Annotated in this window: 64 protein-coding genes and 1 pseudogene (2 of these 65 cut by a window edge); 46 read left to right on the plus strand and 19 right to left on the minus strand. The window is 60.0% G+C overall.

Annotated elements, in window-relative coordinates; genetic code table 11:
• From recN to leuS, 9 genes are all read right to left on the minus strand, one after another.
• On the minus strand, positions 1-94 hold the beginning of the coding sequence (gene recN / locus AFERRID_RS08410; protein ID WP_126604884.1) for a DNA repair protein RecN. The gene continues 1,583 nt to the left of window position 1, outside the view; only the first 94 of its 1,677 coding nucleotides appear in the window; it begins with the start codon at positions 92-94; the stop codon falls past the left edge of the window.
• Positions 94-981, minus strand: coding sequence for an NAD(+)/NADH kinase (locus AFERRID_RS08415; protein WP_113526897.1), 888 nt, complete (start codon positions 979-981; stop codon positions 94-96). The genes recN and AFERRID_RS08415 overlap by 1 nt, the downstream gene beginning before the upstream one ends.
• 79 nt (positions 982-1,060) lie before the next feature.
• Positions 1,061-1,786 (minus strand): type III pantothenate kinase, encoded by a 726-nt coding sequence (locus AFERRID_RS08420; RefSeq protein ID WP_113526896.1) that lies wholly within the window; start codon positions 1,784-1,786, stop codon positions 1,061-1,063.
• Entirely contained in the window at positions 1,783-2,724 is a 942-nt protein-coding gene (locus tag AFERRID_RS08425; protein ID WP_113526895.1) for a biotin--[acetyl-CoA-carboxylase] ligase, read from the minus strand. The genes AFERRID_RS08420 and AFERRID_RS08425 overlap by 4 nt, the downstream gene beginning before the upstream one ends.
• A complete protein-coding gene (locus AFERRID_RS08430) occupies positions 2,705-3,961 on the minus strand; it encodes a glutamate-5-semialdehyde dehydrogenase (RefSeq protein WP_126604886.1) in 1,257 nt (418 codons plus the stop codon). The genes AFERRID_RS08425 and AFERRID_RS08430 overlap by 20 nt, the downstream gene beginning before the upstream one ends.
• A gap of 166 nt (positions 3,962-4,127) precedes the next feature.
• Positions 4,128-5,312: an MFS transporter gene (locus AFERRID_RS08435; RefSeq protein WP_126604888.1), complete on the minus strand. Its 1,185-nt coding sequence runs from the start codon at positions 5,310-5,312 to the stop codon at positions 4,128-4,130.
• Between the two features lie 61 nt (positions 5,313-5,373).
• Positions 5,374-6,366: a DNA polymerase III subunit delta gene (gene holA / locus AFERRID_RS08440; protein ID WP_126604890.1), complete on the minus strand. Its 993-nt coding sequence runs from the start codon at positions 6,364-6,366 to the stop codon at positions 5,374-5,376.
• Between the two features lies 1 nt (position 6,367).
• A complete protein-coding gene (locus tag AFERRID_RS08445) occupies positions 6,368-6,886 on the minus strand; it encodes an LPS-assembly lipoprotein LptE (protein WP_126604892.1) in 519 nt (172 codons plus the stop codon).
• A complete protein-coding gene (leuS, locus tag AFERRID_RS08450) occupies positions 6,883-9,348 on the minus strand; it encodes a leucine--tRNA ligase (RefSeq protein WP_126604894.1) in 2,466 nt (821 codons plus the stop codon). The genes AFERRID_RS08445 and leuS overlap by 4 nt, the downstream gene beginning before the upstream one ends.
• Before the next feature lie 269 nt (positions 9,349-9,617).
• Here leuS and wrbA point away from each other — a divergent pair, with 269 nt between their 5' ends.
• The 4 genes from wrbA to AFERRID_RS08470 all read left to right on the plus strand — a co-directional run bounded on the left by wrbA (position 9,618) and on the right by AFERRID_RS08470 (position 12,596).
• The gene (wrbA, locus tag AFERRID_RS08455) at positions 9,618-10,220 is read left to right on the plus strand and encodes an NAD(P)H:quinone oxidoreductase (RefSeq protein WP_126604896.1); all 603 of its coding nucleotides are present in this window, start codon (positions 9,618-9,620) and stop codon (positions 10,218-10,220) included.
• Positions 10,186-10,878: a YceI family protein gene (locus tag AFERRID_RS08460; protein WP_225981919.1), complete on the plus strand. Its 693-nt coding sequence runs from the start codon at positions 10,186-10,188 to the stop codon at positions 10,876-10,878. The genes wrbA and AFERRID_RS08460 overlap by 35 nt, the downstream gene beginning before the upstream one ends.
• A gap of 70 nt (positions 10,879-10,948) precedes the next feature.
• Positions 10,949-11,740: a M15 family metallopeptidase gene (locus tag AFERRID_RS08465; RefSeq protein ID WP_126604898.1), complete on the plus strand. Its 792-nt coding sequence runs from the start codon at positions 10,949-10,951 to the stop codon at positions 11,738-11,740.
• Between the two features lie 49 nt (positions 11,741-11,789).
• On the plus strand, positions 11,790-12,596 hold the full coding sequence (locus AFERRID_RS08470; protein ID WP_113526886.1) for a DNA-formamidopyrimidine glycosylase family protein: 807 nt from the start codon (positions 11,790-11,792) through the stop codon (positions 12,594-12,596).
• Between the two features lie 26 nt (positions 12,597-12,622).
• Here AFERRID_RS08470 and AFERRID_RS08475 read toward each other — a convergent pair whose 3' ends face one another.
• Positions 12,623-13,072 carry a rhodanese-like domain-containing protein gene (locus AFERRID_RS08475; RefSeq protein ID WP_113526885.1) on the minus strand — a complete coding sequence of 150 codons (450 nt, stop codon included), beginning with the start codon at positions 13,070-13,072 and terminating at the stop codon, positions 12,623-12,625.
• A 161-nt stretch (positions 13,073-13,233) separates the two neighbouring features.
• Between AFERRID_RS08475 and AFERRID_RS08480 the strand changes: the two genes are divergently transcribed.
• From AFERRID_RS08480 to rpoS, 7 genes are all read left to right on the plus strand, one after another.
• Positions 13,234-14,409 (plus strand): cation diffusion facilitator family transporter, encoded by a 1,176-nt coding sequence (locus tag AFERRID_RS08480; protein ID WP_126604900.1) that lies wholly within the window; start codon positions 13,234-13,236, stop codon positions 14,407-14,409.
• Positions 14,410-14,563: 154 nt separating this feature from the next.
• Positions 14,564-15,979 (plus strand): glutamate--ammonia ligase, encoded by a 1,416-nt coding sequence (gene glnA, locus AFERRID_RS08485; protein WP_113526883.1) that lies wholly within the window; start codon positions 14,564-14,566, stop codon positions 15,977-15,979.
• A gap of 143 nt (positions 15,980-16,122) precedes the next feature.
• On the plus strand, positions 16,123-16,692 hold the full coding sequence (locus AFERRID_RS08490) for a DUF4124 domain-containing protein (RefSeq protein WP_113526882.1): 570 nt from the start codon (positions 16,123-16,125) through the stop codon (positions 16,690-16,692).
• Positions 16,693-16,792: 100 nt separating this feature from the next.
• The gene (gene surE / locus AFERRID_RS08495; protein WP_012536155.1) at positions 16,793-17,545 is read left to right on the plus strand and encodes a 5'/3'-nucleotidase SurE; all 753 of its coding nucleotides are present in this window, start codon (positions 16,793-16,795) and stop codon (positions 17,543-17,545) included.
• Complete coding sequence (locus tag AFERRID_RS15975) at positions 17,527-17,865, plus strand: protein-L-isoaspartate O-methyltransferase family protein (protein WP_269149195.1); 339 nt, start codon at positions 17,527-17,529, stop codon at positions 17,863-17,865. Before surE ends, AFERRID_RS15975 begins: the two co-directional genes overlap by 19 nt.
• On the plus strand, positions 17,811-18,254 hold the full coding sequence (locus AFERRID_RS08500) for a protein-L-isoaspartate O-methyltransferase family protein (RefSeq protein WP_269149196.1): 444 nt from the start codon (positions 17,811-17,813) through the stop codon (positions 18,252-18,254). The genes AFERRID_RS15975 and AFERRID_RS08500 overlap by 55 nt, the downstream gene beginning before the upstream one ends.
• Positions 18,226-19,179 carry an RNA polymerase sigma factor RpoS gene (gene rpoS / locus AFERRID_RS08505; RefSeq protein ID WP_113526880.1) on the plus strand — a complete coding sequence of 318 codons (954 nt, stop codon included), beginning with the start codon at positions 18,226-18,228 and terminating at the stop codon, positions 19,177-19,179. The genes AFERRID_RS08500 and rpoS overlap by 29 nt, the downstream gene beginning before the upstream one ends.
• Positions 19,180-19,201: 22 nt before the next feature.
• Here the strand turns inward: rpoS and AFERRID_RS08510 are convergent, their stop codons facing one another.
• A complete protein-coding gene (locus AFERRID_RS08510; protein ID WP_113526879.1) occupies positions 19,202-19,576 on the minus strand; it encodes an Mth938-like domain-containing protein in 375 nt (124 codons plus the stop codon).
• A 94-nt stretch (positions 19,577-19,670) separates the two neighbouring features.
• Between AFERRID_RS08510 and alaC the strand changes: the two genes are divergently transcribed.
• From alaC to AFERRID_RS08555, 9 genes are all read left to right on the plus strand, one after another.
• A complete protein-coding gene (gene alaC, locus AFERRID_RS08515) occupies positions 19,671-20,852 on the plus strand; it encodes an alanine transaminase (protein ID WP_113526878.1) in 1,182 nt (393 codons plus the stop codon).
• Positions 20,852-22,174, plus strand: a complete 1,323-nt coding sequence (locus AFERRID_RS08520; RefSeq protein ID WP_126604902.1) for a homoserine dehydrogenase — start codon at positions 20,852-20,854, stop codon at positions 22,172-22,174. The genes alaC and AFERRID_RS08520 overlap by 1 nt, the downstream gene beginning before the upstream one ends.
• Positions 22,175-22,225: 51 nt before the next feature.
• On the plus strand, positions 22,226-23,356 hold the full coding sequence (gene thrC, locus AFERRID_RS08525) for a threonine synthase (protein ID WP_126604904.1): 1,131 nt from the start codon (positions 22,226-22,228) through the stop codon (positions 23,354-23,356).
• On the plus strand, positions 23,356-24,321 hold the full coding sequence (locus tag AFERRID_RS08530) for a hypothetical protein (protein ID WP_126604906.1): 966 nt from the start codon (positions 23,356-23,358) through the stop codon (positions 24,319-24,321). The genes thrC and AFERRID_RS08530 overlap by 1 nt, the downstream gene beginning before the upstream one ends.
• Positions 24,322-26,103: a single-stranded-DNA-specific exonuclease RecJ gene (locus tag AFERRID_RS08535; protein ID WP_126604908.1), complete on the plus strand. Its 1,782-nt coding sequence runs from the start codon at positions 24,322-24,324 to the stop codon at positions 26,101-26,103.
• A 145-nt stretch (positions 26,104-26,248) separates the two neighbouring features.
• Positions 26,249-27,347 (plus strand): peptide chain release factor 2 gene (gene prfB, locus AFERRID_RS08540; protein WP_126604910.1). Its coding sequence is split into 2 segments (ribosomal slippage): positions 26,249-26,323 and positions 26,325-27,347, totalling 1,098 coding nucleotides; the frame shifts between segments, so codons are not numbered across the junction.
• 37 nt (positions 27,348-27,384) lie between these two features.
• Positions 27,385-28,875 (plus strand): lysine--tRNA ligase, encoded by a 1,491-nt coding sequence (gene lysS, locus AFERRID_RS08545; RefSeq protein ID WP_113526871.1) that lies wholly within the window; start codon positions 27,385-27,387, stop codon positions 28,873-28,875.
• Positions 28,872-30,116 carry a lipoprotein-releasing ABC transporter permease subunit gene (locus AFERRID_RS08550; protein ID WP_113526870.1) on the plus strand — a complete coding sequence of 415 codons (1,245 nt, stop codon included), beginning with the start codon at positions 28,872-28,874 and terminating at the stop codon, positions 30,114-30,116. Before lysS ends, AFERRID_RS08550 begins: the two co-directional genes overlap by 4 nt.
• A complete protein-coding gene (locus tag AFERRID_RS08555; RefSeq protein ID WP_126604912.1) occupies positions 30,109-30,804 on the plus strand; it encodes an ABC transporter ATP-binding protein in 696 nt (231 codons plus the stop codon). Before AFERRID_RS08550 ends, AFERRID_RS08555 begins: the two co-directional genes overlap by 8 nt.
• Here AFERRID_RS08555 and AFERRID_RS08560 read toward each other — a convergent pair.
• A complete protein-coding gene (locus AFERRID_RS08560; protein WP_113526868.1) occupies positions 30,801-31,361 on the minus strand; it encodes a DUF2062 domain-containing protein in 561 nt (186 codons plus the stop codon). The two genes, AFERRID_RS08555 and AFERRID_RS08560, sit on opposite strands and share 4 nt — an antisense overlap.
• Here AFERRID_RS08560 and AFERRID_RS08565 point away from each other — a divergent pair.
• The 10 genes from AFERRID_RS08565 (at position 31,361) to AFERRID_RS08610 (ending at position 39,428) form a co-directional block, all read left to right on the plus strand.
• Positions 31,361-33,556 carry a ComEC/Rec2 family competence protein gene (locus AFERRID_RS08565; RefSeq protein WP_225981920.1) on the plus strand — a complete coding sequence of 732 codons (2,196 nt, stop codon included), beginning with the start codon at positions 31,361-31,363 and terminating at the stop codon, positions 33,554-33,556. The genes AFERRID_RS08560 and AFERRID_RS08565 overlap by 1 nt on opposite strands.
• A 92-nt stretch (positions 33,557-33,648) precedes the next feature.
• Positions 33,649-34,269 (plus strand): MotA/TolQ/ExbB proton channel family protein, encoded by a 621-nt coding sequence (locus AFERRID_RS08570; protein WP_126604914.1) that lies wholly within the window; start codon positions 33,649-33,651, stop codon positions 34,267-34,269.
• The gene (locus tag AFERRID_RS08575; protein ID WP_126604916.1) at positions 34,266-34,670 is read left to right on the plus strand and encodes an ExbD/TolR family protein; all 405 of its coding nucleotides are present in this window, start codon (positions 34,266-34,268) and stop codon (positions 34,668-34,670) included. Before AFERRID_RS08570 ends, AFERRID_RS08575 begins: the two co-directional genes overlap by 4 nt.
• A gap of 30 nt (positions 34,671-34,700) precedes the next feature.
• Entirely contained in the window at positions 34,701-35,360 is a 660-nt protein-coding gene (locus AFERRID_RS08580) for a lysophospholipid acyltransferase family protein (protein WP_232027422.1), read from the plus strand.
• Positions 35,357-36,502, plus strand: a complete 1,146-nt coding sequence (locus tag AFERRID_RS08585; protein WP_126604918.1) for a glycosyltransferase N-terminal domain-containing protein — start codon at positions 35,357-35,359, stop codon at positions 36,500-36,502. The genes AFERRID_RS08580 and AFERRID_RS08585 overlap by 4 nt, the downstream gene beginning before the upstream one ends.
• A complete protein-coding gene (lpxK, locus tag AFERRID_RS08590) occupies positions 36,499-37,500 on the plus strand; it encodes a tetraacyldisaccharide 4'-kinase (protein ID WP_126604920.1) in 1,002 nt (333 codons plus the stop codon). The genes AFERRID_RS08585 and lpxK overlap by 4 nt, the downstream gene beginning before the upstream one ends.
• A complete protein-coding gene (locus tag AFERRID_RS08595; RefSeq protein WP_009566883.1) occupies positions 37,500-37,682 on the plus strand; it encodes a Trm112 family protein in 183 nt (60 codons plus the stop codon). Before lpxK ends, AFERRID_RS08595 begins: the two co-directional genes overlap by 1 nt.
• Positions 37,679-38,440, plus strand: coding sequence for a 3-deoxy-manno-octulosonate cytidylyltransferase (kdsB, locus tag AFERRID_RS08600; protein ID WP_126604922.1), 762 nt, complete (start codon positions 37,679-37,681; stop codon positions 38,438-38,440). Before AFERRID_RS08595 ends, kdsB begins: the two co-directional genes overlap by 4 nt.
• A gap of 21 nt (positions 38,441-38,461) precedes the next feature.
• On the plus strand, positions 38,462-38,983 hold the full coding sequence (ppa, locus tag AFERRID_RS08605; protein ID WP_113526861.1) for an inorganic diphosphatase: 522 nt from the start codon (positions 38,462-38,464) through the stop codon (positions 38,981-38,983).
• A gap of 64 nt (positions 38,984-39,047) precedes the next feature.
• Positions 39,048-39,428: a hypothetical protein gene (locus AFERRID_RS08610; protein WP_126604923.1), complete on the plus strand. Its 381-nt coding sequence runs from the start codon at positions 39,048-39,050 to the stop codon at positions 39,426-39,428.
• A 21-nt stretch (positions 39,429-39,449) separates the two neighbouring features.
• On the opposite strand, the gene AFERRID_RS08615 is transcribed toward AFERRID_RS08610, so the two are convergent.
• Positions 39,450-40,433 (minus strand): integron integrase, encoded by a 984-nt coding sequence (locus tag AFERRID_RS08615; protein ID WP_126604925.1) that lies wholly within the window; start codon positions 40,431-40,433, stop codon positions 39,450-39,452.
• A gap of 274 nt (positions 40,434-40,707) precedes the next feature.
• Here AFERRID_RS08615 and AFERRID_RS15300 point away from each other — a divergent pair, with 274 nt between their 5' ends.
• The 6 genes from AFERRID_RS15300 (at position 40,708) to AFERRID_RS08645 (ending at position 44,269) form a co-directional block, all read left to right on the plus strand.
• Entirely contained in the window at positions 40,708-41,154 is a 447-nt protein-coding gene (locus tag AFERRID_RS15300; RefSeq protein WP_215890783.1) for an SEC-C metal-binding domain-containing protein, read from the plus strand.
• Between the two features lie 161 nt (positions 41,155-41,315).
• Complete coding sequence (locus AFERRID_RS08625; RefSeq protein ID WP_126604927.1) at positions 41,316-41,777, plus strand: SRPBCC family protein; 462 nt, start codon at positions 41,316-41,318, stop codon at positions 41,775-41,777.
• 89 nt (positions 41,778-41,866) lie between these two features.
• A complete protein-coding gene (locus AFERRID_RS08630) occupies positions 41,867-42,424 on the plus strand; it encodes a plasmid fertility inhibition factor family protein (protein WP_126604929.1) in 558 nt (185 codons plus the stop codon).
• 85 nt (positions 42,425-42,509) lie between these two features.
• A complete protein-coding gene (locus tag AFERRID_RS08635) occupies positions 42,510-42,941 on the plus strand; it encodes a VOC family protein (RefSeq protein ID WP_126604930.1) in 432 nt (143 codons plus the stop codon).
• Between the two features lie 88 nt (positions 42,942-43,029).
• On the plus strand, positions 43,030-43,419 hold the full coding sequence (locus tag AFERRID_RS08640) for a tautomerase family protein (RefSeq protein ID WP_126604931.1): 390 nt from the start codon (positions 43,030-43,032) through the stop codon (positions 43,417-43,419).
• A gap of 70 nt (positions 43,420-43,489) precedes the next feature.
• Positions 43,490-44,269: a restriction endonuclease gene (locus AFERRID_RS08645; protein ID WP_126604933.1), complete on the plus strand. Its 780-nt coding sequence runs from the start codon at positions 43,490-43,492 to the stop codon at positions 44,267-44,269.
• A 98-nt stretch (positions 44,270-44,367) separates the two neighbouring features.
• Here AFERRID_RS08645 and tnpC read toward each other — a convergent pair whose 3' ends face one another.
• Genes tnpC through tnpA form a run of 3 tightly spaced genes read right to left on the minus strand, consistent with a single transcriptional unit; the run spans position 44,368 to position 46,725 of the window.
• The gene (gene tnpC, locus AFERRID_RS08650) at positions 44,368-46,005 is read right to left on the minus strand and encodes an IS66 family transposase (RefSeq protein WP_126604935.1); all 1,638 of its coding nucleotides are present in this window, start codon (positions 46,003-46,005) and stop codon (positions 44,368-44,370) included.
• Between the two features lie 49 nt (positions 46,006-46,054).
• Positions 46,055-46,402: an IS66 family insertion sequence element accessory protein TnpB gene (gene tnpB / locus AFERRID_RS08655; protein WP_012536650.1), complete on the minus strand. Its 348-nt coding sequence runs from the start codon at positions 46,400-46,402 to the stop codon at positions 46,055-46,057.
• Positions 46,393-46,725 carry an IS66 family insertion sequence element accessory protein TnpA gene (tnpA, locus tag AFERRID_RS08660; RefSeq protein ID WP_126604936.1) on the minus strand — a complete coding sequence of 111 codons (333 nt, stop codon included), beginning with the start codon at positions 46,723-46,725 and terminating at the stop codon, positions 46,393-46,395. Before tnpA ends, tnpB begins: the two co-directional genes overlap by 10 nt.
• Before the next feature lie 19 nt (positions 46,726-46,744).
• On the opposite strand from tnpA, the gene AFERRID_RS08665 reads away from it, so the two are divergent.
• From AFERRID_RS08665 to AFERRID_RS08690, 7 genes are all read left to right on the plus strand, one after another.
• Positions 46,745-47,326 (plus strand): GIY-YIG nuclease family protein, encoded by a 582-nt coding sequence (locus AFERRID_RS08665; RefSeq protein WP_126604938.1) that lies wholly within the window; start codon positions 46,745-46,747, stop codon positions 47,324-47,326.
• Between the two features lie 7 nt (positions 47,327-47,333).
• Entirely contained in the window at positions 47,334-47,777 is a 444-nt protein-coding gene (locus AFERRID_RS08670) for a DUF6884 domain-containing protein (RefSeq protein WP_126604940.1), read from the plus strand.
• Between the two features lie 90 nt (positions 47,778-47,867).
• Positions 47,868-48,320 (plus strand): GNAT family N-acetyltransferase, encoded by a 453-nt coding sequence (locus tag AFERRID_RS08675; RefSeq protein WP_197722433.1) that lies wholly within the window; start codon positions 47,868-47,870, stop codon positions 48,318-48,320.
• A gap of 143 nt (positions 48,321-48,463) precedes the next feature.
• Complete coding sequence (locus AFERRID_RS08680; RefSeq protein ID WP_113526855.1) at positions 48,464-48,949, plus strand: VOC family protein; 486 nt, start codon at positions 48,464-48,466, stop codon at positions 48,947-48,949.
• Positions 48,942-49,067: a hypothetical protein gene (locus AFERRID_RS15980; protein WP_264158131.1), complete on the plus strand. Its 126-nt coding sequence runs from the start codon at positions 48,942-48,944 to the stop codon at positions 49,065-49,067. Before AFERRID_RS08680 ends, AFERRID_RS15980 begins: the two co-directional genes overlap by 8 nt.
• Before the next feature lie 89 nt (positions 49,068-49,156).
• Complete coding sequence (locus AFERRID_RS08685) at positions 49,157-49,570, plus strand: GFA family protein (RefSeq protein WP_126604942.1); 414 nt, start codon at positions 49,157-49,159, stop codon at positions 49,568-49,570.
• Positions 49,571-49,609: 39 nt separating this feature from the next.
• Complete coding sequence (locus tag AFERRID_RS08690; protein ID WP_126604944.1) at positions 49,610-50,089, plus strand: GNAT family N-acetyltransferase; 480 nt, start codon at positions 49,610-49,612, stop codon at positions 50,087-50,089.
• Here AFERRID_RS08690 and AFERRID_RS08695 read toward each other — a convergent pair.
• Together AFERRID_RS08695 and AFERRID_RS08700 are read right to left on the minus strand one after the other, a co-directional pair.
• Positions 50,032-50,622, minus strand: coding sequence for a GNAT family N-acetyltransferase (locus AFERRID_RS08695; RefSeq protein WP_225981921.1), 591 nt, complete (start codon positions 50,620-50,622; stop codon positions 50,032-50,034). The two genes, AFERRID_RS08690 and AFERRID_RS08695, sit on opposite strands and share 58 nt — an antisense overlap.
• Positions 50,619-50,873 (minus strand): type II toxin-antitoxin system TacA family antitoxin, encoded by a 255-nt coding sequence (locus tag AFERRID_RS08700; RefSeq protein WP_225981922.1) that lies wholly within the window; start codon positions 50,871-50,873, stop codon positions 50,619-50,621. The genes AFERRID_RS08695 and AFERRID_RS08700 overlap by 4 nt, the downstream gene beginning before the upstream one ends.
• A gap of 201 nt (positions 50,874-51,074) precedes the next feature.
• Here AFERRID_RS08700 and AFERRID_RS08705 point away from each other — a divergent pair.
• The 3 genes and pseudogenes from AFERRID_RS08705 to AFERRID_RS08715 form a co-directional block, all read left to right on the plus strand.
• A pseudogene (locus AFERRID_RS08705) lies at positions 51,075-51,491 on the plus strand (transposase); the annotation flags it as partial.
• A gap of 411 nt (positions 51,492-51,902) precedes the next feature.
• The gene (locus AFERRID_RS08710; RefSeq protein ID WP_225981923.1) at positions 51,903-53,087 is read left to right on the plus strand and encodes a cytochrome-c peroxidase; all 1,185 of its coding nucleotides are present in this window, start codon (positions 51,903-51,905) and stop codon (positions 53,085-53,087) included.
• A 587-nt stretch (positions 53,088-53,674) separates the two neighbouring features.
• Positions 53,675-54,172, plus strand: a complete 498-nt coding sequence (locus AFERRID_RS08715; RefSeq protein WP_225981924.1) for a uracil-DNA glycosylase family protein — start codon at positions 53,675-53,677, stop codon at positions 54,170-54,172.
• A 33-nt stretch (positions 54,173-54,205) separates the two neighbouring features.
• Here the strand turns inward: AFERRID_RS08715 and AFERRID_RS08720 are convergent, their stop codons facing one another.
• Positions 54,206-54,219, minus strand: the 3' portion of a protein-coding gene (locus AFERRID_RS08720; protein WP_126604948.1) for a protein adenylyltransferase SelO. Its footprint extends 1,462 nt past the window's final position; only the last 14 of its 1,476 coding nucleotides appear in the window; the start codon falls outside the window, past its right edge; the stop codon is at positions 54,206-54,208.

The raw sequence follows: 54,219 nt of genomic DNA on the forward strand, positions 1-54,219 counted from the left end.
CGGTCTCTCCGGTGAGCACCGTCAGCCCCGCCGCAAAGTCGATGCTGACCGCGTCGATCAGGGCAAAGTCGCGCACCTGGAGGTTGAGGAGCATCAGTCTGTTCCGGGGGAGTCGGCCCAGTGCAGCTTGCCGCGCAGGATCTGGAAGAAGTTTTCTTCCTCGGGGTGGATAAAACGGGCCGCGCAGGAGGCTCGGCGGATGACGATTTCGTCACCGATTTCGAGAGGGACGCTGCAATGGCTGTCCAGGCTGAGCGCGGCGGGCTGGCGGCTGGCGGTGAGACGGGCCACGATTTCCACCGAATCGGCCACCGCCAGGGGTCGCGCCGTGAGGGTGTGTGGGCAGATGAGGACGAGGAGGAGCGCCGCGAGGGTGGGGGTGAGGATGGGCCCGCCCGCCGACATGGCGTAGGCCGTGGAGCCGGTAGGTGTGGCGATGATGAGACCGTCGGCGCGCTGGGTATAGACGAAACGGCCGTCCATCTGCACCTGCAGTTCAATCATGCTCTCGCCACCGCCCTTGTGGATAAAGACTTCGTTGACGGCGAGGCCGGTATGGACACGCTCCTCACTACGCCATAACTCGGCATGGAGGATACTGCGCAGGTCCTGCTGGTAATGCCCCTCCAGAATGGGTGGCAAGGCTTCGTTGATCTGGTTGATGGAGAGGTCGGCGAGAAAGCCGAGGCGCCCCTGATTGATGCCGAGGATGGGAATGCCGCTTTGTGCGGTCTGTCGCGCGGTCCCTAACAGCGTACCATCTCCGCCAAGGGCGATGACGAGGTCCGAGCCGGCATCCGCTTCCGCGAAGGAAAGCAACGGTAGCCCCAGGCTGTCGCCGATATCCGCAGCACTTTGGCTTTCCAGAAAGGTGGGCATGTCTCGCGCCAGCAAAAAATCCCGCAGTTGTCGCAACCCAGGGAGAACCGAGGGATCATGATATTTGCTGACGAGCAAGACGCGCTGAAAGGGTTGGGTCATGGGAGTAGCGTACATGGGGGAACAGCTGGCGCCAAGTGGCTGCGGCCATTTTTGCACGGGCCGGTGTCGGGGACGGGTGTCATCCTCGTATCCACAGATAAAAGCCGCGCAGAAGCAGATGGGGCTGATACAGGCTACCAGCGATGCCAGGTTGCCAACGTTCGGCATCACCGCCGGTGATCAGTATCTGTGCCTGGGGGCTGTACTGGCGATAGTCGGTAATGGCGCCGCGCAGGGCATCGGCAAAGAGGTGGATGACCCCGGCCTGAATGGCGCTGCTGGTGTCATTGCCCAGCATTTCCGCCGGGGTGTTCAGGGCGACTTCAGGAAGGAGTGCCGTGCCTTCATGCAGACCGCGCAGGCTCATGGCGACACCCGGCAGGATACGTCCGCCCCGGAAATGTCCGCCAGCCAGCAGGTCGATCTTGATGGCGGTGCCCATGTCGATGACGATGCTGTCTTGGCCGGGGAAGTCCATGGCGGCGGCGAGCAGGCAGCAGCGGCGGTCAAAGCCAAGGCTTTCCGGCGGATGATAGCGGTGGGGCACGGCGCGGCGAAAAAAGCCGGGGTCCGGCTCGCGGACCTCTGCCGTGGCCAGGGCTTCCCGCCAGGCGACAAGCGCCGCAGGCACGACGCCGCCCAGCGCGACGGGTTCCCGGTTCGGCGCGCTGAGCCATGTCAGGCCGGGCTGCTGCAGGATTTCTGCGGGTGGCAGTGCAGTGGTCACGCTGACGCTGTCGAAATGCATGCCATCGCGAGTACGCGCCAGCAGGGTGCGGGTATTGCCGACGGAGATGAGGATCATGGATGCTGGGGCCGCAGGCTGACGTCACCGGCACTCAGCCAGATCGTACCCGTATCCGCACAGGATACCTGCAGGCGCCCGTCCGGGCCGAGGCCCAGCACCCGGGCCTCGCGCACGCCCTGCGCGTCGCTGATCTGAACGGGCTGCCCGGTCAGGCGATCCGCCTTCTCCCACAAGGTCAGGAAAGGCGTGAACCCCTCGTCCGCAAAGCGCGCGAAGTCTTCCCGCCATTGGCGGAGAATAGTACCGGCGAGGGCGCTGCGGGTGACCCTGATGTCGAGGTCGGCGAGGCTCACGGCAGTGGCTGGCAGACCGGGATCATCGTGGATGTTGAGTCCCAAACCGACCACCAGCCGGGTCTCTTCGTGGCGGCGCGGGCGGGCTTCGACCAGAATGCCCCCCAGCTTGCGTCCCCCCACCCAAAGATCGTTGGGCCACTTGACCCAAAGATCGGGCAGGCGCGCCCGCAGCAGGGTGAACACGGACAGGGCGGCAACGATGGTTAGTGCCGCATGGACCGGGCGGAGCTGAGTCCAGCGGTAACTCAGGTAGAGATGGCGCCCGAAAGGTGAAGACCACCGGCGCCCGCGCCGCCCGCGTCCGGCCCACTGGCTTTCGGTGAGACAGACGTCCATGCCGGCATCCTGCAGGATCTCGGCATTGGTGGATGCGCAGCACAGTGGCAGATGGATATGCGCCGGGTCGATGCCGCCGATGTCGGCAATCTCTTGGGCGCAGAGGGGCGCGGCAGGATATTCCAGTTGCACGCCACCATCTCGCGCATAGAGGGGGAAGCCCCATTCGCCAGCCTCCGCGAGCAGCGCAGACGGAAGCCCGCTTGAATCATCGGCAGGCCAGGCGTGGGGCAAGCCGTCGGCCACGGTCGTCAACAAGGCCTGTAATGCCGCCGATGGTGCTTCAGGAGCGGATATGGCCATCTCCCAGGACGATCCATTTCTGCAGGGTCAGCCCTTCCAGCCCCACCGGTCCGCGCACGTGCAGGCGGTTGGTGGAGATGCCGATCTCTGCACCCAGACCGTATTCAAAGCCGTCGGCAAAGCGGGTGGAGGCATTGACCATGACGGAACTGGCGTCCACCTCGCGCAGAAAGCGGCGGGCCTGGGTATAGTTTTCGGTGACGATGGACTCGGTATGCTGAGAGCCGTACCGGTTGATGTGTGCAATCGCGGCGTCGAGATCATCCACCACCTTGAGGGAAATGATCGGCCCCAGATACTCCGTGCCGTAGTCCTCTTCGGTCGCCGCAATAGCACCGGGGATGCGGGGCAGGCCGCGTTCGCAGGCGCGGATCTCAATGCCTTTCTCCTGTAGTGCCGTGGCAATGGAGCCGAGCAGGTCGTCCATCCGCTCCTGATGAATGAGCAGACTCTCTGCCGTATTGCAAGTGCCCAACCGCTGGGCTTTGGAATTGAGGACCACCCTCAGTGCCTTGCGGGGATCGGCGTCGGCGTCCACATACACATGGCAGTTGCCATGCAGATGCATGATCACGGGTACGGTGGCATCGGCTTTGACGCGGGAGATGAGGCCCTTGCCACCGCGGGGAATCACCACATCCACATAGCGATCCATGCCGATCAGGATACCCACGGCTTCGCGCTCGGCGGTGTTGACGTACTGGACCAGATCGAGGGGCAGGTTGGCCTTGCCGAGGGCAGCGCGCAGGCGCTCGGCGATGGCCATGTTGCTGTGCAGGGACTCGGAACCGCCCCGCAGGATGACGGCGTTACCCGATTTGACGCAGAGGCCGGCGGCATCGGCGGTGACGTTGGGGCGCGATTCATAGATCATGGCGATCACGCCCAGGGGCGCGCGCATATGGCCTACCTGGATGCCGCTGGGGCGGTAACGCAGGTCGGTGATCTCGCCCACGGGGTCGGGCAGGGCGGCGATTTCTTCGAGGCCCCTGGCCATGGCTTCGATACGGGCTTCGTCCAGACACAAGCGGTCGATGAAAGCGGCATCCTTGCCCGCTTCTTCGGCACTGCGTAAATCCTTGCGGTTGGCGCGTTGCAGATTGTCGGCGTCGCGGCGCAGAAATTCCGCCATGGAGCGCAGGGCGCTGTCTTTGGCGGCGCTGTCCGCGCTTTGCGACCGGCGCTGGGCGCTGCGGGCGCGTTCACCGATTTTTTCCAGTTCGCTACGTAAATCCAAGATGGAGCCTCCTGTGCTGGGCCCCGGCTGGATGTGCGGCAAGAAAAAACCGTCGCTGATCCGTGCCGGGAAACGGCAGCCCGCGTGGCCTAACCCGCGCGGGTACTGATGGTATTGTGCCGTTCCGGGGCCATTCCGGCAATCCGCAGGCAGCGACTGCGCGCATTCAGGACTGCCGCCAAGGGGTGCCGCGGTAGACCCAGGTGGCGAGGAGTATGGTGGCGGTGATGGCGATGCAGGCGGAAAAGCCGAAGGCATAAGGGGCGCCGACCTCTTCCCATATCCAGCCGAACAATAATCCCGCAGGGATCGCGCTGATGCCAGTGGCCAGGTTATACCAGCCAAAGGCCGTGCCGCGCTCGTCGGCGGTGGTCAGATCATTGATCTGGGCCCGTTCGGCCCCTTCGCTGAAGCCAAAAAACAAACCATAGGATAAGGCCACCGCCCACAACAACGGGAGGCTTTCCACCATGGCGAACAAGGCGTAGTTACAGCCGTAGGCCGACCAGCCGATGAATAAAACGGGTCGCCGCCCCAGTTTATCGGCCAGTCGTCCGCCGCCTATGCCGGTGCTGCTCTTGGCCGCATGGATGGAGGCCCAGAGCAGGAGTACCTGTACGACGTCCATGCCGAGCTGATAAGCACGCAATAGAATGAAGGTTTCGGTGGCGCGGGCCAGGGTGAACAGGCTCAGCGTAAGGAGATAGCGCCGGATGTGGGGTGACAGGTGATGCGGGTTCAGGGAGATACGGGCTGGGGTCCGGTGATTGGGTGGTCGTGGCGCCTCACGCACGCCGCCAATGAGGAGCAAAATGGCGACGGCGCCGGGAATGGCCGACAGGAGGATGACATCCTCCAAAGGGATTCCGGAAAAATGCAGAACTGCCGCTGCCACCAGAGCCCCCAGCAGCGCGCCCCCATTGTCCATGGCCCTTTGGTAGCCAAACGCAAAGCCGATGCGTTGCGGTGGCGTGGAATCTGCCAGCAAGGCATCCCTTGGTGCGGTGCGGATACCTTTCCCCATCCGGTCGATGCTGCGCACGAGCAGAAGCACTGGCCAGCTTCCCACCACAGCGATGAGCGGTCGCGCCAGATTGGAAACCGTGTAGCCGATTACCGTCAGCCCCTTGCGCCGCCCACCGATGAGGTCAGAATGCCGGCCGGACCAGAGTTTGAGAAAGCTCGCTACGGTATCCGCCACCCCTTCTACCAGGCCCAGGGCCACCGGACCCGCAGCGAGTATGGTGGCCAGGAGGACAGGGATGAGAGGGACCACCATCTCCGAGGAAAGATCATTGAAAAAGCTGACAAATCCGAGAACGAGAACGGTGAATGGCAGGGCCTGGCGCATGGATGCTAAACCTTTAGGGGGCGACTTCATGGCGCGAGTCTGGGCACCGATAAATCCATCGTCACCTGCACATCCGCAGGCAGAGATCGGTCAGTGCGGGCCAGACCGGCGTGGGATCCTGCCCCTTGATGCGGGCATCGATGGCGAGGCAATCTTCGATGCCCGCCTGTAGCCCTGAGCGGGTCAGGCGCCGTGCCGCGGTGCGCAGCCAGCCCTGCCGTGGTGGAAAAATACGGTTCTGCCGGAAGAATGCATCGACATCCACGCCGCCAGCCCGCAATTCGGCCAGCAGGCGCAGATCCTTGTGCAGGACCCACAGGCACAAGGCCGGTTCGCCGTCGCCGTTGCGCAGGCGGTCGAGCATGTGCAGCATCTGTTCCGTTTCGCCGCGCAGGACCGCGTCGGCAAGGTCGTAAATGGTGAACTGGCTGCTGTCTGCCAGCACCGCGCGGATGGCGATGACATCGATGCGCTGCCCCGGATAGACCTGCTGCAATCGCTGGATGGCCTGATGGCAGGCCCCGAGGTTGCCGGCGCTGAGGTCGGTGAGCAACTGGACGGCGGCGCTGTCGGCCTGCATCCCGGCGGCGCGCAGACGCTCCTCTACCCAGCGCGACCAGTCCCGCCCCTCCGGGCGGTACAGCAGGAGCGTGTGGCCGTGAGTCTCGATGCCCTTGAACCAGGCGGTTTTTTGGGTGCTGGCGTCAGGGCGGGGGCCGCTGACAACCAGCAGCGCGTCGGGAGGTGGCGAGGCCAGCCAGTACTGCAGGGCGGCGCTGCCCTCTTTGGGGACTTTGGGGCTATCCAGGCGCAGCAGGAGCACGCGTTGTGCCGCGAAAAGCGAGCCCGCATCCCGCTCGTCGCGCAAGGCATCCCAGATGCCGCCGTCCTGCTGAGCGAGACGTTGTTTCTGAGCGAAGCCATGCTGTGCCGCAGCAGCCATCAGGGCGTCTTCCGCCTCCTGCAGGAGCAGGGGCTCATCAGAAAAGAGGCCATAGACGGATGCCAAAGGGCCGCGTAAATGGCTGGCCCAGTGCGTCGGCTTCAGCCGCATTTCAGGGCGCCTGCTGGCGGAAGCCAGGGCTGTTGAGCACCCGCCGCAGAACCTGTCGCGCGCCCTGCTCCATCAGCAGACGCTGCATGGTGATCTGCTGTTCGTTGGTGGCCAGTGGGCTGGCACTGTTGAAACTAAAGCTGTTCTCCACCAGCAGAGGTTGGGATTCAAGCAATACTTTATGATCGTTGCCTGTCACGCTGAACTGGGCATGCAGGGTGTCGAGAAACTCCTGGGCGACGCCGCTGCTCGGGCTGATGCTGATGATCCGCTGGCTGACATACGCATTGTCGATCTGGAGCAGCGGGCCATCAGATTTGGCCCTGTTGCCGTCCCGCTGCAATTCGCGATGGACGGCCTCGGCCAGACTGCCTCCGGCGGGGCCGCTGCCGACGACGCGCAACCCTGTCAGCCTGGGCGGAATGGTGGCCCCGGTTTGCAAATGAAAGCCGCAGCCGCCCAGCAGCAGCGCCAGCCCCGCCACGAGCCACCAGCGACGCCACGGCAACGTGCCGCTCATCCCGCCACCACGTTGACCAGACGGCCGGGGACGATGATCATCTTGCGCACGGTTTTACCCTCCAGATGACGTTGCATGGCCGGATCGGCCAGTATGGCCCGCTCGACGTCGGCATGGTCCGCATCAACGGGAAAATCCATGCGTTCACGCAATTTGCCGTTGACCTGAATGACCAGCGTCACGGTATCGCAACGCAGGGCCTCGGCATCGGCCACGGGCCAGGGCGCATGGCTGATCACGCCGCTTTGCCCCATCTTTTGCCAAAGCACCTCGGCGATATGGGGCGCAAAAGGGGCCAGCAGCAGGGTCAATGCGCGCAGTCCTTCGCCCAGCACCGCCCGCAGGTCGGCCGGAGCATCCGCAGGGACCTTCATCAGGCTGTTGGTCAGTTCCATGATGGCGGCAATGGCGACATTGAAATGATAGCGCCCGTCCATATTGCGGCTGACCCGATCGATGCACTGATGCACCGCGCGGCGCAGGTTCACCGCCTCGGCGGAGAGTTCTGCTGGCAGTGCCGGGGGTGTGGCGCCATACTCGTGGACCAGACGCCAGAACCGGTTGAGGAAGCGGTAAGCACCTTCCACGGCGCTGTCCGACCACTCCAGATGCTGTTCCGGCGGCGCCGCGAAGAGAATAAAGAGGCGCGCGGTGTCAGCCCCGTAGCGGTCGATCAGGCCTTGCGGGTCCACCGTATTGCCCTTGGATTTGCTCATCTTGCTGCCGTCTTTGAGCACCATGCCCTGAGTCAGCAGATGGCGGAAGGGCTCATCGTGGGCGCCGTCGGCGGGCAGCAGGCCGACATCGCGGAGCAGGCGGTTGAAGAAGCGGGCATAGAGCAGATGTAGCACCGCGTGCTCCACGCCACCGACATACTGATCCACCGGCAGCCAGCCGGCGGCGCGCTGGTCGAGCATCTGCCCGGCATCGGGGCAGGCGAAACGGGCGTAATACCAGGAGCTCTCCACGAAGGTGTCCATGGTGTCGGTTTCACGCCGGGCTGCGGCGCCACATTGGGGGCAGTCCACCTGGGTGAACTCGGGGTCGTCCAGCAGCGGCGAACGCGGGTCTTTGAGCTGGTAGTGGGTGGGCAAGATCACCGGCAGATCCCGCTCCGGTACCGGCACGACGCCACAGTGGGGGCAGTGGATCATGGGGATAGGCGTGCCCCAGTAGCGTTGCCGGGAGATGCCCCAGTCGCGCAGACGGAAGTTGACCGTCTTCCGCCCCAGTCCCTTGGCGGCTATGGCCGCGGTGATACGGCCCTTGGCCTCTTCATTGGCCAGGCCGTCGAAAGTCCCGGAGTTGAACAAGGTGCCGCTGCCGGTGTAGGCCTCCGTCATGGCTTCGCCGGCGGTGACAATACCCTCGGCCTGAATCACCGCGCGGATGGGCAGACCATATTTGCGCGCGAACTCAAAGTCCCGCTGATCATGGGCGGGCACACTCATCACTGCGCCTTCGCCATAACCCATAAGCACGAAATTGGCGGCCCAGACGGGTAGCTCCACGCCGGTAAGCGGATGCCGCACGCTCAGGCCGAGGGGATGCCCCTCCTTCTCCTGGGTTTCGATGCTGGCTTCGGAAACGGCGACATGGCGGCAGCGTTCGAGGAAGGCGGCGAGTTCAGCGCTGTTTCCCGCCGCCTGAATCGCCAGGGGATGTTCCGGCGCCACTGCCAGATAGGTCGCCCCCATCAGGGTGTCGGGACGGGTGGTGAAGACCTTGATGACCCCGTCACCAGCGACCAGTGGGAAATGAATCTCAGCGCCCTCTGAGCGACCGATCCAGTTGCGCTGCATGGTCAGTACCTGCTCCGGCCAGCCCTCGCCCAGGGTGTCGAGGCCGGTCAGCAGTTCTTCGGCGTAGGCGGTAATGCGCAGGAAGTACTGCACGATCTCCTTGCGTTCGACCGGAGCGCCGGAACGCCAGCCACAGCCGTCCACCACCTGCTCGTTGGCGAGGACGGTCTGGTCCACCGGGTCCCAATTGACGGTGCTCAGCTTCTGATAGACCAACCCCTTCTCCCAGAGCTTCACGAACAGCCACTGCTCCCAGCGATAATAATCCGGCGTGCAGGTGGCGAACTCCCGCGACCAGTCGTAAGACAGTCCTAGCCGCTGCAACTGCCCGCGCATGTGGGCGATGTTGTCCATGGTCCACTGCGCTGGTGCCAAACCATGCTTGAGGGCCGCATTCTCCGCAGGCAGACCGAAGGCATCCCAGCCCATGGGCTGCATGACTTCTTTCCCCAGCATCCGCTGATAGCGGGCGATCGCGTCGGCGATGCTATAATTACGCACATGCCCCATGTGCAATTGCCCCGAAGGGTAGGGGAACATGGCGAGGGCGTAGAATTTGTCTCCCGAGGGAGTCGCAGCGGCCTTGAAGGTCTGCTGATCGTGCCAGCGCTGCTGCACGGCGGCTTCGATCTCTTGGGGGGAGTAGGCGGGAGTTTCCATAAGCTTTTCTTGAACCGGATACCAAATGTGGCACAAAGGTTGCCATAGGCACGGGGGTGGCGCAATGGTTGACGGCCGCGGGCGGCTGGTCAGCCAGGGCTGCAGAAAAGGCGCTCGGTATGCATCCCATGCAGGATGGGGACGCCATTGGTTTCATGATGGTTGGAGATTGTGGTTACTTGTCAGTACCTACTTTACAAAAGGAGCTGATGAAGGTCTATTAACGGACAGGCTTTTGTCTGGAATCCATACGCATAAGGAGGCGCTGAGTGAGCAGGATATTAGTGCTGTATCACAGTTTATGGGGGCATGTAGAGCAAATGGCCGAGGCGGAAGCAGAGGGCGCCCGCTCCGTGAGTGGGATTCAGGTGGATGTCCGGCGTGTCCCTGAGACTATGCCGGCAGAGACCCTGGCTGCGCTTCATGCCAAGACCCATCAGGCGGCCCCGGAGGCCCACCCTGATGACCTTGCCAATTATGACGGCATCATTTTTGGCACTCCGACACGTTTCGGTAACATGACCGGCCAGATGCGCAATTTTCTCGACCGCACCGGCAACCTTTGGCAGGAGGGCAGGTTGGTGGGCAAAGTCGGGAGTGTATTCGTGAGTACGGCCACCCAGCATGGCGGTCAGGAAACCACACTGACTTCCTTTCATACCTTTCTTTTTCATCAGGGCATGGTGGTGGTTGGGGTTCCCTATAGCTGCACGGAGTTGATGAATATGGATGAGATCAGCGGTGGTACACCCTACGGTGCCAGCACCATGTCCAAAGGCGACGGCAGCCGCCAGCCCTCCGCCAACGAATTGACCATCGCCCGCTTCCAGGGCCGGCATGTCGCAGAAATCACCCGGAAACTATTCGGCTAACCCAGGAGGATATTTTATGTTTTCGTACAAAAATAAATCACGGCTTCTCGTTTGCGGGACTTTGATGCTGGGTATGGCTGGAGGCGCCAGCGCTGCGCCAGCGCACTACGCGCCCCTCAATGGTAATCCGAACGGGAGCTATACCATCGATCCGCAGCATACCAATGTATTGTTTACGATCGGTCATGTGGGGATTACCGAGTTTACCGGGCATTTCGACAAAATCTCCGGAACATACACCTTTAACAATACAGCTCCACAAAAAGACCGGGTACGCATCACCATCCCTGCCGCCAGTATCAATACCAACTTCGCGCTTCGCGACCAGCACCTGCGCAGCAAGGAGTTTTTTGATGTAAAGAAATATCCGGATATCACCTTCGTTAGCACCAAATATGCGCCCAACGGGGACAAGGCTGGAAATCTGTATGGCAACCTGACCATGCACGGTGTGACCAAGCCGGTCATGTTCAAGGTGCGTGAGATTGGTGCAGGCGAAATTTCCTATTTGCCGAAACCCTGGGGCGGCTATTTGTCTGGTTTTGTCGCGACTACCACCATCCGCCGCTCTGATTTCGGTATGACCGCGTACTTGCCGGAGGGGCTATCCAATACCATCCACATCAAAGTCGAAGTGGAAGGCGTGAAACAATCTTGACGGCTCTTCGCCGAATCGGGTGGGCAGAGGGTGGAATGCTGTGGAGCGGTTCCACCGTGGTTCGCCGGTCATGCGATTTTTACCATGTCATCTGGCCAAGACGATGCGCCCTGATTATCTGAACATACCCATCCGGGACTGCGGTGAGCCACTGCAGGAGATTCCCGAAGGCGACTTCCCACGGATGGCCCCGCATCCTTATCTCGCACAGGGGGCGCCTTATGCCGGGTCGCCCTGGCGGCTGCGCTCCGGGGTGCTTTCTGCCCTGTATCGGGCGCAATCCGTGTTGTCGGCCCGCTGCCCCGGATGGCGCATCGCGCTGTTCGATGCCTATCGCCCCCTGGCGGTTCAGCACTTCATGGTCTGGGATGCCTTCCGGCGCGAGGCGCAGGCGATGGGCTGTCTCACCAGGCTCGCGTCCTGCGCCGGGCCGGATGCGTTGGCGCGTCTGGATCCCGAAATCCATACCCTGCTCGCCCCCAAAGTGTACCGCTTTTGGGGGATTCCCGACCCGGACCCCTGCCGTCCGCCACCGCACAGCACGGGTGCCGCCATAGACTGCAAACTGGTGGATGGAGAAGGTCGGGATGTACCCATGGGCGGCCCTGTCGATGACTTCACCGACCGCGCCATCCCGAATTTTTACGCGTCTGCCCTGCCCGGAACGCCGGAGTATCTCCATCACCGGAATCGTGAGCTGCTGGTCTCGGTCATGACCCAGGCGGGGTTCGCGCAGCATGTTGGAGAATGGTGGCACTTCTCCATCGGAGACCAGATGTGGGCGCATGCGCTGGGCGCTGCATACGCGCTGTATGGGCGTATTCCCTTTGCCGCCATTGGCGCGCCAGCGCCCACAGGTTAGACTAGGGCGCTTATCACGGGTCTCAAACCTCATTGTTCCGGAGAAAAACATGGCCGAGTTGCCAGAAATAGAACTGCTCAGACAAAAGCTGCGGCGCAATATCCTGCACAAGCGGGTCGGCGTCATGCAGATGCAGAATGCCAAGGGCGAGGCACTTCCGGATGGTGCCGGCATCGAAGATGCCGCACTCAAAGGCAGGGCCATCACCGACCTGCATCGCTACGGTCAATACCTTTTCCTGGAACTGGATCGTAAAGACATCCTCGCCCTGCAGTTGGGTGGCGAGCTGAGCGGCGAACTCGAACGTGGCCCTGTTCATGCGGAAGGCGGGGAAGAACCTCGAGCGGCGGCATTGGAGATTCAGATCAACGGCCAGCAGCGTCTGCGTTTTCAGGGGACCCAGTTGAGTAACCGCCTGCGCATGCTGGATGAAAACAGCGATGTGGACTTCCTGACCAAGCTCGGCCCTGATCCACTGATGGTGCATGGGGAAGGGCTTGGTATATTGCGCGAAGCCCTGAGCCGTCGCCGCAGCGCCCTGCGGAACATCCTGCTGGACGATGCCTTCGCGCCGGGCATCGGCGGTACCTGGGCGGATGAAATCCTTTTTCAGGCCCGTCTGCGGCCGGATCGCACCGCGACCAGTCTCAGCGAAGAAGAGCGCGAGCGTTTCCTGGAGCAGATCCCCAAGGTGCTGGATCGCGCCGTGCGCTGTCAGGCGAAGACCAACCTGCTGCCCAAGACCTTCCTCACCCGCCATCGGGAAGACGGGCACTGCCCGAGCTGCGGCGGCGCGCTGGAGACCCTTTCGGTGGGAGGTAAAAACGCGCTGCTCTGCCCGGCCTGCCAGTCTTGACAGGCGCTATGAGCCGGGCAGATACGCTACTTGTTCTTCCAGGGCAGGCCGCTGGCCTTCCAGCCGTCTACCTTGCCGCGCTGGCCGTGGGCATCGTGTCTGCCCTCGAAACCACCAAGGACGTTGTAGCAATGGCTGTAGCCCAGATCGGCCAGATGTTCGGCGGCGGCCAGAGAGCGGCCACCTGTGCGGCAGAGCAGGAGCAGAAGATCATCAGGCTGAGCCTTCCCGCGCAGTTCTGCATCAAAATCGGGGTTGGGCGTCATGCCCGGATACAGTTGCCACGGCACATGGCAGCAACCTTCGACAAAGCCCGAAAAATCCAGCTCCGGGTGGGAACGCACGTCAACGAGGATGGCCTTGGGATGATCGCCCAACACGGTGTGTGCTTCTTCCGGGGTGAGGTCCCCGGCATGGCGTTTGCCCGCCGCCTGCGCCCGTTTCTGTGCTTCCTGCAAAATCGTTTCGGTACTCATCGTTCACCTTGTCCTGTAACGCCTTGTGGATGTCTGGACGATTAAACAGTACATGCGCACATGCTGTCCATCTCTGTGTCCTCCATATCCCGGCTGCCGCTCATGGAGCGACCGGAGGTATGGTTCGTTGTCGGTATTGACATCGTGAAAGGTCCAGGCTAGTGGCGGAAAGCATCAGCCGCGCCGAGCGCGGCAGGCAGAACATGCGGGTGACCCTGGCGGGCGCGGGCACCAACGTGGTGCTGTTTTTCATCAAGCTGGCGGGGGGCATCCTGGGTCATTCCGATGCGCTGGTAGCCGACGCGGTTCACTCTCTTTCCGACCTGCTGTCGGACCTCGGGCTGGTGTTTGCCATGCGCTTCAGCAGCCAGCCGCCGGACCAGGAGCACCCCTACGGTCATGAGCGTTTTGAGACGCTGGCGGCGCTGGCGACGGGCACCCTGCTGGCCATCAACGGTGCGGGCATCGGGTATGAGGCGGTCCAGCGGCTCATTATCGGGCATTACGGCATGCCGGATTTCTGGACGCTGTATATCGCCGCCTTCGCGATTGCCGCCAAAGAAACCCTCTATCAGATCACCATCCGGGTGGCGCAGCGAACCCGCTCCGCAGCGCTGCGCGTCAATGCCTGGGACCATCGTACCGATGCCATTTCCAGCGTCATCGTCTTTATCGGCATTGGCGGCAGTTTGCTGGGGGCACCTTATCTCGATTCGGTCGTCGCCCTCATCGTCGCCCTCATGGTGTTGCGGATTGGCCTGGTCACCGGCTGGGAGGCGGTGCAGGAACTCGCCGACCGTGGCCTCGGTGATGAAGCGCTGGCCCATATCCGCGACGTGATCCTCGGCTGTGAAGGGGTGCGTGATCTGCATATGCTGAAGACGCGCAAAATCGGTCATCAGGCCCTGGCGGAGGTGCATTTGCAGGTGACGCCGACCCTGAGTGTTTCCGAGGGCCACCAGATTGCCGAGCGGGTACGGACGACGTTGTTGCGGCAGGTGGATGATCTCGCCGATGCCACCATCCATATCGACAGCGAAAATGATGCGGAAGGTGGCGTCCTCCTGTCGCCCCGTAGCGATATCGAAGCGGTGGTGCGCGAGCGCCTGCAAACGCTGGATCTGCCCGCCGAAGAGCAGATGACGCTGCATTATCTCCGGGGCGGTATGGTCATCTGCCTGCGTTATGCCTTGCCGTCATCCGCAACATTCGCTAGCCTGCAGGAGACGGAAACACAGATCCAGGAAGCCCTGCGGGGGCATGTGCCGGGTTTGCAGGAAGTGGACGTGGTCTGGTGCCTGGCTGAATCGCAGTTTTTGTCATCCGGCGCCCCATAATGGTGCGATTTTTGGTGTTGCACCATAATAATGCACGCTATTGGTGCAACATCTATGGGGTTATGCATCCCTTGCTCCGGTTATAGTCTGGTATGAATTTTGTTAAGAGAGTTTGTTTCGGGTCGTACATATTTCTTGATTGGAGGAGAAGCAAATGGGTTACAGCCCCAGTGATGTGGTCAAATTGATTCAGGAAAAAGACATCAAGTTCATTGATTTCCGTTTTACGGATACCAAGGGTAAGGAGCAGCACGTCTCCGTTCCCGGGCATGTCATCGAAGAAGACACCTTTACCGAAGGCAAGGCTTTTGACGGCTCCTCCATCGCCGGCTGGAAGGGCATCAACGAGTCCGACATGATTCTTCTGCCTGACCCGGATTCTGCGGTGCTCGACCCCTTTATGGATGAAACCACGCTTCTTCTCCGCTGCGACGTCATCGAGCCCGCCACTGGTCAGGGCTATGAGCGCGATCCCCGCTCCGTGGCCAAGCGCGCCGAAATCTACCTGAAGAGCACCGGTATTGCCGACACGTCTTTCTTCGGTCCCGAAAACGAATTCTTCGTATTCGATTCCGTGACCTGGAATATCGATATGAGTGGTTGCGCCTACAAGGTAGACGCCGAAGAAGCCGCCTGGAATTCGGGCAAGGAATATGAATCCGGCAATATGGGCCATCGCCCCGGCGTGAAGGGGGGGTATTTCCCGGTTCCGCCGGTGGACTCCGCTCAGGACCTGCGCTCGGCCATGTGCCTGGCCATGGAAGAGATGGGTCTGAAAGTGGAAGTCCATCACCATGAGGTGGCCACGGCCGGGCAGCACGAAATCGGCGTCGGTTTCAATACGCTGACCCGCAAGGCGGATGAGGTGCAGATCCTCAAGTATGTCGTCCACAACGTGGCGGCGGCCTACGGCCAGACGGCCACCTTCATGCCCAAGCCCGTCGTCGGTGACAACGGCAGCGGCATGCACGTCCACCAGTCCCTCGGCAAGGACGGCAAGAACATCTTCGCGGGAGATCTGTACGGCGGATTGTCGGAAATCGCGCTGTATTACATCGGCGGCATCATTAAACACGCGAAGGCGGTCAATGCGTTGACCAACCCCAGTACCAACAGCTACAAGCGTCTGGTACCTCATTTCGAGGCCCCGGTGCTACTCGCCTACTCCGCCAAGAACCGTTCGGCATCCATCCGCATTCCCTACGTCAACAGTCCCAAGGCACGGCGCATCGAAGTGCGTTTTCCGGACTCTACCGCCAACCCCTACCTGGCATTCTCTGCCATGCTGATGGCGGGTCTGGACGGTATCCAGAACAAAATCCATCCCGGCGACGCCATGGACAAGAATCTTTACGACCTGCCCGCCGAGGAACAGGCCAATATCCCCGGTGTGGCCGCCTCTCTGGAAGAAGCCCTGCGTGCCCTGGAAGCCGACCATGACTTCCTCATGAAGGGTGGGGTGTTCTCCGAGAGCTGGCTGGAAGGATATCTGGACGTGAAATGGGCCGAAGTGCAGACCCTGCGCGTGACCACCCATCCGGTGGAGTTCCAGATGTACTACAGTCTCTGAGACCGGGTACTCCCTGCCGTTGCGGTCTTTCCCCCGGTATCATCAGCCCCGTGCTTTAGGCGGGGCTTTTTTTATGCCACCTTGACAATACGGGGCTTGGCGACCATATACGGAAATGCCGCGCTGGTCAGGAGAACAGGCTGATGAAGTACAGGGAATCCCCTTTTACGTCCGGTAAAGGTGAATCAAAGCATTTAGCAACGGCGGGAGCGTGTATTTTCCTGTCGGCCTTTCTGATCAGCACTTCCGTGGATGCATCAACCATTTATCGCTGGGTGGGTGGCGGTGGCGTAGTCAGCTACGGTGAAACTCCGCCGCCGGGTGCCAAAGGCGTCGAACAGATTTCCGGGGCGCCACAGGTTTCGGCCAGTACGCCGATGCCTGGGTCGGTGGTCGCCGGTGCCACTTCGACGCCGGAACCCGCCGTGCCCACGCCCGCCGCCCGGCCTGCGGCGAACCCGGCATTGAAGCGTCTGCAGGGGGAATTGCTCGCGGCGCGGCTGACCCTGATTCAGGCGACAAAAGACTATGAGCAGGGCAAGGCCATCCGCACCGGAAATGAGCGCAATTATGCGCGCTACCTGGAGCGGGTAAACGGCCTGAAACAGGTGATGGATGCGGCGCAGTTGCGGGTATTGTTGCTGCAGCGGCAGATTCAGCAGGTGCAGAATGAAAACCCGGCGCCAGCGGCGTCAGCGCGCGCGGCGCATTAGTCTGCGGGGAGTGGTGCGTGCGCGGAGGAGGATAGACCCGGAGGCGTATCGTAGCTTACTATAACGCCAAAGTAGTCACTGCCTGCCTTTTGGAGACCTGATGCCGCGTTTCTTGATTAGTAACGACGATGGTTATCTGGCACCGGGACTGGCGGCACTTGCGGAAGCGATAAAGCCTTTGGGCGATCTGGAAGTACTGGCGCCGGAGCAGGACCGGAGCGGCGCCAGCAACTCCCTCACCCTGGACCGGCCTCTGCGGATGCGCACCGGGCTCAACGGATTTCACTATCTGATCGGCGGTACGCCTACCGACTGCGTTCACCTCGCAGTCACCGGAATTTTCGCGGAAACACCGGATATGGTAATCTCGGGCATCAACCGGGGAGCCAACATGGGGGACGATGTGCTCTACTCAGGCACCGTGGCCGCAGCCACCGAGGGGCGTTTCCTGGGGCTGCCCGCCATGGCGGTTTCCTTGGCCGGGCGCGATTGCACCCACTTTTCGACTGCGGCGCGGGTCGCCGCCAAACTGGTGACCGGGGTGCTGAGTCACGCGCTGCCTGCCGATACCATCCTCAATGTGAACGTGCCGGATTTGCCCTACGATGAAATCCGTGGATTTGAAGTGACGCGCCTGGGGCGTCGCCACAAGAGCGACATGGTGATACCGGCGGCGGATCCCCGCGGCGATCCCGTTTACTGGATTGGCCCTTCCGGGCGTGAAGCAGACGCCGGTCCCGGTACCGACTTTGACGCAGTGCGTCGCGGTTATGTTTCCATTACCCCGCTGGACCTGGATATGACCCGTTACAATTTTCTGGAGGGCTTGAGTCAATGGCTGCTTCGTTGCTAGCCCTGAGTCGTGAAGTCGGCATGATTTCCCCGCGCACGCGGGGAAGAATGGTGCTCCGTCTGCGCGCGGACGGCATCCGTGATGAGCGGGTGCTGGACGCGATGAACCGGGTTCCGCGTCATCGCTTTGTCGCCCAGGCACTGGCGGGACGGGCCTATGAGCCGGTATCGCTGCCCATTGGTTACGGGCAGACCATCTCCCAGCCCTGGATGGTGGCGCGGATGATGGAAGCGATTCTGGAGGAGCGGGAGGAGGTCCCCGGCGAGTGCTGGAGATCGGTACAGGGTCTGCTTACCAGACCGCCGTGCTGGCGGAGCTAGGGGCGGAGGTCTTCAGTATCGAGCGTATCGGCCCGCTGCAAGAAAGGGCGACCGCATTGCTGGGCAGGCTGGGCTATCGCCAGGTGCATCTGCAGCATGGCGATGGCAGCGGCGGCTGGCCGGAAAAAGCCCCCTTTGACGCAATTGTCATTACCGCTGCCGTGCCCTGCGCACTGGCGCCCCTTTACCGCCAGTTGTGCGCCGGAGGCAGTCTGGTAATGCCGGTGGAGGAGGGAGGGGGGCAGCATTTGCAGGTCAGTCATTGGGATGGTAACGCTGCGCGGGTGATCGCGCTGGGCAGTTGCCATTTTGTCCCCTTGCTAGCGGGTACCGTTTCTGTGGCCTCAGGAGAGTGTGCGGATGATAAACGCGATCGGAGACGAGGATGAGGACGGGGGGGGTCCAGATGCATCCCCGATATCGGAACAGGACGAGGATGCTCCGGAAAAGATCGATGGAGCGGAAGATTTCGGCGAGACGCCCGACTGGGATGCCACCCGCTGTTATCTTCGGGAGATCGGACACAGCCCGCTGCTGACAGCGGAGCAGGAAGTGACCCTGGGGCGCCTGGTGCAGGCTGGCGATCAGGCTGCGCGTTGCACCATGATAGAGAGCAATCTCCGCCTGGTAGTAAAAGTGGCGCGACACTACCTCAACCGGGGCTTGCCACTTCTGGACCTGATCGAAGAGGGCAACCTCGGGCTGATCCGTGCGGTGGAGAAATTTGATCCGGAACGCGGCTTTCGCTTCTCTACCTATGCGACCTGGTGGATTCGTCAGAATATCGAGCGGGCGCTGATGAATCAGACTCGCACCATCCGCCTGCCCATTCACGTGATGAAGGAACTCAGCGCGGTGCTGCGCGTCACCCGCTGTCTTGCACAAACTCTGCAGCGGGACCCGACGCCGGAAGAGGTGGCAGAAGCTTTGGATCGTTCCGTCGACGCGGTCCGCGATTGCCTGGAAATGGATGGCCGGGTGACAAGCCTGGATATGCCCTACGGCAGGGGGTCGGATCGTTCCCTGGCCGACCTGGTGGCAGACACCAACGCAGTAGGCGTGGAACAGCGGCTGGAGAACCAGAGTCTTTCCCGACAGGTGCACCATTGGATTGCGACCATGGCCGAAAAACATCGCCTCGTGCTGCTCTGGCGCTTCGGGCTGGACGGTACGGACGGGGCGACGTTGGAAGAGGTGGGCTCCCGCCTCGGCATTACCCGGGAGCGGGTGCGCCAGATTCAGGTGGAGGCGCTGCTGGTGTTGCGCCAGCGCATCGAAGCGGAAGGGTTGGCACCCGAGGGCCTGTTCGGTTGACGCCTGGCCGATTCCGCAGATTTCAGGCCACGGGCGGCAACAGCGCAGCGATGACCATGCGATCTTCGGCCAGCAGGATGTTGTAGGTGCGGCAGGCGGCGCTGGTGTCCATCACCTCCACCGCCAGTCCGGCGGTGCGCAGGGCGCGCAGCAACTCCAGCGGAAAATGCTGATGCTTGCCGGTGCCCAGCAGCATGATATCGGGCCGGCGTGTCACGACCTCGTCAAAGTGCGAGAGTTCAAGGGCGTCGGCATGTTCCGGCCCCCAGGGACTGTGCAGCCACTCGGCGCCGACCAGCAGCCCCTGTCCGTAATTTTCGCCGTGAATGACGATGCCCTGCGGCCCGTAGGCATGGATGACATTGCGATGGGTGTCGCGCTGCAGATGTAATTTCATGAGATTCTTCCCCTGCGCGGATTGACAGGCCCGCGCCGCCTCTCTATTGTTCATCGGTTTCGGCATTCGCTACAACCCTGAAGGCCCACGCCACATGAACAGTGACTTTGAACGTATCCGTCGTCTGCCCCCCTACGTGTTTAACATCGTTACGGACCTCAAGAATCAGGCCCGCAAGCGGGGCGAGGATATCATCGACTTTGGTATGGGGAACCCCGACCAGCCCACGCCGCAGTACATCGTCGATAAGCTCTGTGAAACGGCACAACGGGGTGACACCCATCGCTACAGCGTGTCGCGCGGCATTCCCCGCCTGCGCCGCGCCATTACGACCTGGTATGAGCGCCGTTACGGTGTGCAGCTCGATCCCGAGTCCGAGGCCATCGTCACCATCGGTTCCAAGGAGGGCATCGCCCACCTGGCACTGGCGACCGTGGGCCCCGGCGATACGGTGCTGGTGCCCAGCCCGACTTATCCCATCCACCCCTACGGTTTCGTGATAGCGGGCGCCGATGTGCGCCATGTGCCGATGCTACCGGGGGTGGATTTTTTCGAAGAACTGGAAAAAGCGGTCAGGGCGGCGTGGCCGAAGCCGAAGATGCTGGTGATCAACTTCCCCCACAATCCGACGGCGGCGGTCGTGGATCTGGACTTTTTCGCGCGGATCGTGGCGTTTGCCAAGGAACACCGTATTTGGGTGGTGCATGATCTGGCCTATGCGGATATCGTCTTTGATGGCTATAAAGCGCCGAGCTTTTTGCAGGTGCCAGGGGCCAAGGACGTGGGCGTCGAGTTCTTCACCCTTTCCAAGAGCTACAACATGCCCGGCTGGCGGGTGGGCTTTGCGGTGGGAAACCCGAAGCTGGTGGGCGCCCTGGCGCGGATGAAGAGTTATCTGGATTACGGCACCTTTACCCCCATTCAGGTGGCAGCCATCACCGCGTTGGAAGGGCCGCAGGACTGTGTTGAAGACATCCGCCTGATGTACGAGCAGCGCCGCGACGTGCTCTGCGAGGGGCTGGACGCCGCGGGCTGGGCAGTCGACAAGCCCAAGGCGACCATGTTCGTCTGGGCGCGGATTCCCGAATCGCTGCGCAGGATGGGCTCGCTGGAATTCTCCAAGCTGGTACTGGACCGCGCCAAGGTGGCGGTAAGTCCGGGGATCGGTTTCGGTGACCTGGGCGACGAATATGTGCGGTTCGGGCTGGTGGAGAATGAGCACCGTACCCGTCAGGCTATCCGCGGCATTAAACACCTGTTTCGTGAGGATCTGTAATGGCGGAGGATATGGCCCCGGTACGGATCGGTATTCTTGGCATGGGCACTGTCGGCCAGGGAACGGTGCGGGTGCTGGAGCGCAATGCCGAAGAAATCACCCGTCGGGTCGGGCGGGAGCTACGGGTGGTCCATGCGGCGGCGCGTAATCCGGCGCGTTTGGAAGGATTGGGGCTGGATGCGCGGATCAGCAGCGATCCCTGGGCGGTGGTACGTGATCCCGAAGTGGATGTGATCGTCGAAGTGATGGGTGGGCAGGAACCTGCCCTGAGCCTGCTGCTGGCGGCTATCGCGGCGGGTAAACATGTGGTGACCGCCAACAAGGCCCTGCTGGCCGAGCATGGCAACGAGATTTTCGCGGCGGCGCAGGCGCAGGGGGTGATGGTTGCTTTCGAGGCGGCGGTGGCGGGTGCCATTCCCATCATCAAGGCGATCCGCGAGGGGCTGGCGGGCAACCGCATTCAGTGGCTGGCGGGCATTATCAACGGCACCAGCAACTACATCCTCTCCCAGATGTTCCACGCAGGTTGGGACTTTCAGCAGGCCCTGGCTGAGGCGCAGCGGCTGGGTTATGCCGAGGCCGATCCGGGGCTGGATGTGGATGGCGGCGATGCCGCGCACAAGATTACCTTGATGGCGTCCATTGCTTTCGGTATTCCGGTGGATTTCGCCCATTGTCATGTGGAAGGCATCCGTGCGCTGGAACGGACCGATGTGGCCTATGCCGCCGATCTGGGCTATCGCATCAAGTTGCTGGGTATTGCGCGGCGCCGCGCGGATGGCGTCGAGTTGCGGGTACATCCGACCCTGATTCCCCATAGCCATCTGCTGGCCAATGTGGAGGGACCCTTCAACGCGATTCTGGTGGAGAGCGATGCGGCGGGGCAGAGCCTTTATTATGGACGCGGTGCGGGCGGCGATCCAACAGCCAGCGCCGTGGTGGCAGATTTGGTGGATGTGGCGCGGACCATGACCGCCGATCCCAGCAACCGGGTGCCCCATCTCGCCTTCCAGCCCGATGCCATGAGTGCCTTGCCGCTGCTGCCCATGGCCGAGGTGGAGAGCGCTTACTATCTGCGCATCCACGCCCATAACCGTGCCGGTGTGCTGGCACAGGTGGCGACGATGTTGGCGGAATATGAGATTTCCATCGAAGCGTTGGTGCAGAAAGAGACGCCGGAGGCAGACAGTGTGCCCATCGTCCTGCTGCTGCACCGCTGCCGGGAGGGTGACCTGGAGCAGGCCATCGCCCGCATGGAAGCCCTGCCAGTGGTCGTTCAGCCCATACTGCGCCTGCGCGTCGAGAGTTTGGCGGAAGGGTGATCCGGCAGCTACACCGAATTTTGGCATTTCATCTTAAATCAGGATAACTTCATGACCCGTTATACCGGCATTATCGACCATTACCGCGCCTTTCTGCCCCTGGCTCCCGAGACTCCGGCGGTGAGCTTGGGTGAGGGCAATACGCCGCTGATCGAATGCATCAATCTGCCCCGCCAGCTTGGTCTCGACATCCGCCTTTTCCTCAAATTCGAGGGCCTGAATCCCACCGGCTCCTTCAAGGACCGTGGTATGGCCATGGCGGTGACCAAGGCCAAGGAAGACGGCAGCGAAATGGTGATCTGCGCCTCCACCGGCAACACTTCGGCGGCAGCGGCGGCCTATGCGGCGCGGGCGGGAATGCGCGCCTTCGTAGTGATCCCGGAAGGCAAGATTGCCCTCGGCAAGCTCTCTCAGGCGATGATGCATGGTGCCATGGTGTTGCAGATTCGTGGCAACTTCGATGTGGGCATGCAGATCGTCCAGGAAGTGGCGGCCAATGCACCGATCACCCTGGTGAATTCGGTGAACCCTTACCGCTTGCAGGGTCAGAAGACGGCGGCCTTCGAGATCATCGAAGCATTGGGTGAAGCGCCCGATTATCATGCCCTGCCGGTGGGTAATGCCGGCAATATCACCGCCCACTGGATGGGTTATTGTGAAGCCACCGACGGGCGGACCGACAAGTCCCAGTCTTTGACCGCCTGCTGCAAGTTCTGTAATGGCACCTGTAGCTACGGTCACGGTAAGGTGGGAAAACGACCGAAGATGCTGGGTTTTCAGGCAGCAGGCAGTGCCCCCTTCATCGTCGGCCACTATGTGAAGGACCCCGAGACCATCGCCACGGCCATCCGTATCGGCCACCCCATGTCCTGGGATCAGGCGCATCGGGTGCAGGCGGAAAGCGGCGGTTGGTTTGGCGGGCATAGCGATGCCGAGATTCTGGAGGCGCAGCGCTGGCTGGCGCAATATGAGGGCGTTTTCTGCGAACCGGCCTCGGCGACTTCGGTGGCGGGGGTGGTTGCTGCGGCCCGCGCCGGAAAGATGGAAGCGGGCGCAACGGTAGTCTGTACCCTCACCGGGCATGGCCTGAAAGATCCCGATACCGCCATCGCTCAGGGTGGCGAAGTGTTCACCGTGGACGCCAGTCTGGAGGCGGTGCAGCGCGCCATCCTGGATCGCTGATGGCGGATCTCTGCCTCTGGCTGTCGGGATTGCGCGGCGTGCCGGAGGATGACCTGGGCGCGGTGTTGCCGCGTTACTGGGGGCGTGGGCGGGCGGAGCGGTTGACGGCTGGCTCCTCTCTGGAGGTGGCGGGGCATTTGCTGGGTTTCGGGGGCTTGTTGCCCGCCGCGGCATTGCTTGCGGAGTCCGAGGGTATAGCGACCGCAGGGCACTGGGTCATCGCCCTGGAGCCGGTGACGTTTCGCGGTCAGGCGGGGCGGGCGGTGTTACAGCCTCTGCCGGGTCTGGTTGAGGACTCGGCAGAGGCGCTCTTCGCGGCGGCGGTGGCGCATATGGCGGATGCGCCCTGGACTCTGCGGCGCGGTGCCAGGCGCTGGTATGCGCTGGCCACCGCTACGCCCGACCTGCACTGCCCCGATCCCGAACGAGTCTGGGGCCGCGAGCCCCTGGCCTTGCAAGTCACTGGTGCCGATGCCCGGCGCTGGAATGCCTTCCTCAATGAGTTGCAGATGCTCCTCGCCGCCCATCCCGTCAATCAGGATATCGATGCCAGCGGGCAGGACTCCTGGTGTCTGTTCTGGGCCTGGGGGGAGGGGCGATTGCCTTCTGTGCGGCCCATTCCGAAGTGGAAGATCGTGGCGGCGGAGGCCGACTATCTGCAGGCTGCGGCCGGCTGGCTCGGCCTGCCGCTATCCTATTCCAAAGTGTTGCAGGCCGCGACGGAACTGCCCGATGATCTGCTCTGGGTCTGGTCCGGGGCCTGGCTCTACCCGGATACGGCGAAATCCTTTGCGGCGCTGGTCCCGGCCCTGCGATCCCTGTGGCGGAGTGACGGGCGCCTGGAGTGCTTGACGGGTGTGCTCGCCAGCGGCGGTATAGAGCGCCTTACGCTTCGTCGTGCGGATCGCTGGCGCTTCTGGCGCAGACCGGCCCGGCCCGGCCATGCGCTGCCGGGAGTCTGGTAGATGGCTGCGGAAGCCGTTCGTGTTGTCGATCGTCCTGTGGCAGCGGCGATATTGCGCGCGGCTCTGGAACTCGGATACACCCCGCTCCAGGCCCGGATCATCGCCGGCAGATTGAGTGATGCGGATGTGGCGAAGCTGCCGGCTTTGCTGAATCTGCAGTTGAGTGGCCTCACCCCGCCCGACCTGCTCCCCGATATCGACATCGCTTCTGAATGTATCGTCTCCGCCATAAAACAAGGGTTGCCCATCCTCCTGATTTCCGACTTCGATGCCGATGGCGCTTCGGCCCACGCGGTGCTGAAGTTTGCGTTCCGGGATTATTTCGGCGTCCCGGAAGCGCGGATTCACAGCTATATCGGACATCGTCTGCGCGATGGTTACGGCGTCACCGAAACCCTGACGGACCGCATCATCGCGGAGGCCCCCCACCCCGCTTTGATCATTACCGCGGATCAGGGGAGCACGGATCACGAACGGATCGCCCGGCTGCGGGATCATGGTTTTACCGTCATCGTCACGGATCATCACGGTGTGCCCGCGGATGGGCCGCCCCCTGCAGCCGTGGCTTGCGTAAACCCGGTGCGCGAGGATTCGGCGTTTCCCGATCCTTACATCGCGGGCGTGCAGGTGGCATGGCTGCTGTGCTGCGCGGTTCGCCAGCGATTGATTCAGGACGGCCATCTTCCCGTCAGTGCGCCAAAACTCGGCGCTCTTTTGGATCTGGTTGCCCTGGGAACCATGGCCGACTGCGTCAATCTGGCGCGATCCACCAATAACAAGGCGATTATCGCCCGCGGACTGGCGATCATGAACGCGCCGGCGGCGCGGCCCGCCTGGCAGGCACTGTATGTCGCCACGAATTGCAAAGGCCCCATTACCGCCGCTACCCTGGCATTCAGTTTTGCGCCCGTCATCAACGCCCGCGGACGCCTGGATTCGGCGCTGGGCAGTGTGGATCTGCTCATGAGTGATAGCGTCCCGGTGGCGGAAGGACTGGCGCTGCATTTTGTGGAGCACAACACCGAACGTAAGGCGGTCCAGTCGAACATGCTGCAACGAAGCGCAAAACAGGCGGTACAGCAGGTTCGGGATGGCGCGGCGGCGATTACGATCTTTGATCCCGAAGGCCACGCGGGTGTCCACGGCATTTGTGCGGCGCGACTGGCGGAGTCCTTTGGCAGACCCGTCGCTTATTTCTCGCCCAAGGCCGAGGGCGAACATATCACCGCCTCGCTGAGAACCGTGCATGGCTTTCATGTGCGGGATGCCCTGGCGGAGATAGCCGGCCGTTATCCCGATGATTTCATCGCCTGGGGTGGACATGCCGGCGCCGGCGGGGTGACCTTGAAGCGCGATGGTCTGCGGCGCTTTGCGGAAGCGTGGGCCTCTATCGCCGCAAGCGCATTGCGTGACCAGAGGGCCGGTCCGGAGATTGTCACCGATGGTCCTCTGGAGGTGGCTCCCAGCTTCGCCGTTGTGGAAGAACTGGCGGTCCTGGAACCCTTTGGTCGCCAATGGGAGCACCCCGTTTTCAGAAGCCACGGCCGGATTGAACAGGTCCGCCCGGTAGGCGACGGCAGGCATCTGAAACTGGTCGTGAAAATAGATGCGACGGGCTACGACGCCATCTGGTTCGGCGCCGTGGAAAATGGCGTCTGCCCGGTCGAAGTCGGGCAGACGGTACTCATGGCTTACGAACTGGATGTGAATACATTCCGGGATACGACTACCCTGCAATTGCGGATTCGGCATATGGCGCTGGTCGGCGACCAGCCGGTTTAGCCAATAATTCCAATTTGGAATCCCGCCTGCGGAAAAACACTGCTGGAGATCAGCGCCGAAACTGCGCATAATTACGGCCTTTGCGTGCAGGGCAACCGGGTGCGCGGGTATGGCCCTGACGCAGCCGGATGGAAAAGGAAGAATCATGAGAGAAGTGAATGAGATGCGTGCGCTGCACGAAGATCTCCAGGTCCGCGTCGCGGGCCTGAGGGGGTATCTTTGACCTCGAAGAAAAGCGCGCTCGCCTAGAAGAAGTTCAACGGGAGCTGGAAGACCCGACCATCTGGAACAACGCCGAAAAGGCTCAGGAGCTGGGTCGCGAACGGTCTGCTCTGGAAGCCATCATCACGCCCATGGACAAGCTCACCGCGAGTCTCGCCGATGGCGGCGAGATGCTGGAATTGGCCCTGAGCGAGCAGGACGAAGAACTCCTCGCCGCAGTCGATGCGGATCTCGACACCGCGCTGGCCATGGTCGAGAAGCTGGAATTTCAGCGCATGTTCTCCGGCGCGCAGGATGCGGCAAACTGCTTTGTGGATATTCAGGCCGGCGCGGGCGGCACCGAGGCGCAGGACTGGGCGGAAATGATTTTGCGCATGTATCTGCACTGGGCCGAGTCCCATGGCTTTGCGGCGGAACTGGTGGAGGTCTCCGAGGGGGAAGTGGCGGGCATCAAGTCGGCCAGCATCCATGTGCGCGGTGACCACGCCTTCGGCTGGCTGCGTACCGAAACCGGCGTCCATCGCCTGGTGCGCAAATCGCCTTTCGACTCCGGCAATCGCCGTCATACCAGCTTCGCCAGCGTCTTTGTTTATCCCGAAATTGACGATAGTTTCGAGGTGGATATCAATCCGGCAGACCTCAAGGTGGACACCTACCGGGCCAGCGGAGCGGGTGGTCAGCACATCAACAAGACCGACTCGGCCATTCGTATCACCCATGTGCCCTCGGGCATTGTCGTGGCCTGCCAGACCGACCGCTCGCAGCACAAGAACCGGGCCGAGGCCATGCGCATGTTGCGCTCCAAACTCTATGAGATGGAGATGCAGAAACGTGCCGTCGAGAAGCAGGCGCTGGAAGACAGCAAAAGCGATATCGGCTGGGGGCATCAGATTCGCTCCTATGTGCTGGACCAGTCGCGGATCAAAGACCTGCGCACCGGGGTCGAAGTGGGCGATACCCAGAAGGTGCTCGATGGGGCGCTGGATATATTCATTGAAGCGGCGTTGAAGGCTGGGTTGTAAGCGGTAGTCACTCGGTATTTCGCAGGAAGGGGACGGGATGGTGGATCAGGAACTCAATGACCAGATGCAGGTGCGGCGCGACAAGCTGGGACACTGGCGCAGCGAAGGCCATGCCTATCCCAACGGCTTCCGCCGCGATGCCCTGGCGGGCGACCTGCAGGAGCGTTATGGCGATATGGACGCCACGGCGCTGGAGCAGGAGCCCATCGAGGCGCGGCTCGGCGGGCGGCTGATGAGCCGCCGGGTGATGGGCAAGGCCAGTTTCGCCGACATTCAGGATCAGTCCGGGCGTATTCAACTCTTTGTCAGTCGCGATAACCTGGGCGAAGAGGTCTACGCGCGCTTCAAGGGCCTGGATTTGGGCGACATCATCGGTGTGGATGGTATCCTGTTCCGCACCAAGACCGGTGAATTGTCCCTGAAGGTGCATAGCCTGCAACTGCTGAGCAAGGCCCTGCGTCCGCTGCCGGAAAAATGGCACGGGCTCGCCGACCCGGAAACCCGCTTCCGCCAGCGTTATGTCGATCTGATCGTCACCGAGGCCACCCGCCGCACCTTCCAGATTCGTGCGGAAACGGTGGCGGCCCTGCGCGATGGCCTGCGCCAGCGCGGCTTTTATGAAGCGGAGACGCCCATGATGCAGCCGGTCCCCGGTGGTGCCACGGCGCGGCCCTTCGTTACCCACCACCATGCCCTCGACATGACCCTTTACCTGCGTATCGCCCCGGAGCTGTACCTCAAGCGGCTGGTGGTGGGTGGCATTGAGCAGGTCTTCGAGATCAACCGCAACTTCCGCAACGAAGGTATTTCCACTCGTCATAACCCCGAGTTCACCATGCTCGAATGGTACGAGGCCTACGCCGATCACGTGCGCGCCATGGATCTCACCGAGACGCTGATCCGCGCCGCGGCACAAGCGGCCCTGGGCACTACGGCGATCAGCTATCAAGGGCTGGAAATCGACCTCGGCAAACCCTTCCACCGCTTGACGGTGACGGAATCGGTGCGTGCCCATAACCCCGATCTGGCGGATGCGGATCTGCGGGACCCCGCAGTGCTGGCTGCCAAACTCGCGCAGTTGCACCTGCCCTGTCAGCCTGCCTGGGGCTGGGGCAAGCGTCTCATCGAAATCTTCGAGAAGACGGTGGAAGGCCAGCTCCAGCAGCCCACCTTCATCACCGAGTATCCCTTGGAAGTCAGTCCGCTGGCGCGCCGCAACGATCTCGACCCCGAGGTCACGGATCGTTTCGAGCTGATGATCGCCGGCCGCGAGCTGGCCAACGGCTTTTCCGAGTTGAACGACCCCGAAGACCAGGCCGCCCGCTTCCGGGCGCAGGTCGAGGCCAAGGATGCCGGGGACGAGGAGGCGATGTTCTTCGACGCCGACTATATCCGCGCCCTGGAATATGGCATGCCGCCGACCGCAGGGGTGGGGCTGGGCATCGACCGCCTGGTCATGTTGCTTGCCGACCAGCCCAGCATTCGCGAGGTGATTCTCTTCCCCCATCTGCGGCCGGAACAGTCATGAGGTTTTATGAGCTTTGGATCGGGCTGCGTTACACCCGCGCCAAGCGCCGCAATCACTTCATTTCCTTCATCACCGGCACGGCGATCATGGGCATGGTCATCGGGGTGGCCGCGCTTATCGCGGTCATGGCGGTGATGAATGGTTTCGACCATACCCTGCGTTCGCGGATTCTGGCGGTGACCTCCGATGTCATCATTCAGGGCAACGGGGTGCCGGTACTGGACTGGCCGACGGCGGTGAAGCGCCTTTCGACGGTTCCCGATGTGACCGGAGTGGCGCCCTATGTGCAGGCGCAGGCCATGCTCTCCCACGACGGGCTGGTCAGTGGCGCGGTGATCGAAGGCATCGACCCGGCGTTGGAGAACCGCGTCAACAAGCTCAACCAGGACATGAAAATGGGTGAGTTGCAGTCCCTGCAGACTCACCCCTGGAGTATCGTCCTCGGACGAGCCCTCGCGCGGCAACTGGGCGTGACCGTAGGGGACAAGATCACCCTGATTTCGCCGCAGGGGGGCGTGACCCCACTGGGGGTAACCCCCGCCCTGCGCCAGTTCACGGTGGTGGGGCTCTTTTCCGTCGGCATTTACGCCTACGACAGCGGCATGGCCTATATCAATCTGGGCGATGCGCAGCGGCTCTACGGGTTGAACCAGGGCGTGACGGGCCTGCGCATGCAGATCAAAGACCCCTTTGCTGCCCCGGCCTTCGCCGCCCATCTGCAACAGCAGCTTGGCGCCGCTTTTTATATCCAGGACTGGACTCAGACCCACGAGAACTTCTTCAAGGCCCTGAGCATGGAGAAACTGGTGATGTTTGTGATCCTGTCGCTGATCATTGCCGTCGCCGCCTTCAACATCGTGGCGACACTGGTGATGGTGGTCACCGATAAGGAAACGGATATCGCCATTCTCCGTACCATCGGCGTGACGCCACGCAGTATCATGCTGATTTTTATGGTTCAGGGCGGGATCATCGGACTCTTTGGCACGCTCCTCGGTGTCTTCTTCGGGGTGTTGCTGGCGTGGAATATTCCGACCCTGGTACCGGCCATCGAGCAGTTGTTTCACGTCCAGTTTATCTCGCCGGAGGTTTATTCCATCAGCCAGCTGCCCTCCAAGCTGGAGCCCTGGGACGTGATCCATGTGGCCATTGCCGCGCTCATCATGAGCTGGATAGCGACGTTGTATCCCTCCTGGCGCGCCTCTCGCGTCGCTCCTGCGGAGGCGTTGCGTTATGAGTGAGCAGATCATTCTTTCCGTCGAGCATCTGCGGCAGAGCTTCGCCATTGGCCGCGAGCGTCTGGAGGTCATCCGTGACATCAATCTGCAGGTGCACCGTGGCGAACGCTTGGCGATTGTCGGCGCCTCCGGGCAGGGCAAGAGCACACTGATGCACCTCATGGGTGGCCTGGAGCGCCCGTCCGGGGGTGGGGTACGGATCCTCGGTCAGGAGGTCTACAAACTCAGCGAATCGGCGCGCAGCCGTTTGCGTAATCAGAGTGTCGGTTTCGTCTATCAGTTACATCGTTTGCTGCCCGAGTTCACGGCACTGGAGAATGTCCTGCTCCCGCTCCTGATACGCCGGGTGCCGCGTCGCTCCGTAGAACCCTGGGGCAAGGAAATCCTGACCCGCGTCGGGCTGGGTGAACGTCTGGGTCACAAACCGGGCATGCTCTCCGGCGGCGAACGGCAAAGGGTGGCGCTGGCGCGTGCGCTGGTTACCCGCCCGGCACTGCTTCTCGCCGACGAACCCACCGGCAATCTCGACAGCGAGTCGGCGGAGAGTGTCCACCAACTGATGCTCGACCTCAATCAGGAACTGGGTACCGCACTGGTTATCGTCACCCATGAGCCGGCGCTGGCGGCACACATGGAGCACGTACTCCGGCTGCAGGATGGTGTCCTGCAGCCCCTGGACGCTATGCGCTAAAACCTGCTGCGCTGCAGGCGACGGCGCCGCAGCCGCCACAGTATCCAGATTCGCCAGCCACCGAGTACTCCAAAGTACAGTGCCAGGGCAAGCGCCCCGCCAAGAATGATGCTGCCCAGCCAGGTGAGGAGGTAGGCATGCCAGAGGCGGTCTCCCATGGCCATTACGCTGATCTGTCCATGGACCATGGCGTGGATATCCGCATAATGAATGGTGATGGGCGGGGCCAGCCCCAACTGGGTGAGCAGCCAGAACCCCAGTTCATAGGATGCGAAGAAAAAGGGCACGATGGTAAAGGGTCCCGTCACGATGAAAGGCATGACGACGCCGACGGGGATATAGGCGCGACGCCAGAGACTGATGAGCAGGATGCTCAGAACATGGCCAAAAAAGGGCAGGCTGCCGATAAAAGTGCCGATCGCGGCGGCACGGGCGACGTTGTGGCGATGGGGATGCCAGAGTACCGGGCGGGCCAGGTAATGGGTAAAGCGCCCCAGCGGTCGTTTGCTGAGGATGTCCTCGCGGGTGGGAAGGCGACAGAATGCAGGTAGGCGCAATGCGATATTTCCTGGTTTGTAAGGGGGCTAGTGTAGCCAAGCCGCTGCCCTGGGCCAAATCCTGGCCGTCCTTGCCGCTTCTGGTCATCGCGATAGGGCTGGGGCTGGGGTTTTTTCACAGTTTCCGGCAACTGCCTGCTTTGTGGATTCCGCTTGCCGTAGCGCTTCCCGGACTGCTCCTGGCTTGGAAATGGCGGCCTGCGCTGCTGCTGACCGTCGCCGCGGGGGCCTTTGCCTGGGGCATCTGGCAGGCCGAGCTGCGCCTCGCCGTACAGTGGCCGGTGGGCCAGGACTTCAGTGTCCGGGGGCGCATCGTTTCCATACCCCAATCGGGGGGCCGGGAATATCGCTTTCTGGTGGCGCCCGAGCACTGGTCGGCAGGGGCAGGTGCGGGCGCCCGGCCTGACACCATTCTCGTTCACGGCAATCTTCCGGAAGTCCCCGTAGTCGGGCAACGCTGGCAGTTGCGCTTGCACAGCGAATCTCTTGCCAGCCTGCCCGGCAGCCCCTTTGCGGACCTCGCCCGGCAGCGTTTTTGGGCCGGGGAGGGCGGGGTGGCACGGCTGCAGGATGCCCGGCTGTTGCCGGTTTCCCGCGTGAATCTCCAGGACGACATCGCGGTGGCCCGTGAGGCGGTGCTCCATGCCAGCAATATGGCCCTGAACCGCGAAGCGGCAGGTTTTGTGCAGGCGCTGAGTATTGGTGTCGGTAACCAGCTCCCGCCGGAGATCTGGCAGGTCTACCGGGATACGGGCACCGCCCACTTGCTGGTGATCTCCGGTTCCCACGTGGCCGCGGTCGCCGGACTGGCCCTGTGGCTCGGTCAGTGGCTATGGCGGCGTATCCCCTGGCTGGTCGCTCGCTGGCCGGCGCAGACGGCGGGAGTCCTCTGCAGCATCCCGGCGGCCTGGGGCTATGCCAGTTTTGCCGGCATGCAGATTCCCGGCGAGCGCGCCGCCTGGATGATCACGGCAGCGGCACTCGCCCATCTGCTGGGACGCCCAAACAATGCTTGGCAAGGGCTGTCCCTGGCCGCCCTGCTCATCGCCTTCGGAAACCCCGGCGCGCTGGTGGATGTGGGATTCTGGCTTTCTCTGGGCGCCGTGGCCGTGTTGGTGGCCATCGGTTATGGGGAAGGCGGCTGGCGCACGTTGCTGCGCAGCCAGTGGATGGTTTCCATTGCCCTGATGCCTTTACTAGCGGGACTCTTCGGACAAGTTTCCCTGATTTCCCCGATTGCAAACGTGTTGGTGATCCCGCTGGTCGAGATGCTTGCAGTGCCCCTGGCCTTGCTAGGCGCTTTTTTGGCACTGCTGGATCTGGAACTGCTCAGCCGCCTGCTCTTTCATCTGGTGGCGCTGGAAATGGACGCAGTGACCGCATTGCTGCGTATTCTGCTGCAGATCCCATTTGCGCGGGTCAGCACGGGTACGGGTCGCAGCTGGGCCTTGCTGGCGGCGGTGCTGGGGCTCGGCATCTTTTTTCTGCCGCCGGGCTGGCCGGGGCGCCCCCTGGCTTTGCTGGGCATGGTCCCGCTCCTGATCCCCGTCGGGGGTACCGCTGACCTGGAATTGCGTGCGCTGGATGCGGGATCCGGCATGCTGCTGTTCTGGCAGAAGGGGTCACAGAGCGGTATTTTCTCGGCAAATCTCTGGAAGGCGGCCAGTCGCCGCAGCGGCAGCCTCGCGCTTACGGCGGCGCTGCGCCAGCAGGGCGTGACACGGGTGGATGCATGGTTGCGCAGCGACATTTCCGCACCCCAGCCGCTACCTGTCGCTGTCCGTCAGTGGTGGCCGGCGGGAGCCCGCGATTATCCCGGAGGACCGCCGACATCGGCCTTCTGTCGGGCCGACGGCGGTGCACCGGCAGAGATGCATTTCCTGACCTTGAATGCACCTGTCCAGCCCTGCATAGTGACCTGGGGTGCCGGACCCGATGTGCTGATTCTGGGTGACGCCGATGCAGCGACGATCCGTCGTCTTGTCGCGGAGCACGGCGCCGCGTTGCATCGAGCGCAGGCCATCTTTGCCCCTGCCAGTCTGGGCAACACGGAAAGAGCGGCGTTAGCGGCCGCCACAGCGCAGGCGCGGGTCTTTTATCTGGGCGAGGGCAAGCCGGGCACATGGACCTGGCAGGCCGGGCGCTTGCGTCATGCCCTGCCGCCATCGCCCGCCTACTGGCAACCCGGCGCCTGAACGGGGACGCCTGCACGGGCCGGTCGCTGCCGTTTCCCGGGTGATATGCTATATTCCGGCTTCGTCACGATCGAACGGGTTCTGGAGGCGATGTGCAAGAGTTGCTGGGATTGTTCAAGTTAGGCGGATTTGTTCTGCCGATTCTTATTTTGGCGGCAATCGTCGCTTTGGCCATCGCCGGTAATCGTCTCTGGGTCTTGCGGCGGGGACGTATTGCACCGCGTGATCTCGCGCCCCGGGTTGGGGAACTGGTGGACGCGGGCAAGGTGCAGCAAGCCGTGAAGGTGCTGTATGAAAACGACACGCCCCTGGCCAGGATGATGTTGGTGGCGCTCCAGAGCGCAGGACAGCCGCGCGACGTGATCAAGGAGTCGGTGGAAGAGACCGGCCGTCATGAAGTGGCGCATCTCGATCGTTACCTCAACTTTCTGGGTAGTATCGCCGGTGTGGCGCCCTTGCTGGGTCTGCTTGGCACCGTATTCGGCATCATGCATGCGTTTGCGGCTATCGGCATGGTGGGCGCGGGCGATCCCAAGGCGTTGGCGAGCGGCATCGCCGAGGCGCTCATCACCACCGCCAGCGGTCTTATCGTCGCCATCCCCAGCCTGATGTTCTATCGCTATTTCAAAGGACGGGTCGATGCGTTGGTGTTGTCCCTCGAAAAAGAGGCGCTGAAGCTGGTGAATCAGATAGCCGCGGGGGCGGAAAAATGAATCTGCGTCCGCGGGTGAGCGAAGAACCGGAGATCAATGTGATCTCCATGGTCGATATCGTGCTGGTCCTGCTGCTGTTCTTCATGGTCACCAGCAGCTTTGTGCACCAGTCCCATCTTTCCATGGAACTGCCCAAAGCCCAGCAGGCCACCGCCGGTGAGCCGAAAACCCCTATCACCATCGACCTCAGCGCGGCCGGGCAGGTGCGTATGAACAAGCAGGTGGTGCCGATGTCCGATCTGGCCGGACAACTCAAAGCGCTTGCCGCCAAAGATCCGGAACGGGTGATCGTCCTGCGCGCGGACAAGAATACGACGCAGCAGTACGTCATCGATGTACTGGACGCGGCGCAGGAAGCGGGCCTGACCCGGATCAGTTTCGCAACCCTGAGCAACCACTGACCCGTGCGGCTGGAAGGGCGCTCCTTACGCGTGGTGGCCGCACTCGCGGCTTATATCATCAAAGGTATGGCCCTCAGTGTGCGCTGGCACGAGGAGGGGGATGCCAGCGTGCGCGCCCTGATCGAGGCCGGACAGCCTTTCCTGCTGGCCTTCTGGCATGGGCGGGGGGTTATGGTCGCCCAGGCCTACCGGCGAGTGGGCGGACGTAAAATAAAAATCCTTGTCAGCGAACATCGGGATGGCGAGCTGATTGCTGCCACCATGGCACACTGGGGCTATGGTGCGGTGCGCGGGTCGACCCGGCGCGGGGCGGTCAGGGGCGCACGAGGGATGCTGCGGGCCGCTCATGCGGGGTACGACCTGGCCATCTCCCCCGATGGTCCGCGCGGTCCCCGCGAAGTGCTGCAAGAGGGCGTTATCGAATTGGCGCGCATTTCCGGCCTGCCCATCGTGCCGGTCACCTATTCGGCACGCTGGGCGAAACGCTTCGCCAGTTGGGATGGTTTTCTGCTGCCCCTGCCGGGCGCACGTGGGGTGATCCTCTGGGGCGAACCGCTGCGGATCCCGCGCGACGCCAATACGGATACCCTGATCGCTTTGCAGCATGCGCTTGAGGCTGAGATGATTGCACTGCGGCAACGCGCTGATGCCATGGTTGGCCGGACGGAACCGACAGGCGGGACATCATGACGTATTACGAAAGCGGTCTGCTGCGTGCGCGCTGGGCAAGCTGGCAGGATGCGCGCGCCGGACGAACGGCGCAGGCCAACGCCCGCTGGGGCTGGATCAAGGCCCCCGGCGAGCGCGGTCCGATCCTGTGGATGCAGAGCTTCAGCGATGCTGACCAGCAAAGGCTGGGTATCGAGCTGGCGAAAGCCATGGCCGAAAAGCGCCGCGACCTGCGCATGGTGATGACCTTCGAGACCGAGTACCCGGCCCTTCTGGAGCAATACACCGAAGGTGCCGAGCGGCTCGGCTATGGTTTCGGACCCTGCGACCATCCCCAGGCGGTGGGGCGGATACTGGAACGGCTGATGCCCCTGCGTTATCTGGCACTGGGCCGGGCGCCCAGACCACGGCTTGCCGCCGCCCTGGGCCGACGGAAGATTCCCGCCGTGCTGATGGCGGCTGATCCTGGCCTGCAGATCCCGGCGCCGCTGGAGGCCGTCTACCCGCGGGATGCGCGCCAGGCCGGGGCCTGGGCCGGGCGGCGGGTCACTGAAGCCGTTCAGGAGCCCGTGGACTTCACCACCCTGTTCACCATCGCCCAGGTAGACCCCAATTTCCGGACGATGATCAGCGGTACCGACGAGGGCCTGCTGTGGTGGACGCAAGGGCTGAGCGCCGCCCAATGGGCCGGATGGCGGCGGGCCTGGGCCGCATCGCCCCTGTCCCGGCACGGCTTACTGTTTCTTGGCGGTACCGGCGCGCCGGCAGATCTGCCCAGGCTGTCCGCTTGGCAGCGTGCGCCCTTGCCCGCCGGGGCGGTGGTCGTCGCCGATGATGATCGCTGGTATCCGGCCCTGTCCGCCGGAGCGCAGGCGGTGCACCTGCAGAACGCCTCCCCGATGTTGCAGTGGCAGGTTTATGCGGGCTCCCGGCCCATCAGCGTCAGCCCCGGCGTGACGCTGAACGCCGCCGAACCATTGGATGCCGACACCATCCTCACCCTGGAGAAGCCCGCGCAAATCCTCGACCATTGGCAAGCCCTGCGTGGGGATGCCATGGCCGCCCGCCAGCGTGGTGACGCCACCCGGCGCATTTTCTGGCAGGAACGCCGCCATGCGGGCGAACGTCTTCCGGAATTTTTACAGCGGGTTTTTGACTGGTGACCCTCCGTCAGACTCTGGAGCAGCAATGGCAGGATGGTGGTGCACTGGCCACCGCCTTGCGGCCTCTGGGGGCGCTGACCGGCAAAGTGGCGCAATGGCGGCGGCGGCACATACAGGGCAGGGCGGCGAGTATCCCCACCATCGTCGTCGGCAACCTGGGTGTAGGAGGCAGCGGCAAAACGCCGCTGGTGGCGGCGCTGGCACGGCAACTCACGGTAGCGGGCTGGCGGGTGGCCATCATCAGCCGCGGCTATGGTGCCCGGCCCCCGCACTGGCCCTATCGGGTGCAACGCGACGACAGCCCCCAACAGGCCGGGGATGAGCCCTTGTTGCTGGCGCAGGAACAGGGACAGACCCAAGCGGTCTATCTTTGCCCTGACCGCCATCGCGCCATCGCCGCAGCGGCGGCGGATGGTTATAAACTCGCGCTACTGGATGACGGTTTCCAGCACCTCGCCCTGCAACCCAGCCTGCGTCTGCTGGTGCTCTCCGGCCCACGCCCTTTGGGTAATGGCCACTGCCTGCCGGCCGGCCCTCTGCGCGAGTGCCCGGACGCCATGCTCCATGCCGACGCTTTGCTCATGGATGCTGCCGCCACCGCCGCCATCCCGGAGCGCAACGGCGGGCCACCCCGCTTTCTTTTCCGCATCCAACCCAAGGATCTCGTCGCCGTCAACGATCCAGGCCGCTCCCGCAGCCTCGACAGTCTGCAAGGACAGCACGTAACGGCGGTCACCGGCATCGCCCGCCCGCAGCGTTTTGTCGCCAGTCTGGAGGCCCTGGGCGCCATTCCTGACCCCCGATTTTTCCCCGACCACCACGCTTTTTGCGCCAGCGACATTGCCTATTTGCCCCGCCCCCTCGTCATGACCGCCAAGGATGCCGTAAAATGCCGGAAGTTCGCGCAGGCCGACGACTGGACCCTGCGCATCGAAGCGGAGCTGGAGCCCTCCTTTCAGCCCTGGCTGGAGCAATCATTGCTGCCCTGGAGAAGCTGATGAGTATCGACCACCGCCTGCTGGACCTGCTTGCCTGCCCGCAATGCAAGGGCAGTCTGCAACCCTGTGCCCAGCGTCAGGCCCTCTGCTGTCCGCGTTGCCATCTGCAATATCCCATCCGCGACGACATCCCGGTGCTGCTTATTGACGAGGCCAAGCCCTACGAGGACAAGCCCGCGTGAGCTTCTGCGTCCTGATCCCCGCCCGGCTGGCATCTACCCGCTTGCCGCGCAAGGTGTTGCTGGACGTGGGTGGCATCCCCATGATCGAGCAGGTGCGGCGGCGTGCGCTGGAAAGCGGCGCAGCGCAGGTGGTGGTAGCCGCCGACCACCCTGAAGTGGTCGACTGCGTCCGCAGCTATGGCGGTGAAGCTCTGCTGACCGCCGCGGGGCATGTCTGCGGCACCGAGCGCGTGGCGGAAGCCGCGCGTCTGCTGGGACTGGCCAACGACGCCATCATCGTCAATCTGCAGGGTGACGAGCCGGGCATGACGCCCGCCCTGTTGCACGCCACCGCCCAACTGCTGCAGGATCATCCGCAGCGGCAGATGGCCACCGCCGCCGTCTCCATCACCCACTGGGATGATCTTGCCGATCCCCACTCGGTCAAGCTGGTGCTCGATGCCGAAGGCTGCGCCCAGTACTTTTCCCGCGCCCCTATTCCCTGGGATCGCAGCCATTTTCCTCTCAGCAGCGGGCAGACTTTGCCGCAAACCCCAGGCATCTGGTGGCGGCATCTCGGTCTCTACGCCTACCGCAATGCCTTTTTGCAGGACTACGCCTGCTGGCCAGCCAGCCCGCTGGAATCCATCGAATCGCTGGAGCAGATGCGCGCGTTGGAGCGCGGCGTGCAGATTGCGGTATATTGCGCGGCAGAAGCGCCCGCAGCGGGTGTGGACACCGCCGCCGACCTCGACCGCGTGCGCGACCTTTTTCCCTGATCACTCACAAGGAGTTTTTGCATGGACCTGAAAAAAATCCCGGCCGGCCAGTCACTGCCGGATGACGTCAACGTCGTGATCGAGGTGCCCCAGGGTTCCTCCGTCAAATATGAACTGGATAAAGAATCCGGCGCCATCGTGGTCGATCGCTTCCTTTTCACCGCCATGCACTACCCGCTTAATTACGGCTTCATCCCCAACACCTTATCCGACGATGGTGATCCTACCGATTGTCTGGTTCTGGCACCCCAGCCCGTTGCTCCCGGCGCCGTGATCCGCGCCCGGCCGGTCGGTGTACTGATGATGGAAGACGAGAAGGGCATCGATGCCAAGATTGTCGCCGTCCCCCACGACAAGGTCGCCACCGGTTACTCCGCTATCCGGGATGTCAGCGATCTGCCCGAGCCACTGCGCCACCAGATCCGCCATTTCTTCGAACACTACAAGGACCTGGAGCCCGGCAAGTGGGTCAAACTCAAGGACTGGGCCAGTGTGGCCGAGGCCCGCAGGATCATCGAAGCGGACGCCGCGCGCTACGCCTGAAGGTCTTGTCGCCCTGCGGTGAAGCAGGCAGACTGAGAGTGACTCGCTTATGCAGGAGAGCCCCATGTCCGCATCACCGCTGGCGCCCAAGTCCCCCTCATCGACGTCCCTCAAGCCGTCCGCCTTTACCGGCCTGCAACTCGCCGAGCCCCTCTGGAAAAGGGTCCCCAGCCGCGACGATGCCGGCCATCTCCTCTCTGATTTCCGCATGATTTTCCCCGGACTCCGCCAGAAAAGCGGTATTCGCCAGCAACACACTCTACGAATCATCAATGCCGTATTGCATCATTACGGCTCCTGGGTGGTATTTGCCGATTTCAATATGCGCACGAATTTGCTCTGGGTGAGTATTCGTCCACGTCCTGGTTTAACGCTGGAAATTCCCGCAGCGATTAAAACGCTGGTGCCGGAAGCGTTATTATTGGCGCCCTATTGGTGGCGGTAATGGGCGGCAGTTATGGATGAGTTACATATCCAGCGGGCTGATAATACCACGACCGCCTTTGTTCATGACGTGGGTATAAATCATAGTGGTATTTACGTCTTTATGTCCTAAAAGCTCCTGCACGGTGCGAATGTCGTAGCCTGCCTGCAGCAGATGGGTTGCGAAGGAGTGGCGTAACACATGGGGTGTCACCGGCTTTACAATGCCGGCACGGCTTGCCGCAGTACGTATTGCGCGTTGTACCGTCGCCTCATAAATATGGTGCCGTCTTTGTACCCCGGAACGCGGATCAATACTTAATGCAGGAGACGGGAACACATACTGCCAGCCCCAGGATTGCGCACTGGAAGGATATTTCACCGCCAGCGCATCCGGCATAAAGACCGCCCCAAGACCGTTTTCTAAATCTGTATCATGCAGTAATTTGGCCTTTTCCATTTGCTTTTTTAGGGGTAGTAGAATGTTTTCCGGTAAGACGGTCACCCGGTCTTTAGCCCCCTTACCATCCCGGATGACGATTTCGCGGCGTTCGAACTCCACGTCTTTTATCCGGAGGCGCAAACCCTCCAACAGACGCATACCCGTACCATAGAGCATGCTCGCGATGAGCCACATCGTTCCTGAGAGCTCGTGCAGTAAGGCGCGGGTTTCCGTTGGTGTCAGCACCACCGGCAGGTGCTGCGAAGGTTTGGCGCTGGTGATGTTATCCAGCCAGGGCAGGTCAATACCCAAAACCTGCTTGTAGAGAAAGAGCAGCGCCGCCTTGGCCTGATTTTGGGTAGAGGATGAGACGCTGCGTTCAGTGGCGAGATGGCTCAGGAAGGCCTCCACCTCGGCGGCACCCATGTTTTTGGGGTGCCGTTTCTGATGAAAAAGAATAAAGCGCCGCGCCCAGTCCGTATAGGCCTCTTCGGTGCGGATGCTGTAATGCATCACCCTGATCCGGGCACGCACCTGGTCCAGAAGCCTGGGCGGGGTGCTGGGAGTTGCTTGGCTATTTTCCATCCCGAAAATTTTAGGCTGTCCTAAATTTTTAGGAAAGGGCGGTGTTTTGTAGATACAGTATGTTGGTTATTTATCATGTTGCGTTAGGCGCCATGTATGTGGTAGCGTTGTACAATCTAAATTATGTTGGGCATCATAGGAAGCATCCATGCCATCAATCCCAGCCTTCTGTGATACTTGTGGAACAGCATTTCCATCCGGTTTTTTCTTTGAGAACGCGTCAAACGTCACGCTATCTGGAAACAAGTCGGGTCCATGTCCGAGTTGTGGAGGCATGGGGCATGTCCCAGACGGTGTTTTCAATTTTATTGGCAACACCATTGAGATATTGTCAGCTCCCCAACGGACCGTTAAAGAGCTGTCTCGCTTAGTTCAAATAATTCACGAGGCCAAAGAAAAGCAACAATCAAACGAGCAAGTTGCTGCACTGATAAAGCAAGAGCTTCCCGGGCTTTCTTCACTGGCTGACATCCTGCCGAAGAATCGAGGAGAGCTTTATGGCTTTCTTGGTGTAGTGCTTGCTGCTATCACGTTGCTTACCCAATCCCCACAACCATCTCAAAACATAACAATTAATGTGTCTCAGGTTGTCGAGCAAACACTTGTAAACGCATCGACTCCTAAGCAGATGGCATCGCAATCAAAGAAAATTGGTCGAAACGAGCCATGCCCATGCGGCAGCGGGAAGAAATACAAAAAATGCTGCGGCACTCTCAAATGACGCCCAACCCGGCAGTCGAGAGGGACTGCGCAAAAGCGCGCAGCCCCTCACTTTTACGTTATGCTTCAAAAACGTATCCGAACAGTTTGATGTCCGAAAACAACGAGAATTTATGCCACGTAAGAAGTTATAGATCCCACTCCATTATCTAGGAGGTTTCTATGGTCAAGGTCTATTACAGTAGCGTCCTGAACCAACCCGCAGATCGAGTTTGGGGTTTTGTTCGAGACTTCAACAGCTACCCGAGCTATATTGAAGGGGTTGCCGAGAGCGTTATTGAAGACGAGAAAAACGGTGATGAAATTGGTGCTGTGCGACGCTTTCGTATAGGCCAAACTTGGAAGCGGCAGCGCCTGACTGCCCATTCTGACTCTCAGCGTTCATTCAGCTATGCGGGGATGGAACCAATCGAGTTCCCGTCGCATGGCGGCATCGATGCTCCAGCCGCCGCCAACTATGAGGGTACCTTGCGGCTCACGCCGATCGTAGATGGGAATCGAACCTTCATTGAATGGTTTGTAGAACTCGATTGCACGCCAGAGGACGCCACCCAATGGAACGAATTGTTCACCAATCTAATCCCCAAGTGGGTAAATTCCTTGAAACGCGCCTTGGACGGCTAGTAAAGCATAACAATTCGCTGCAGCCGACCGTCATCCCGCTACGCGGTCTGCCGGCGGCTGAGCTCAAGCGTTAGGCATGGGAGAGTGCTTTGGTTACGTTTAGCACAAAAGACTATTGGGGCAATCTGTTTGTCGTCTTCACCGTGCCCCTCCCCAATCGGCCTCCCGTCTTCATGTCAATGAAAGTGACGGAATACAACAAGGACAAGTCCGGAGTTGTTATTATTGATCCCGAAAAATTTCTTGAACTTTGGCGTAATGAGCCACACAGCATCCATAGGTCAGAAGCAAATGGCACCCCGCAAACGTGGCCGCATGATCGAAAGTATGGACATGCTGCGGAGGGCTTTTCTCACGGGTTTGATAACCCAGTTCCGCTAGCCTATGTCTCGCATGGCATCAGCACTCGAACCATTGTTTCGCACAGGTTCCTTTGGTTCGGGAAAAGTGTGCGCCACGAGCAGTTTCATTATGTTGGCTTTACGAACGGTATCACCAGAACGATCTGGTTGCTAACCCAAGGGTGCACTGCCTTTCCAGTCGAATGCGAAATGCCTGGAGCTAGAGAGCTACACCGAGTAGCCGCCGCGCCAAACACGCATTTCTATACAGTTGGTGAACTCGCAGAGGTGGCATCACATGCCTAACCCATCATTCCACCGGACCTTGCGCATAAAGCCGCGCAAGGCCGGTGAATTCAAACGTTAGCCCTGCCAATCACAGAGCCATACCATGACCGAAGTTATTGGAATTGACCATATCTATATCACCGTTTCCGATCTTAATCGCTCGGAGATTTTCTATGACCTCGTTTTATTAGAGGCACTGGGCTTTCGCAAAAACAAGTTCACTCTGGGCGGCGACCCTCACGTTCAATATTTCAACCGCCATTTTGGTTATGTCCTTCGGCCTTCGCGTACCGAAGCCGCACACGACTCATATTCCCCTGGGTTGCACCACTTCTGCCTCCGCGTTGATTCGGCGGAGGGAGTCGCTGCCGTAGCCACTCAGCTTCGTAGATCCGGCATCGAGGCATCGGAAGCTAAGCTCTATCCTGATTACGCCCCTGACTATTGGGCAACATTCTTCACCGACCCCGACGGCATCCGTCTTGAGGTCACGAATTACCGGCTGGAACGCCGAGAGCGCCATGACGGTTGGTAAAAGCAGGGCTAACACTACATTCGAGCGGGACGCGCCAAAAGCGGCGCGCCCCTCAATTTGAACGTTAGGTTTCACAAGGACGCATCCTATGGCACAAATAAAAATTTATGGCCTAAAATCTTCGCTATTGGAAAAGACTTCTTCACTTTCATCTGCGATTCACGCAGCGATCGTCGAAGCACTGGTATTTCCTCCCGATAAAAAATTCCACCGGTTCATCGCGCTAGAAAAATCGGAGTTCATCTTTCCGGAAGATCGCAGTGACAACTACACGATTATTGAAATTTCAATGTTCGAGGGTCGATCAGCCGAATCAAAAAAATCGCTTATTCGCCTAATTTTTGCCAACATCGAGCGTGATGTAGGCATTGCACCGCAAGACGTAGAAATCACTATCACTGAGACGCCAAAACAAAATTGGGGTATTCGCGGTATATGCGGCGATGAGTTGGCTTTGGGGTACAAAGTCAATGTGTAACCTAACCTTGCATTCAAGAGGGACGCGCTAAAGCGCGCCCCTTAATTTAACGTTATACAAAAGGAAGAGTATGGCTAAGCCGGGGACAGACTTTGAGGACTACGTCCACTACATCTACAGCACCCTTCTAAACTTGAAGGGTGAGAAGGTGCGCGTATCCAAGCGTACGACATTCAAATTACCATCCGGTGAGTCTTATGAGGTTGACGTATTCTATGAATTCATTCACGTTGGTGTAAGGCATCGCGTAGCCATTGAGTGCAAGGACTGGAAGTCCCCCGTTAGCCAAGGACAGATTTTAGAATTCCACCAAAAGATTAAAAATATTGGTGATGACGTGGTCGGGATCTTCGTGTCACGTTCTGGTTACCAGTCAGGCTCGAATGCTGTAGCTGCACGGCATAAGATACGCCTACTCGAAGCCAAAGATGTGCCGACAATTCATGGCATGTTATCTCAGCATATAACAACAAGCTTTATTCCAGAAGATGGCTGCATCGGCGAACCTTTTTGGTATGTGGCAGAGCTAGATCGTCCTGATGGTGAACCAACCGGAACGTACTATGCTTTTCCAGAAGACAGTCCGATAAATATACCGCTATTTATCTCGAAGCAATACGCGTTGAAATTTCACGCTTCGCTTCCCGATAAAGATAAATTTAAAGTATATGGCATGGCTCAACATAAGCTTCGAGGATTACTTGCTTTCGCAATACCGCAGAAAATATCATTTGGAATAGTGTTCAATTATCCGACAAGCAATGGTGGTCTAAAGATAAAACCATTGAGTGCGATGGAATTAAAAAACGACTACCTTTTACTAGACGTCCCAAAGAGTCTAGAAAAATAAATAGTGTCACAGGAGGTGCCACGGGGTGCGAGTCGTGTGTATAACTATTCGGTCAACCGTAAACGTTCAGCCAACCCACCCTTGCGGGTTGGCGCCAATCAGGCTAATGCAGATTTTTTCCAGTTCCACGGCAAGAGTTCGTGGAGTTTTTTGTTGGGCCAGGTCGGGAGCTTTTCGAGCACGTCACAGAGGTACGCGAAGGGCTCGATGCCGTTGAGTTTGCACGTTTCGATGATGCTGTAGAAGGACGCGGCACGCTCGCCACCGGCATCATTTCCAACAAATAAAAAATTCTTGCGACCAATGGCCACGCCCCGCAGCGCTCGCTCCACCGGATTATTATCGATGCTGAGTTGTCCTTCTTCGAGGTAGAGCGTCAGTGCTTTCCAACGCTTCAGCGCATAGCCGATGGCTTTAGCGATGCCACTTTTCGGCGCCACCTGCATCTGGGTTTCCGTGAGCCAGGCATGGAAGGCTTCCAGCAGGGGACCGGCACGCTGCTGCCGGGCGGCGACTTTCTGATCTGGTAGAGATTCCTTGATCTCCGCTTCGATGGCGTAGAGTTTGACGATCCAGGCCAGGGCCTTCTGGGCTACCGGACTGGGACCCCGCTGTTCCACGTCATAGAAGTGGCGGCGGACATGCGCCCAGCATCCCGCTTCGATGATCTGTTCCTTGCGGTAGAGGGCATCATACCCCCCATAGTCATCGGTCTGGAGAATGCCTTTCCAGTCGCCCAGGAAGTGTTGCGCGTGGATCCCCTTACGGTCCGGGGCATAATCAAAGACCACGACGGGATGCGGGGCATCCGCCTGGCTGCGATACACCCAGAGATAGGCTTTGTCCGTCTTGCCGCTGCCGGGGTTGAGGACGGGCAAGGGCGTCTCGTCGGCGTGCAGAATCTTTCCTTCCAGCAAGGCCCTTTTGCAGGCTTCGGCGAGCAGGCTGATCCAGTATTCGCCCTGACCCAGCCAGCTGCAGAGGGTGGCGCGAGAGATCGGTACGCCCGCTCGCTGGTACTGGGTTTCCTGCCGGTACAAAGGCAGGTGATCCACGTGTTTCGCCGTCATCACATGGGCCACCAGGCGCGCCGTGGGCAAGCCCTTGTCAATCACCTGTGCCGGTAATGCCGGACTTTCGAGGGTACCGCAGGGGCGGCAGACCAGTTTGGGGCGGATATGGCGAATCACCTGGAAGCGTCCGGGGATATAATCCAGTTTTTCGCTGATCTCTTCCCCGACCGTTTCGAGTGGACCCCCACATTGCGCGCAAGTGCAAGTCTTGGGATCGTGACGTACTTCTACCCGGGGCAGATGGGCGGGGATCGCCATGCGGCCGGGGTGCCGGCGTACGGGACGGGCGGGGACCGCTACGGTCTGCGCGTCGGCGGCTGCTCCCTCTGCACGGCCAGCGGTCACGGCCGCACTGTCTTCCAGAACGGTTTCGAGGAGGCTTTCCATCGCCGCGATTTCGGTATCCAGCGCTTCTTCCCAAAGACTGATCTGGTCGGGAGAGAGCTTTTCCGAACGGCGTCCGAATCGCCAGCGCTGCAGTTTGGCGATGGTGCTTTCCAGGCGGGCGATGGTTTCATCGCGCAGGGCAATGGCCGCTTGCTGTTGGGCGATGATCCGGGTGCGTTCCGCTTCCTGTTCCTCCTGCTGTTGCAGCAGGCTCAGCACCAGATCGCGCAGGGCGTCCGGGCTGGTGGGAAGAGGCGTTTGCGGCGCTGAAATCATCAGAAAATAGTATCGGAACTGGGCTATTTATACAAGAAATTCCCGCTAGTTACAGCAGTGTTGGTGTGCATTTTTCCAGGCTCGGTAACGGCGTCCACGGGCGCCCCTCTACCAGCATCGCCCACTGCGCAGCGGAGAGTTCTATGGCACCGGCATCGGCGCGGGGCCAATGGAGTCGTCCCTGATCCAGACGGCGATACACCAGCCAGAAGCCCAGTCCATCCCACAGTAACAATTTCAGACGATCCCCTCGGCGGTTGCGAAAGACAAAAGCATGACCGCAAAAAGGATCGGCAGCCAATACCCCCTGTACCTTGGCCGCCAGGCCATCAAAGCCTAACCGCATATCTACGGGCGCTGCCGCGAGCCAGATCCGGCTGCTCGAATTTAGCCACATGGTCTTTCCAGAATCTGCACCAAGGTCTGGAGCCAGCTGGTATCTACCGGCGCCGCAAGCTTCAGGCTACGACCGGATAACAGGTGAATTTCCACCGGTGAAACAGGCGTCCTGACCGGCGCGGCCAGAGTTACCGGCAAAAACCCTTCGGGCACGGCGGACAGCAACGGCGTTTGTATAGAATCGGCAAAGCGTTTGCGCCAGTAATGCAGCGTGGCTACGGCGATCCCCGCCTGCGCACAATAATTCTTGACCGACTGTCCGCTCGCCTGAAATCCCTCTACCTGCTGCCGCCAATAAGCGACTTTCTCTTCTTTCTTCATCACCATCCCTCCGCGCTGAATGCAGATCAGGATCGGTCAGGTCAGGAAATTTGGGAAGGTGGGTTGCTTAGACGCTTACAAATGGTCGAATCTCCCTACGTCCCCTGGTGTTTACTGGTGGTATTTCCCACGCATAGCACTTGATCATTTTCGCATTGCCGAATTCTGTGACGTCACGAAACTACGGTTACGGACCGCGCCAGATGGCAAAGTGTGCCTCTATCACGGTTTAGCTAAGAGCATCGCACAGCGCGTGGAATGGCATGCAGCTCAAAAGTTAACATTGAGTTGCTTACAGACCGGTTTCCTCTCGACCTTCCGGTTTACTCTTCTTGCCCTGAACGACTTTGATTACTCGGAAGGAGCGGAAAAGATCGACAAGTATTTCGACGCTCTCTCTGTCAGTTGGCGATCGACGACGACAAGGGAAGATGCAGAATCCATCGAGTGTAACGAGCTTCATGGCGAATACCATTACCCACTCAACATTCAAGGGAACAAACGGCCTGAACTATTAGCTTTTACCCGCCATTTGAAGGCCATGCGAAGCGCCTACAAAAAACGATATATCAGTAGTAGTGACCATCATTGTGCGAAGTGAGATGACAATGCAATCCAACAATTCCACTATCTATCTTGTTTCTTGTGTCAGCAAAAAACGAAATCAACCATGCGCGGCACGTGATTTGTATATTTCTGATTGGTTCATCAAGGCGCGTCGATATGCAGAATTATCTTTATATCCATGGTATGTGCTATCTGCCGAGTACGGTTTGGTTCCTTCCGATCAAATAATTGCACCATATGAGCGAACGCTCAACACGATGAGGGTGGTGGATCGCCGATCTTGGGCCGATCATGTATCCCTTCAAATCTCGGAAGCCGCTCCAGACTTGAAACAAGTGGTGTTCTTGGCAGGTGTGCGGTATCGTGAGTTCTTGACCAGCCACCTTTCCGATAGGGACGTAAAAGTATCGATCCCAATGGAAGGGCTGCGAATCGGAGAGCAACTGAGTTGGCTTTTACAGCACACCTCGTTGTCTGTAGATTAATGGTCAAGCGGCCGAACAATTCATTCAATCCGACGCCGCTTCGCGGCGCGGATTAATTCAAATGTTAGGCACCAAGGAACAATAGACACGATGATGCAACTTACTTCTGCAAATACTTCGGACATCCCAGCACTTTGCGCATTGCTGGATATCTTGTTTTCTCAAGAAGCAGAGTTTAAACCCGATCACGAAGCACAAAGCCGTGGCTTAGCTCGCATCCTTAGCAATCCAGAAATTGGGCTTATCGTTGTCGCTCGTCAAGACAGCCAAGTGATCGGTATGGTTAATCTTCTCTACACAGTATCTACGGCGCTCGGCGAGCGCGTCGCGCTACTGGAAGATATGGTAGTGTCCCCCGCCGCTCGCGGCGCTGGTGTTGGTTCTCGGCTCCTGGAGCAAGCTATTCAATTCGCGCGCTTGAACGGGTGCAAACGCATTACCTTGCTCACAGACTGCGCGAATGAATCAGCGCAACGATTTTATCAAAGGCATGGTTTCGGTTTTTCGGCCATGATCCCTCTTCGTCTTTCGCTGGGCGAATAGGTTGCTATGCCTAACATGGCATTCGAGCGAGACGCGCCATAAGCGGCGCGCCCCTCAACTTTACGTTAGACCGCCAATGGGGAATCGTTGACTTCATCCGGGAACGGCACAGACTCTATTTCTAACTACGATAGAGGACCATCATGACCAAGATCGCAAAGAACACGATTTGCCTTTGGTACGAACGCGATGCCGAGGAGGCGGCGCTATTCTACGCCAAGACCTTTCCCGATTCGTCCGTCGGCGCGGTGCATCGCGCACCGGGCGACTTTCCGTCGGGCAAGCAAGGGGACGTATTGATAGTCGAGTTTACCGTGATGGGTATACCCTGCTTGGGGCTGAATGGCGGACCCGCGTTCAAGCACAATGAAGCGTTCTCGTTCCAGGTTGCCACGGAAGATCAGGCCGAGACCGATCGGTACTGGAATGCGATCGTCGGCAACGGCGGCCAAGAGAGCGAGTGCGGTTGGTGCAAAGACAAGTGGGGCGTCTCCTGGCAAATTACGCCAATTGCGTTGATCAAGGCGTATACCAATCCCGATCTCTCCGCCGCCAAGCGGGCGTTCGATGCAATGATGACGATGAAAAAAATAGACATCGCCGTGATCGAGGCGGCGGTTCGTGGCTAGAAGCTGGCGGTCTAACAACAGCATGCAGCGGACGGCGCTGCGCGCCCGCGAACGAGAAGCGAGTGGTACGAACATCTGGGCGGCGGGCGGACACCGCTACGCGGCTTCGCTCGCGTGAGCCTCCGCGCACTTCGTGCCCTACGGCCTCAGGCGGGTGCCGCACAACTCGCACCTCGTTATGCACCCATTAACAGATAGGAGTCTTTTATGAATGCAAAGTATTCTGGGCAGTGTCTTTGTGGGGAGATCAGTTATTCAGTTGATATTGAGCCAATGTTTACTGGAAATTGTCATTGCAAAGACTGTCAAAGATCATCAGGCAGTGCATTCATTCCGGCGATGATTTTCCCTGAGAAAGATGTTGTTGTTTCAGGTGAAGCAAAATATTTTGAGTCTCAGGCAGACAGCGGAAATATGCACAAAAGAGATTTCTGCCCGAATTGTGGTTCTCAATTGTTCGCACGGTTCAGCAGTATGCCAGGGATGCTGGGTATAAAGGCTGGAACTTTAAATGACCCATCAAATTATGTTCCAAAGTTAGATTTCCATGTAGGTAGTGCTGCGCCTTGGGACTTTATGAACCCAGAGCTACCTAAAAAGCATGGGGCTGCGCAAAGCTAACGATAGTACATAACAATCTAATCAAGCCGGGCTTACGAAATGACATCGAACTTTTCCATACAAAGAGCAACTGCAAGTGATGCCCATGAAGTCGCCATCATGGTGGGTGAATTACTGCACGAAATTATGAGTGCAATTGGTATGCAGGCCTTCAATTTCAATCTTCATGAAACATCGGCCAAGCTGAAAGATTTCATTGACCGAGAGAAGTACTTTGTTTTTATCGCCATAGGGGGGAATACAAGCCAAATGGGCTTTATTGCGCTTTACGAAAGCTACGCGTTATATGCTGAGGGCGCCTTTGGTACGATTGCAGAGCTATTTGTGCGTCCAGGCTACCGGTCACAAGACATAGGACAGCGCCTTATAGAGCAAGCAAAGTTGTTCGGCAACTCGCGCGGTTGGAAGCGACTAGAAGTTACGACTCCTCCACTCCCACAGTTCGACAGAACACTCGCCTTTTACGAGAAGGAAGGGTTCGCAATTACGGGCGGTCGCAAGTTAAAGGTTGCTTTGTGACACAAGACATCAGAATCTGTTTTGTCGGAGATTCGTTCGTTAGCTTTGACGGTACTCACGCGCAGCATCAACGTCATCGGATGTTGTGGTGACTCCTGAAAGCCGTAGTGCTCATAGAACTGTTTGGCGCGTTCGTGGAGCGCATGAACCAGCAAAGCGCGAACTCCGGTGTTCTGCGATACGGTGATGGCCCGATTCACCGCGTCTTGCAGCATGGCTGCCCCCAGTTTGATGCCTTGTGCCCGTCGATCCACCGCCAGCCTGCCAAGCACCATGACGGGAACCGGATCGGGCATATTGCGACGAACCGAGCCGGTCGCCAGTTGATGAGAGACCGCACCAGCTGACATGGAGTAGAAGCCACGCACACGATTTTCTTCATCAACGACCACAAAACTCCTGCTGGCGCCAGTGAGCTGGTTGTTCATCGCCCGGCGTTTGAGCCACTCCTCCAGAGCAGGCTCTCCGCACTCAAAGTCGCCCAACAGATGCGTCGCGGCAAGTGGTTGCGGCGAGGATAGCTTCAAGCTCATGCTGGATTGCTTTCCCATGGCGCCTTGACCGCCATCAACCGCTCAAGACCCTCATTGGCGCGTGGCGGCGCATCAAGCATGGCGGTGAACTGCCGGAATTTTTCCGCATCCAGCCCAAAGAACACCTGATCGAGCAGCACCGATTGCGCACGCTCGCCGGCGGCTTCCAGCATGAAATCGGAACGGTTTTTGCCCAGCAGGTGGGCGGCGTGGTCAATGAGATCACGTTGTTCCGGCTGGGCGTTGGGCATTCTCATGGCTAGCGGCTAAACTTGGCGCATGGCACCTACTATTTTCCTTCAAGGGGCATTTCGCTTTTTCTTTTTTTCACGCGAAGAACCACGAATACACGTTTATGTTACTCATACCGATGGTGAAGCCAAATTTGGGTTGGAGCAGAAATTGAGTTGGCATTGAACCAAGGGCTTTCTCAAAAACAGGTCGGCGAGGCGTTGGCTCTGGTTCACGCCCATCACGAGGAGGCCAAGCGTCTGACCTTTGCCACACCGGGCAAGGATGCCGAAACCATCGCGCGCTTTACCGATGACTTGCGGGTTCATGGTGGAGATGCCGAGGCGATCCAGGAAGTCAGCATGGACCTGTCCCCTGCCTTCCAGAAAGGGGGAAAAGAGCATTTGCCCAATGCTCAGATGACTTTTGATCGTTTCCACCTGATGAAACTGGTCAACACTTTGCTGAAGGTCTGGGGGGGAGATGCTAAGGCCAGCGGTCTGCCCCCTCTGGTCAAGGTGGCCTACACCATCATGAATCACTGGGACGGCTTCTTGCACTGGTTTGATAGCCACATCACCAACGGCATTCTGGAGGGGTTCAACCTGCTGCAATCCGCTAAATCCAAGGCACGCGGCTAGATGCCGAACGAAGTCGGCGGACTCACGGACGCGGACGTCCAGGCGCGCATCGCGCGTGGCGAGGTCAACCAGGCGGTGATGCAGCCGAGACGCTGCGCTATTTCGACGCCCAAGGGGTCGCGATCAAGCTCCTGTCGGGAGACCACCCGGCTACCGTCGGCCAGGTCGCGTCGCAGCTCGGGATAGATTGGAAGCGGGCATAGGACTCGGCTAGAATGACCGAGTTCGCGTCCGACCTAAAAATGGAGAAGTGCACCGTTTTGTCTGATGTTTGGTCGCAAACGGAAATAAATCAGAAACAATAGGATAGGATCGTTTTGGCAGCACGAATATGAGACACAATGATCTCAAATATCTCATAGTTGAGATATTGAACTGCTTTTCTTGGCACGGTCTAGACTTTTACCGTTGATTGCTTTTAAATTAATTCTAGTATTGTTCCTGTTCGTGGAGGAGTTTATGGAAAAGGCAGGTAGTCTACATGCGCGGAAACGGCATAGGTTGGCCGCCGCCCGTACGGTTTTGGCGGCGGCCGTTGGTTTTGGTGGAATCGCTGTAGCCTTCGCCTTCGGTGGCGAGTTCCCCTCGAAGGTTCCGGTACCAGCAAACAACCCCATGACACCCCAAAAAATCTCTCTGGGTAAGCAGTTGTTTTTTGATCCACGACTATCCCTTACCGGCGATGTCTCCTGTGAAACCTGTCATAATGTCATGGGCAACGGCAGTGACGGCTTGCCACTTTCGTTCGGCGTGCTTGGCCGGGTGGACACCCCTCGTCACGCGCCATCGGTATTTAATGCCGCCTTCAATACCGTGCAGTTCTGGGACGGACGAGCCGATAGCCTAGAGGCTCAGGCCAAAGGCCCCATCCTCAACCATGTGGAAATGGGCATGCCGAATGCAGCAGACCTGGTCAAACGCCTGCAGGAAATACCTGGCTATCGCGATGAATTTCGCAAGGTATTCGGTGACAAGGACCCTATCACCTTCGACCATGTTGTACAGGCTATAGCCACTTATGAGCGCACTCTGGTAACGCCAGACAGTCCCTATGACCGCTACGTCAAAGGCGACAAGGCAGCACTTAGCAGTAGCGCCATAGAGGGCATGAAAACAATCCGCTCGTTTGGATGTGAGTCATGTCACGCCGGACCGATGTTCGACAATCCCGGTACGCCCATGGGGACTGGTTGGTTTCAGAAATTCCCGGTGCAGCCACACAATCCGGTCTGTGCCAAATACGTACAGAAATATCATCTCATGGACGATCCTGGTCGTTTCGATGTGACCCACAAAGCGGTAGACATGCATGTATTCAAGGTCCCTAGTTGGCGCAATGTCGCTCTGGAAGCGCCCTATTTCCAAAATGGCTCCGTGCGCACCCTGCAAACCGCGGTGCGGGTCATGGCTGCCTGTCAGTTGGGCCTGACGGTCACGAATAAGCAGGTGAGCGATATCGTTTCCTTTTTAGATAGCCTCACCGGGAAATTTCCCAAGGAGACCATGCCAACCCTTCCAGAGACGCCTAACACTACCATTATGATGAATGTTTCTCGATTGCAAAAAGTGGCAGTAGAAAATGAGAAGAAGTGAATTCTACTAGGGGCGGTTAGAAATCTCATCCAAGGAGCAAAAGGTATGCAACAACGTTCGGCACCCCAGGAAACTATTGGCACCCCAGCCAAGCTTTGTTCCCATTGATTTCCAAGTCAAACCCATCATTCCGGCGGACGCGCTAAAGCGTGCCGCTGGATTCACCGGTGTGTGCCGGGCATGGCACATAGCTACCCAGGTGCGAGTCCTGGGGCCAGGTTTCCGCAGAGCCGAAGGCAAGGGGGAGGGCAAGGGCGTTGTCGCGACACAGGGTCTGAAGGAAGTTGGCTCGACTCCAACGCTGCGGGGCGATGAACAAAAACCGGATAGGAGGCGTGGTGCATCTGGGACGAGCGGGTATATGACCGCGAAGTCCTCCATCTGCGGTTGTTGGGATGCACTTTGTAAATCCGGCGGCAGCGCAGAAAGTGATGTTTTGCTTGATCACACTCACCCCTATCCCGAATAGATTTTTAATGTCCGATTCCACGACGTATGGTGATCCTCTTACCGCGCTACTCGCTCGTGTTCGCCATTGCGAACTTTGCGCCGGGCAGCTGCCGCTTGGTGCGCGTCCGGTGCTGCAGATGGATTCGCGCGCCCGTATTTTGATCGCTGCGCAGGCTCCGGGCAGGAAGGTGCACGAAACAGGTATTCCCTTCAACGATGCCAGCGGCGATAGGCTTCGTACCTGGCTGGGTATCTCCCGAGAGGTATTCTACGACGCCCGACAGGTGGCGCTCGTGCCCATGGGATTCTGCTACCCAGGCACCGGAACGTCCGGAGACTTGCCGCCGCGGCCAGAGTGCGCTCGTGTCTGGCATGGGGAGTTACTGCCGCATTTGCAGCATCTGCAACTCACTCTGGTCATCGGCCAGTATGCCCGGGCTTATCACCTTCCTGCCGAGGCCGGAACGCTGACGGAGGTGGTTCATGCATGGCGCGAAAACTGGCCCAACCGCATACTGCTGCCGCATCCCAGCCCGCGTAATAATCTGTGGCTGAAGCGCAATCCGTGGTTCGAGAAAGAACTCATTCCGGCGCTTCAGGCGCGTGTTGCCGAGGTGCTTGCGCAGGACCGTTGACCTGGCATTCAGGAAGGGTGTTATGGTAATGCGCTACGTCCCGCAAA

Source organism: Acidithiobacillus ferridurans, assembly GCF_003966655.1.
GTDB lineage: Bacteria > Pseudomonadota > Gammaproteobacteria > Acidithiobacillales > Acidithiobacillaceae > Acidithiobacillus > Acidithiobacillus ferridurans.

What these genes read in the sequence shown, in the direction of transcription:
- lysS (WP_113526871.1), top strand. Translation starts at nt 27,385, where the DNA reads ATGGTGGATCAGGAACTCAATGACCAGATGCAGGTGCGGCGCGACAAG.
- AFERRID_RS08520 (WP_126604902.1), top strand. Translation starts at nt 20,852, where the DNA reads ATGGCGGAGGATATGGCCCCGGTACGGATCGGTATTCTTGGCATGGGC.
- leuS (WP_126604894.1), bottom strand. Translation starts at nt 9,348, where the DNA reads ATGGAAACTCCCGCCTACTCCCCCCAAGAGATCGAAGCCGCCGTGCAG.
- AFERRID_RS08555 (WP_126604912.1), top strand. Translation starts at nt 30,109, where the DNA reads ATGAGTGAGCAGATCATTCTTTCCGTCGAGCATCTGCGGCAGAGCTTC.
- AFERRID_RS08670 (WP_126604940.1), top strand. Translation starts at nt 47,334, where the DNA reads ATGCAATCCAACAATTCCACTATCTATCTTGTTTCTTGTGTCAGCAAA.
- AFERRID_RS08610 (WP_126604923.1), top strand. Translation starts at nt 39,048, where the DNA reads ATGTCCGCATCACCGCTGGCGCCCAAGTCCCCCTCATCGACGTCCCTC.
- AFERRID_RS08635 (WP_126604930.1), top strand. Translation starts at nt 42,510, where the DNA reads ATGACCGAAGTTATTGGAATTGACCATATCTATATCACCGTTTCCGAT.
- AFERRID_RS08490 (WP_113526882.1), top strand. Translation starts at nt 16,123, where the DNA reads ATGAAGTACAGGGAATCCCCTTTTACGTCCGGTAAAGGTGAATCAAAG.
- AFERRID_RS08680 (WP_113526855.1), top strand. Translation starts at nt 48,464, where the DNA reads ATGACCAAGATCGCAAAGAACACGATTTGCCTTTGGTACGAACGCGAT.
- AFERRID_RS08425 (WP_113526895.1), bottom strand. Translation starts at nt 2,724, where the DNA reads ATGGCCATATCCGCTCCTGAAGCACCATCGGCGGCATTACAGGCCTTG.
- tnpA (WP_126604936.1), bottom strand. Translation starts at nt 46,725, where the DNA reads ATGAAGAAAGAAGAGAAAGTCGCTTATTGGCGGCAGCAGGTAGAGGGA.
- AFERRID_RS08435 (WP_126604888.1), bottom strand. Translation starts at nt 5,312, where the DNA reads ATGCGCCAGGCCCTGCCATTCACCGTTCTCGTTCTCGGATTTGTCAGC.
- AFERRID_RS08565 (WP_225981920.1), top strand. Translation starts at nt 31,361, where the DNA reads ATGCGATATTTCCTGGTTTGTAAGGGGGCTAGTGTAGCCAAGCCGCTG.
- AFERRID_RS08550 (WP_113526870.1), top strand. Translation starts at nt 28,872, where the DNA reads ATGAGGTTTTATGAGCTTTGGATCGGGCTGCGTTACACCCGCGCCAAG.
- AFERRID_RS08470 (WP_113526886.1), top strand. Translation starts at nt 11,790, where the DNA reads ATGGCCGAGTTGCCAGAAATAGAACTGCTCAGACAAAAGCTGCGGCGC.
- AFERRID_RS08595 (WP_009566883.1), top strand. Translation starts at nt 37,500, where the DNA reads ATGAGTATCGACCACCGCCTGCTGGACCTGCTTGCCTGCCCGCAATGC.
- AFERRID_RS08690 (WP_126604944.1), top strand. Translation starts at nt 49,610, where the DNA reads ATGACATCGAACTTTTCCATACAAAGAGCAACTGCAAGTGATGCCCAT.
- AFERRID_RS08625 (WP_126604927.1), top strand. Translation starts at nt 41,316, where the DNA reads ATGGTCAAGGTCTATTACAGTAGCGTCCTGAACCAACCCGCAGATCGA.
- AFERRID_RS08675 (WP_197722433.1), top strand. Translation starts at nt 47,868, where the DNA reads ATGATGCAACTTACTTCTGCAAATACTTCGGACATCCCAGCACTTTGC.
- alaC (WP_113526878.1), top strand. Translation starts at nt 19,671, where the DNA reads ATGAACAGTGACTTTGAACGTATCCGTCGTCTGCCCCCCTACGTGTTT.
- AFERRID_RS08460 (WP_225981919.1), top strand. Translation starts at nt 10,186, where the DNA reads ATGTCGCAGAAATCACCCGGAAACTATTCGGCTAACCCAGGAGGATAT.
- AFERRID_RS08530 (WP_126604906.1), top strand. Translation starts at nt 23,356, where the DNA reads ATGGCGGATCTCTGCCTCTGGCTGTCGGGATTGCGCGGCGTGCCGGAG.
- AFERRID_RS08615 (WP_126604925.1), bottom strand. Translation starts at nt 40,433, where the DNA reads ATGGAAAATAGCCAAGCAACTCCCAGCACCCCGCCCAGGCTTCTGGAC.
- AFERRID_RS08465 (WP_126604898.1), top strand. Translation starts at nt 10,949, where the DNA reads ATGCGATTTTTACCATGTCATCTGGCCAAGACGATGCGCCCTGATTAT.
- ppa (WP_113526861.1), top strand. Translation starts at nt 38,462, where the DNA reads ATGGACCTGAAAAAAATCCCGGCCGGCCAGTCACTGCCGGATGACGTC.
- holA (WP_126604890.1), bottom strand. Translation starts at nt 6,366, where the DNA reads ATGCGGCTGAAGCCGACGCACTGGGCCAGCCATTTACGCGGCCCTTTG.
- AFERRID_RS08665 (WP_126604938.1), top strand. Translation starts at nt 46,745, where the DNA reads ATGCAGATCAGGATCGGTCAGGTCAGGAAATTTGGGAAGGTGGGTTGC.
- thrC (WP_126604904.1), top strand. Translation starts at nt 22,226, where the DNA reads ATGACCCGTTATACCGGCATTATCGACCATTACCGCGCCTTTCTGCCC.
- AFERRID_RS08685 (WP_126604942.1), top strand. Translation starts at nt 49,157, where the DNA reads ATGAATGCAAAGTATTCTGGGCAGTGTCTTTGTGGGGAGATCAGTTAT.
- rpoS (WP_113526880.1), top strand. Translation starts at nt 18,226, where the DNA reads ATGATAAACGCGATCGGAGACGAGGATGAGGACGGGGGGGGTCCAGAT.
- AFERRID_RS08445 (WP_126604892.1), bottom strand. Translation starts at nt 6,886, where the DNA reads ATGAGCGGCACGTTGCCGTGGCGTCGCTGGTGGCTCGTGGCGGGGCTG.
- glnA (WP_113526883.1), top strand. Translation starts at nt 14,564, where the DNA reads ATGGGTTACAGCCCCAGTGATGTGGTCAAATTGATTCAGGAAAAAGAC.
- AFERRID_RS08420 (WP_113526896.1), bottom strand. Translation starts at nt 1,786, where the DNA reads ATGATCCTCATCTCCGTCGGCAATACCCGCACCCTGCTGGCGCGTACT.
- AFERRID_RS08715 (WP_225981924.1), top strand. Translation starts at nt 53,675, where the DNA reads ATGGATTCGCGCGCCCGTATTTTGATCGCTGCGCAGGCTCCGGGCAGG.
- AFERRID_RS15975 (WP_269149195.1), top strand. Translation starts at nt 17,527, where the DNA reads ATGGCTGCTTCGTTGCTAGCCCTGAGTCGTGAAGTCGGCATGATTTCC.
- AFERRID_RS08510 (WP_113526879.1), bottom strand. Translation starts at nt 19,576, where the DNA reads ATGAAATTACATCTGCAGCGCGACACCCATCGCAATGTCATCCATGCC.
- AFERRID_RS08640 (WP_126604931.1), top strand. Translation starts at nt 43,030, where the DNA reads ATGGCACAAATAAAAATTTATGGCCTAAAATCTTCGCTATTGGAAAAG.
- AFERRID_RS08645 (WP_126604933.1), top strand. Translation starts at nt 43,490, where the DNA reads ATGGCTAAGCCGGGGACAGACTTTGAGGACTACGTCCACTACATCTAC.
- AFERRID_RS08575 (WP_126604916.1), top strand. Translation starts at nt 34,266, where the DNA reads ATGAATCTGCGTCCGCGGGTGAGCGAAGAACCGGAGATCAATGTGATC.
- surE (WP_012536155.1), top strand. Translation starts at nt 16,793, where the DNA reads ATGCCGCGTTTCTTGATTAGTAACGACGATGGTTATCTGGCACCGGGA.
- AFERRID_RS08695 (WP_225981921.1), bottom strand. Translation starts at nt 50,622, where the DNA reads ATGAGCTTGAAGCTATCCTCGCCGCAACCACTTGCCGCGACGCATCTG.
- AFERRID_RS15300 (WP_215890783.1), top strand. Translation starts at nt 40,708, where the DNA reads ATGGGGCATGTCCCAGACGGTGTTTTCAATTTTATTGGCAACACCATT.
- AFERRID_RS08415 (WP_113526897.1), bottom strand. Translation starts at nt 981, where the DNA reads ATGACCCAACCCTTTCAGCGCGTCTTGCTCGTCAGCAAATATCATGAT.
- AFERRID_RS08475 (WP_113526885.1), bottom strand. Translation starts at nt 13,072, where the DNA reads ATGAGTACCGAAACGATTTTGCAGGAAGCACAGAAACGGGCGCAGGCG.
- AFERRID_RS08700 (WP_225981922.1), bottom strand. Translation starts at nt 50,873, where the DNA reads ATGCCCAACGCCCAGCCGGAACAACGTGATCTCATTGACCACGCCGCC.
- tnpB (WP_012536650.1), bottom strand. Translation starts at nt 46,402, where the DNA reads ATGTGGCTAAATTCGAGCAGCCGGATCTGGCTCGCGGCAGCGCCCGTA.
- AFERRID_RS08535 (WP_126604908.1), top strand. Translation starts at nt 24,322, where the DNA reads ATGGCTGCGGAAGCCGTTCGTGTTGTCGATCGTCCTGTGGCAGCGGCG.
- tnpC (WP_126604935.1), bottom strand. Translation starts at nt 46,005, where the DNA reads ATGATTTCAGCGCCGCAAACGCCTCTTCCCACCAGCCCGGACGCCCTG.
- AFERRID_RS08585 (WP_126604918.1), top strand. Translation starts at nt 35,357, where the DNA reads ATGACGTATTACGAAAGCGGTCTGCTGCGTGCGCGCTGGGCAAGCTGG.